Origin of the sequence: Parafrankia sp. Ea1.12, assembly GCF_900465275.1 — a bacterium.
GTDB classification, from domain to species: Bacteria; Actinomycetota; Actinomycetes; order Frankiales; family Frankiaceae; genus Parafrankia; species Parafrankia soli.
In genome coordinates this window covers 1-50,261 of record NZ_UBIZ01000262.1, presented here as the reverse complement: position 1 = coordinate 50,261, position 50,261 = coordinate 1, and the positions used below count along the sequence as shown (strand labels likewise).

The window sequence follows — 50,261 nt, the reverse complement described above, 5'->3', positions numbered from 1 at the left end:
GGCCGGGGCCGGGGCAGGGGCCCTGACGATCGCCCAGCTGCTCGGCCACACCTCGGGCCTCGCGTCCGAGCCGCCCGGTCCCTGGTGGGAACGCACGCCTGGAACGCTGCGGCCACTGCTCGACGACGTGCTCCACGAGCCGGCGGTACGCCATCCGGCGGGCCGCCGCTTCCACTACTCGAACCCCGGGTTCGCGCTGCTCGGAGCGCTGGTCAGCCGGCTGCGCGGACAACCGTGGGGCGACGCGCTGCACGAGGAGGTGCTGGCGCCGCTCGGCCTGACCCGGACCACGCTCTCCCCACAGGCACCGCACGCCGGCGGCTTCGGGGTGCATCCCTGGGCGGATGTGATGGTGCCCGAGCCGTTGGAGGACACCGGTGTGATGGCGCCGGCGGGTCAGCTCTGGTCGACCGCCGCCGACCTGTCCCGCTGGGCCGCGTTCCTGGCGCAGGGCGACAAGGCCGTTCTGAGCGCCGACACCCTCGCCGAGATGCGCCAGCCCGCCTCCGGCCCGGACGAGGCAGACGGCTGGACCACCTCTTACGGGCTCGGCCTGCAACTACGACGGCAGGACGGCCGACTGCTGTACGGCCACCTCGGCTCGATGCCGGGGTTCCTGGCCGCCGTTCTGGTGAGTCAGCGCGACGACGTCGCCGCCGTCGTCCTGGCGAACGTGACCGCTGGGCCGGCGGTGGCGCTGATCGCCGCCGACCTGATCCGCATCGTCGGCGAGCACGAGCCACGCATCCCGGACCCGTGGCGCCCGCTGCCGGCCGTCGATCCAGCGCTTCTGGCGCTCACCGGCCTGTGGCACTGGGGCCCGTCGCCACACCTGCTACATCTGCGCGCCGACCGTGGGCTGGAGCTCATCCCGCAGAGCCAGACGGGCCGTGGCGCCCGTTTCCGTGCTGAGGCGGACGGCACCTGGACCGGGCTGGACGGGTACTACGCGGGTGAGACACTGCGCGTCGTCCGCGCACCGGACGGCGCGGTCAGCCACCTGGACATCGGCACCTTCGTGTTCTCCCGCACGCCCTACGGCCCGGACGCGGACATCCCCGGCGGCCTCGACCCGGGCGGCTGGCGGACATACTGACCCGCGTTCCAGGAGCACGGTCCGAGCGTCCGTGCCAGACCGCGGCCGCCAGGCGCACGCGCGGCTCCCACGGTTCCAGGAATGCGGATCAGCGGGCAACGGTGGCTTCGGCCAGTTCGATGACGCCGTGGATGTAGAGGACGACCGCGGCGGTGCTGGCCCAGCACAGCATCGTCGCGACCGCCAGCAGGACACCCGCCCGGGTCTGGCGGAGCGGCGGATCGAGCAGGTCATGCACCCGGTCGACGACATGATCGTGGGCGGCACCGAGACCGTGGGGATGATCGTGGGCGGCGCCGGGGCGGTGGGGCGGTGCCGCGGGCCGGCCGAGCGCGGCCCGGCCCAGCGCGTGGGCCACCGTGGACGGGTCACCGACCGCGCGGACCGCGGCGGCATCCGCCCACCGCTCGATCGCATGGTCGACGGCGGGGGCGATCAGTGCCGTCAGGGGGTTGGCCGCGGCGGCGAGGCGGGTCAGCTGGACGTAGCGGTGGTGGTGGTGACGCAGGTGGGCCTGCTCGTGTGCGAGCAGCGCCAGACGCTGCGGCCCGGTCAGCAGGCGCAGCATGCCGGTGGAGACGACGACGCGTCGGTTGCGGCCAGGAACGGCGTAGGCGTGCGCGGCGGTGTCGTCGACGATCGCCAGTCCGCCCACCGCGGGCAACGCCGCGGCCGCGGCCGTGGTCCGGCGCGCGCCCACCACGACCCGGATGAGGTGGACGCCGGTCCGGCCGAGCAGGATGACCGCCAGCGCCCCTGTGGCCAGGCCGGCCGCGTGGGGAATCGGCAGCGTCGCGCGCAGGATCGGGGTCGACCAGTCGTGCGGGTGCGCCGCGGGAAAAAGATCAACCGTGCCGAGGTACGCGGACAGCGACAGCATCGTCTCGACGGCCACCGACACCGTCACCGCGAATGTGGTGAGGAGCACGGTCGCCGCCGCCGGCGGGAGATACCGGGCCGCGCCCGCCGCGGCCCTGCTCCCGGCGAGGCCGACGACAGCCGGAAACAGGGCCAGGGCGAGCAGGAACACCGGAGTGAGCGTCGTCATCTCGGTCTCCGGTTCCGGGTGTCCGGTCCCGGCGGCTTCTCGTCGGGCTCGGGGTGTCGGGCGAGCAGGTCCCGCAGGATCTGTTCGGAGTCCTCGTCCAGGCTGTCGACGAACCGGGACAGCACCGTAGCGCGATCGACGCCGGCGTCGAGCAGCTTCTGCATCTGGCGCGCGGTGAGCCCGGCCTGGGTTTCGGGCAGGCTGCCGACCAGCTGGTAGGCGTAGGCGCGGCCGCGGGGGGTGCGGGTCAGGGCCTGTTTGGCGTACAGACGTGTCAGAGTCGTCAGGATAGTCGTGTAGGCCAGGTCATCGCCCAGTTCGGCCTGGACCTGCGCCGCGGTCAACGGCCCGTCGGCCGCGGCGAGGCAGGCGACGACCTCGCTCTCCAGGCCCCCGCTCGGGCGGGGGCGGGCTCGACCGGCCACGGTGCCTCCCGTCGCTCGTTGCCTGGCGGCGCATCGCCGTGTTGCGCCGCCCAGCGATTGTGACATCACGCAGAGCGGACAATCTGTCCGCCGCACGCCCGTTGCCCCAGCTCAGCCCGATGTCGGGCGGAAAGTTGGCTTGCGTTTTCGGTAACTATTAGGTATGCCTAACCTTCAACAACTATCGCCAGATAGTTGTTGATCTGGAGGATCAAGTGTCGTGTTCGCCAACTACCTGATCGGCCTGCGTGAAGGCCTCGAGGCCGCGCTGGTCGTGAGCATCCTGATCGCCTACCTGGTCAAGGTTGGCCGACGGGACCGGCTGGTGGTCGTCGCCGGTGGGGTGGCCCTGGCGGTCGCTGTCAGCGTCACGTTCGGGGCGCTGCTGACGTACACGTCGACGAGCCTGCTCGCGGACTTCAGGAGCCAGGAGATCTTCGGCGGCACGATGTCCGCGATCGCGGTGGTGTTCGTCACCGGGATGGTCTTCTGGATGCGTCGCACCGCCCGCAGTATGCGCGCGGAGCTGGACGGACGGCTCTCCTCGGCACTGGAGCTGGGCACCTTCGCCGTCGTCCTCACGGCCTTCCTCTCGGTGGCCCGCGAGGGCCTGGAGACCGCGTTGTTCTTCTGGTCGGCGGTGCAGGCCGCGGGAAGCACGACGGAGCCGGTGATCGGTTTCTCGCTGGGCATCGCGACCGCGGTGGTGCTCGCCTGGCTGCTGTACCGGCGGTCGGTCCGGCTGAACCTCGCCCGGTTCTTCACCTGGACGGGCGCCGGCCTGATCGTGATCGCGGCCGGGGTGCTGGCCTACGCGATCCACGACCTGCAGGAGGGCGGCGTCATCGGCGGGCTGAACACCCTTGCCTTCGACGTCAGCGAGCAGATCTCACCAGGGTCGTGGTACGGGTCCCTGCTCAAGGGCGTCTTCAACTTCACCCCGCAGACCACCGTCGCCCAGGCGATCGCCTGGGCCGCCTACATCGTCCCGGTCATGACCTTGTTTTTCCTCGGTCATCGGATCCGGTCCGGCCAGCCGAGCGAGTCGAGCCAGCCGAGCCAGCCGAGTGGGCCGCCGCCCGTCCCGTCGGGATCTACCAGCTGACGGCCGCTGACGGCCACCGCGGCGGCGGGTGCCGCCACTTACGGCTGATCCATCTGTCGCATCGCCAGAAACCTTGAGGAGAACCGGTGAAATCGCCTGTCGGCCGCGTCATGCGCCTGGCCTGTCCTGTCGTCGTGGCCGCTACCCTGGTCGCGGCCTGCTCGTCGGACAACTCGACTGACGCCGGCTCGTCCGGCGCCGGCGGGGGACCGATCGCGGTGAACGCGGGTGACAAGGACTGCAAGGTGGCCAGCGCGGAACTGCCCGCGGGCCGGCACACCTTCGAGGTCACCAACACCGCGTCGCAGGTCACCGAGGTTTACGTCTACGCCGACGGCGACCGGATCATGGGCGAGGTCGAGAACGTCGGCCCGTCGACGAAGCGGAACCTGATCGTCGATCTGCCGGCCGGCAGGTACCAGGTGGCGTGCAAGCCCGGCATGGTGGGCGACGGCATCCGCACCGCGCTCACGGTTACCGGCGAGGCCGCGCCGCCGCAGACGCTCGACCAGAACCTGCAGACCGCGGTCACCTCGTACAAGACGTACGTCGGGTCCGAGACCCAGGCGCTGGTCGACACCACCGCGGGGTTCGTCGAGGCGATCAACTCGGGTGACCTGGCCAAGGCCAAAGAGGCCTACCCGAACGTCCGACTGCACTATGAGCGCATCGAGCCGATCGCGGAGTCCTTCGGCGACCTCGACCCGCTCATCGACATGCGCATCGACGACGCCACGCCCGACACCCCGTTCGTCGGCTTCCACGCGATCGAGCAGAAGCTGTTCGAGGGGAACACCCTGGACGGAACCCAGCCGCTCGCCACGGCACTGACCACGAACGTCGGCAAGCTCAACGAGCTGATCAAGACCGTGGAGCTCACGCCGCTGGTCATGGCCAACGGGGCGAAGTCGTTGCTCGACGAGGTCGCCGCGTCGAAGGTCACCGGTGAGGAGGAGCGCTACTCCCGCATCGACCTGGTCGACTTCGCCGGCAACGTCGACGGCGCCAAGTACGTCTACAGCGCGCTGCGCCCGGCCCTGCAGGAGAAGGACCCGGAGCTGGTGGCGACGCTCGACAAGCGCTTCCCCGTGCTGGTCAGCCTGCTCGACAAGCACCTGGCCAAGCCGGGGGACAGCGGCTACATCCCCGGCAGCCCGTACATCTCCTACGACAGCCTCACCCAGGACGAGGTCAAGGCCCTCGCCGTCGAGGTCGACGCCATCTCCGAGCCCATCGGACAGATCGCCGGAGTCGTGACCAGCAAGTGAGCCGACTGCCTGATCCCAGCGGCCCGGACGCCGTCGCCACCGAGGACCCCACCACCGCCGTCACCGCCGTCACCGCCAGCGGCGCCGGCGCCGCTGGCGACGCCGACGCCGATGGCCCGCGCAGCGGCCGCGGGAGCCAGCCGGCGCCCGCGGCACGCGGTTTCAGTCGTCGCCGCATGGTCGCGTTCCTCGGTGGCGCCGCGGCTGTCGGCGCGGGCGGCACCGCCGCCGGCTTCGTCGCCTCCAACTCGGAGGAGGAGTCGCCGGGGTCGGGCCAGAGGGTTCCGTTCTTCGGTTCGAACCAGGCCGGAATCGTCACCCCGGTACAGGACAGGCTGCACTTCGCCGCCTTCGACCTCAGCCCGGCGGCCACCCGCGACGACCTGATCGCGCTGCTCACCGCCTGGACCAACGCGGCGTCCAGGATGACCGCCGGGCTGGACGTCGGCACCGGCGCTGTCACCGGTGCGCCCGGCTCCCCGCCGGACGACACCGGTGAGGCGCTGGGGCTGTCGCCCGCCCGGCTGACCCTCACACTCGGCTTCGGCACCAGCCTGTTCACCGATGCCAACGGCAAGGACCGTTTCGGGATCGCCGCTTCGCGACCGGCGCAGCTCGCCGACCTGCCTGCCTTCCCCGGCGACGCCCTCGACCCAGCCTCCAGCGACGGCGACCTGTGCGTGCAGGCCTGTGCCGACGACCCGCAGGTGGCCGTGCACGCCATCCGCAACCTGGCCCGTCTCGCCCGGGGCACCGCCTCGGTGCGCTATTCCCAGCTCGGGTTCGGCCGCACCAGCTCCACCTCGACCGACCAGATCACCCCGCGCAACATGATGGGCTTCAAGGACGGCACCGCCAACATCAGGGCCGAGGACACGCCCACCATGAACACCCACGTCTGGGTCCAGCCCGGCGACGCGCCGGACTGGATGACCGGCGGCAGCTATCTCGTCAGCCGCCGCATCCGCATGCTCATCGAGCCCTGGGACAGCACCCCGCTCACCGAGCAGGAACGGGTCATCGGCCGCACCAAGGGAAGCGGAGCTCCGCTCGGCCAACAGGACGAGTTCGACCCGTTGGACTTCGCGGCGAAGGACTCCGCCGGAGAGCTGGTCGTCGACACCAAGGCCCACGTACGGCTCGCCCACCCGACCCAGAACAACGGCGCCGTGATCCTGCGCCGTGGCTACTCCTTCACCAACGGCACCGACAACCTCGGCCGCCTCGACGCCGGGCTGTTCTTCATCGCCTACCAGCGGGACCCGCGGACCCAGTTCGTCACAATTCAGAAATCACTGGCCGGCAGGTCCAACGACGCGCTCAACGAATACATCCAGCACGTCGGCAGCGGCCTGTACGCCTGCCCGCCGGGCGTCCAGCCAGGACAGTACTGGGGCCAGAAGCTCTTCGCCTGACAACACGGTCGACTCGGCCGGCCTGTCCGTCGCGCACCGCCGTCGTTCTCGATGACCGCTTCTGGGCCGACCGCCGGGATCCGGGCCCGTCTCCACGGCCATCTCCTCTCGCTGCTCGCCGGGTGTCAGGCTTTGCGGGCGATGGCCCCGTATCCGCCGACCTCGGCGTCGGTCAGGCCGGTTGGCGTGTCGTCGTCGGGGCGCCAGCGGTGCAGGAGCTGCACCCCGGGGTCGACGAGGTCCAGACCGTCGAAGAAGCGGACGACCTCGGAGTGGGTACGTGGCCGGGCGGGGATTCCCTGCTTCCGGTAGATCTCGGCGAGCCGTTCCACCTCCTGCGGGGCGAAGTCGGGTGTGACGTGGGTGAGCGTCAGGGTGCTGCCGGCGGGAAGGGCGTCCATGAGGGTGCCGACGATGCCGTAGGGGTCGTCGGAATCCGGAATGAAGTGGAAGATCGCGACGAGGGACAGCGCGACCGGTTGTGTCAGGTCGAGGGTGTCAAGCAGTTCCGGTGCGCGCAGGATCCGGGCCGGGTCGCGGATGTCGGCGTCGAGGTAGGCGGTGCGCCCCTGTGGGCTGCTGGTCAGCAGGGCGCGGGCGTGGGTGAGCACGATCGGGTCGTTGTCCGCGTACACCACTCTTGCCTCGGGGGTGATCCCCTGCGCGACCTCGTGGAGGTTCGGGCTGGTGGGAATGCCGGTGCCGATGTCCAGGAACTGGCGTATTCCGAGCTCACCGGCAAGGTGGCGGGTGGCCCGGATGAGGAACGCCCGGTTCTGGCGCGCGGTCACCTGCAGTCCGGGGAAGGCATGGAGAGCCTGGTCCGCGGCGGCCCGGTCGGCGGGGAAATTGTCTTTCCCACCGAGGTAGTAGTCGTACATGCGGGCGGAATGCGGAAGGTCGGTCCGAAGATCAACGGTCGGGATCTCGTCCATCAACTTCCGCCAGCGCCCCTTACCGGGAGTGTTGTTCGTCATGCCTGATCTCCCGTGCCACCGTCATGATCAAGGATCGGATGATCCGGTTCCCGGATCATCTCAAAGATGGGCCCGTGGGATCGAAAGGCCATGCCTGTTGCTGATCTATAGCTTTTCGGGGGGACGGTAAGTCGAAGCCAGATGTTCCCGACCACTGTCACTCCGCCGTCACTCCGCCGTCGGTCCGCGCAGGTCCACCCGCTGCCCGGCTTTCCGGCGCAGCGGGTGGACGTCACGTTGGTCTGATGCCTGTCACGCCGGTTGGGTGGGGCTCCCGTCCGTCCGTTGGCGGCGCCGGCCGCGAACCAGCCCGGCGGTCGCGTCGAGGGCGAGGAAGGCCAGGAGAGTCACTCCGAGCACGGGCAGCGCCCAGCCGACCGCGGCGGTGACCAGGACCAGGGCGACCAGCGCGGGCCTGGGTACCCGCCGCCAGGTGCCCCGGGTGGGGGCCGGGCCGACGATGCCTGCATGGTCCGCTCGGGTGGGACGGCGCTGCCACCACATCCGGTAGCCCCAGACGATCACGCAGACCAGGCCGCCCGCGAGGCTGGCCAGCAGGATCTGGTTGGCCACCCCGAACAGCTCGCCCATGTGCGCGGCGATGCCGATCTTGGTGAGCTGCGCGAGCAACGGCCAGCTCTCCCAGCGCACCTCGTTGACCACCCTGGCGTCAGCCGGGTCGACCGCCACCTGGTCGAGTCGTACCGGCCAGCGCCGGTCGGTCTGGGCCACAGTCCACGCCGTGCCGGCCTCGGCCGGTGGTGTGATCTCAACGGGTCCGTCGAGGCCCGCCCCGCGCGCGGCGGCGATGATCCGGTCCACCTTGTCCACACCTGCCGCGTCCGAGGAACTGGTCTCGGTGGCACCGGCGATGGTGTGGCCCTCGTGTTCTCCACCGATCCCGCTGCTCCCACCGATCCCACGGTTGCCGCCCGCGGGGGCAGCCTGGGGCAGGGCGGTGTCGAGATCGGGGGTGTGACTGTCGGCGGCGTCCAGGGCGGAGGAGAAGTGCGCCCCGGCGTAGCGAGACCAGGTCAGACCGGTTGCGGACAGGAACAGCAGGCCGATGAGCAGCCAGACGCCGAGGCTCCCATGCCAGGCCATCGTGCGTCGTCGCCCGCGGGCGGTGAGGTCGGGCAACAGGACCCGGCGCACCCGGCGGGCCCGCCGGCGCCGGCCCAGCCACAGCACCAGGCCACCGAGGGCGATGATCCACAGCCAGCTCGCCGCGACCTCCGAGTAATGCCGGCCGAACGCGCCGAGATGCAGGTTGCGGTGCAGGTCGTCCAGCCAGGTGGTGAGCGGCGTGCTGCCCCACCAGGTGGTCAGCTCGCCCTGGACCCGGCTCGTGTACGGGTCGACGTAGACGGTGCGCTGCCTGTCGCCCAGGTCGGGGACGTTCAGGACCACCCGGGTGGTCCGGTCGGGCGCGTCTCCGGTGAGCACCGAGCTGAAGGTGCCTTCGGGATGGGCGTCGAGCGCGGCGTTGATCTGCTCGGCGAGGGGCCGCGGCGCCGGGCCGGCCTGGTCGACGTAGAGCTCGTCCGCGTAGACCAGCCGGTCGAGCTGCGGGGTGATCGTGTACGCGAGACCGGTGAGCGCGGCGACCACCAGGAACGGCGCGACCAGCACCCCGGCGTAGAAGTGCAGCCGCAGCAGCAGCCGCCGCCCTCCACCGGACGTCGACACGGGCGGGTAACTCGACGTGTCGGTGGACGACGTGCCAGGGAACGAGGGGCCAGGGGACGACGGGTCGGGTACGGACGCGTCGGTGGGAGGGGTGGTCTGGTCGTCGGGGGGCAGCCCCGCCTGGTCGATCGTGGTCACAGGGGTTCTCCGAACAGGCTTGTCGAGGACATGCGGCACCGCCGCGGCGTCGCACACGGGCAGTGGCCGCGGTCGGATCCCGTGCCGCGTCAGATGCGGACGGGTGGCGACAGGCCGGATCCGGGCATCGCGAACAGGCCGTCCGGCCTGTGCGCGACGGACGGCTCTGGCGGTGCTGATCAGGCCGGAAGCAGGTTCGGTGGACCTCTGCGAACGACCAGATGAACAAGCTGGGCCAGCTGCGGGGCCCGGCGCGCCGGAGGCCGCCGCCGCGGCTCCGTGCGGGCGGGCAGCGGGCAGACCACAGCCGGACGTCGCCGGCGGCGCAGGTGGCCGACCGCCCGGCGCGCCACCACCGCGACCCCACGCGCGGCCCGCCACAGCAGTCGTTCTCCGGCGGAGAGCCACCATGCCAGCAGCAGCGCGGCGCCGACGTGCGCCAGCGCCATCCTGGGCCCGCCGGGCAGGAGGTCGATTCCCGTGGCGCCGTGAGCCGTGCTCGCGGTCCCGGTCGAGAAGCCGTGATGGGTGTTCGCCCCGGGCTCCGGCGGCACGGTCATGGCGAATGCCAGATGCAGGCCGGCCTGGACGCTGGCCACCAGACCCGCGATACGCCGCGGCGACATCCGCCGGGCGGCGTTGCCCCAGCACACGCGGGCCGCGAGGGCACCACCGCAGGCGGTCACGGGCGAGCTCGGCAGCTCACCGCAGGCCGCCACGTGCGAGAGAACGGCGAGAGCGACCGCCAACCCGGCCACCGTCGAGGCACGCACACCCCGCCCGACCGGTGTCGCCGCCCAGCTCACAAGATCAGTATCTTAGCCACAAAAGGAAACGTGACCCAGCTGATTGCCCGCACAATGCGGGCGGCGCATGACGCGGCCGTGGCGATCGCCTGCCGCCCTCGTAAAGACGCGCGCCAGGCGCAGCCTGGTCAGGCCTGGTGGCCGACTACCCGTGCCGCCGCGATGCGATAGAAGGCGGCTGCCGGCTCGTGCCGACCGAATGGTTCGAGATAATGTGCGGCGGCATCGCGCGCGGACTGATCCCGCGGACCGATCCGAGACCAGCGTCAGGCCACGTTCGGCAAGGTGGGCGGGCAGCTCGGCGGGATCGAGACCGAACCTCCGCTCAGCCGTACTGCTCGAGCACCTTACTGATCACACCGCGGGCGGACGGCGAGAAATCCCGCCAGCCGTCGCCGAGGTCGGCCGCGAACGAACGTTCATAGCCCGTGTCACGTAGACGGATGCTGGGCAGATACGCGGAGTGGAACTGGACGGACAGTTTGAGGCCCTCGGCGGTGGCGACGGCGACGGGCCCCGCGCCGAGAGACAGGGCGTCGAACACCTGAAGTTCGGTCCGGTCGGAGTAGTGAACAAAGATGACCGCCCAGCCGGGGCCGCCCGCGAGGTCGGGAACGAACACGGGTGACTCGCTGGTGGTGCCGGCGGGGAATGACCAGGCCGACTGTTCGGTCATCGTCTCCAGGTCAATGCACACCAGGGACGACGGGATCTCCCGTGACGGCAACTGGTCCACCGGGACAACGCGATAGGGGTGATCCCGGTACATCTCGACGATCCGGGTCGCCAGCATCTCGGTGTCGCATCCCCAGTACGACTGCCACAGGTAGCGGCCGCGCTCGAGCCCCGGCCGCCGCATGTCACGGCCATAGAGAAGCGTGGCCCAGTGGCGTTCCGCGTCCAGGAAGACACGGCTGTCCCTGACCTCACCGGTTCGGCCGTCGATCACGTAGCGGCCGACCGGTGAAGCGTCCACCGGGGCGGAGACGAAGCCGTGCAGGCCCTTGGCGAGGCCGGATCCGGTTCCCCAGACGCTGTCGGCATCGGTGAGCGCGTAGTTGAGATCCCAGCCGTTCGAATGAGCGAGGTACATCGTGACGTCGTCGCCGTCCTGGCGGTAGTCGGCGAAGTGGTGGAACGACTCGCGTGGGACGCGGGCGTGGGTCACCGGCACGCTGCGGCCCCGCCGGGCGACGGTGAGGTCGCGCTTGGCCACCAGATAGATGTCGGTGAAGGGCAGATGCGGTTTGGTGCGGCCACGTCCGGCGACGGTGCCGGGCTCGGGCTGGAACCCGATCTCCGTGAAGATCACGTAGTCCTGGGTCACTGTCATCTCGTGCACGCCCTGGGTCAGGTGCGCGCCGGGCACGTGCCACGTCTCGACGTCGCCGTGCCCGTCCCAGCGCACCACCCACATGGGTCCCTCCATGTCGGAGGTGGACGAACCCCGGGGACGGAGGTTCGTGTTGCACCACCACATGCAACTGTCGTCGAGGTCCTCGACCGGGTGCGCCGCCGTCCGCACACCGGGGAACAGGGGATGCGCGACGACCTCGGGGTATTCGCTGACCCCGCCGAGAAACGTCTTGAACTCCAACGTCGCCGGGTCGAACTCGACCGGCCGCTGGCTCAGCCCGGTGAGCAGTAGCCGGTCGCCGAAGAAGTGCGGCGACACGTTCGTCAGGGACGGCCGTCCGCCGGCGGTCAGTCCCGCCAGCTCGGCCGGTGGCAACGCCCGGCTGAGGCCGCCGAGAAGAGCCAGGTCGGGCGTGACGACCCGCTTCGTCCGCCAGTGCCTGGTCTCGAGGTCCACATGGGTGAGCAGGCCCGGCCCGGCGAACATGAAGTCGACGGCGGTCGGCTGCGACGGCCCGATGACGAAGACGTTCCCGGCCAGCCCGTCGGGCCAGCGCCCGGCAGTTACCGTCAGGTCGACATTGTATTCGGCACTCGGCTCAAGGGCATGGTGAAGTGCGTGACTCATGTCGTTTCCTTCGGAGTTCGGCTCGGCGAGCTGAATTCAGAACTCGGTCGCGACCGGCGGTGCCCGGTGAGGATTTGCCAGGAGCGAGGCGCGGATCTCGGAAAGGTACTGACATGCGGGAACCGGGCCGCGTTCTGGCGGGAGCGAGGGCTGCCATGGTCAGGCCTGTTTGCCCGAGATGGAGAAACTGGGACCGCCGCCAGACGCGGGGCTTACAATGAAATGCTAGTGGAATTTCCGGGGCGATGCGGGTTGAATAATTTCAACTGATGGATCTATTGGCGTGTCCGTGTCCGTGTCCGTGACCGCGGTGCGGTTCGCCGTGGGATGACCTATCTGCCGAGAAAGGTGAACGCGGCCCAGTAGACGGGATGCTCGTGGGCCCGTCGGGTCTCCCAGGCATGGCGAACGGCCGGCGAGGCGTCGGTCGGCGGACCGTAGTCGGGTATGCGGAGGAGATCCGGGAACTCGCGGACCTTCTCGCCGTTCGTCGTCCGGCGCACCCAGAGCTGCGCCCGCCGCAGGGCCTCCGCCGTTTCCACTCCGTCATCCCGCCAGAGCTGGTAGAAGCGGGCCATCAGGGCGGCGCTGGCGACGTCGTCCACCGACCACTGCGTGGCCACCACGCCCGGCGATCCGGCCTGCAGCAGGCCGGTGGCGAGGCTGACGAACTCGTCCGGCAGGTCGTCACCGATGACGGCCGTCTGGCAGGCCGACAGCACGGTCAGCCGGGGGCTCATCCGGTCGAGCCCGCCGATGTCCCGCAACGTCATCGACTGGTCGCCGACGAGCAGAAGCCGGTTGCTGAGCGGATCCATCGGCTCGGCCACCCCGTGGCAGGCGAAGTGCAGCACGTCGGATCCGGACATCGCCGCGAGCACTCTCGCCCGGGTTGCCTGTCCGGCGCGCAGGACCTGGGCCTCGGGGCCGAAATGGGCCGCGACGATGTCGGTCTCGACCTGGGCACCCGGCAGCGGGTCGGCACCCGAGGAGGCCGGGTCCGCCACGGCGAGCAGCAGATCACCCGAGCGGGCCGGGCCCGGCGCGATCCGGGTGGCGGCGAGCGCGCGGACACTGGGCGCGTAGACGAGGGTGAGCCGGTCGAGCGCGTAGGTGCCCGCGCCGCCGACGGTCTCCGCCAGCCTCGCCGCGTGCAGCGGCGCGGAGCCCAGCAGGCCGCCGGGCATGAGCACGGCCCGCCGGTACGGCGCGAGCAGCCTGAGTACCGGGTCCATCACCGCCCGGCCGAGCCATCGGGACGCCTCCTCGTAAGCGTCGAGGTCGTCCTCCTCGGCGGCCTGGACGCACCGCCCTACCCACCTGCGCTGGCTGGCCAGAGTCAGCTCGGGCAGCCACACCACTTCCACGGGGGTCACCTTCGACGCGGTGACGACGAGGGCGAGGCCGCCCCGTGGCGTGGCCGCCAGGTAGACCAACGGGACCCGGTCGGCCCGCGTGACCCTCTGGACGTCGGCGAACGAGGGAGGGAGGAGGAAGGACTCGTAGCCCGGCACGGACCTGATCTCGCCCACCACCCGCCGCAGCTCCTCGCGGGCGTCACCGAGCTCGGTGGCCAGCTCGCGCAGTGGCGCCTCGGGATCCCGCAGGGTGGGATCGAACACCGGGACGTACTCCATGTCGAAGTCGGGCTCGAAGCTGCGCTCGGCCTCGGCGCCGCGGGCCGCGGCGCGCTCGTACCGCTCCCGCAGCTCGCCGTGACCGACCGCGCCCAGCCGGTCCAGGTCCACCCGCTGGCGGTCCAGGGCCTCCGAAAGCAGGACGGCCCGTCCCGCCTCGAGCACCTCGACCGCCTCCTCGGCCCGGTTGAGGCGGGCCAGCGCGAACGCCGCGCGCGCGGCCATCGACCCGGCGCGGCCCAGCCAGTCCTGCTTGTCCTCGCGCCGCGGGTAAAGAACGGAGATGGCCTGCAGGCCCGTGACCGCGTGCCCGTACGCCTCCGCCACCTCCGCGTAGTCCTGCCGCCGCCAGCCGAGATGGCCCCAGCCCTCGGCGCACGGCACCGTCGCCAGGGGACTCGCGCCCGCGTGCGAGCACACCGCGCGCGACGCCCGGTACGCCCGGGTGGCGTCCTCGGGAAGCTGGCTCGCGGACGCCTTGGACTGCAACGCGTTGGCGAGTGTCGTCTGCACCGCCATCGCCTCCATCGACCCTTCCGGCATCAGGCGGGTGAGCTCCTCGAAGCGGTCCATCGACCGGTCCGCGGCCTCGTCGTCGCCGTCGCGCTCGGCCCGGACCGCCTCGCAGTAGGCCAGCAGCATCAGGATCGAGGACTTCGTCCGGTTCTCCACCTCTCCGGTCCGCAGCGCCGACTCCAGCACGACGCGGGCCTCGCGGAGATCGGCCGGGCGTCCGAGGCTCATGTGGCGCTGGATGAGGAAACGGGCGAGCAGCTGCGCGGAACTGTGGACGAGGGTGAAGTCGCGCCAGTCCTGGCGTGCCTCGCGGACGAGGTCGATGGCCCGGTTCAGATCCCCGAACCGGCGGCCCCGGTAGAGGAGAAAACGCGTGAAACAGCAGATCGCGAGCATGTAGGCGTAACTCGCGCGTTGCTTGCCGGACCGGCTCGGGTCGCTCATCGCGCGGTCCTGCTCCTCGATAGCCTGATCGAGGAACTGGGGGTCCTGCGTCTGCCGAAACGAGGAGTAGTGCCGGAAGGCCTGAGGATGCCACGCCGCGGGGCTCTCCGTCAGGCCACCACTCGCCTCACCGACCGGCATGTAGTCCTGGATTCGCCGCGCGGTCCGCAGGTCGGCCGGGTCGTGGTGCCGTTCGTGCCGGTCGACGAGGCCGTCGACCAGCGCGCCGCAGGCGAAGCGGACGACTCCCTCTTTGTCTCCGCCGCTCGCTGCCGGGTCGAGCTCGTCGAAGATCTCGACCGCACGGTCCAGATCCCGTTCGCGGTTCGGGCTGAGCCGGTACCGCACGGACAGCGCGGCGATCAGTGCGCCCTGGACGATCAGCTTGGACGGCGAGCTGGCCGGAACGCCGCCGACCGCCTCCTCGAGGAGGACGACGAACTCCTCGGCGTCCTCGACGGAGGACGTGTGCCGGAAGCAGACCATGGCGGCCATGCCCAGCATGACGGCGACACCCGCCCTTATCTCGCCCAGCTGGCCCGCCAGACGGTACAGCCGCGCTCCGAGCTCTCGCGCCCGCCTGGCATCCTCCAGCCGGGTGGATGTGATCAGACAGGACATCATCTGGGCGTCGAGCATGAGCCGGCCGGGATGAGCCGTGTCGACATCCCGGCCGATTTCGTTGATCACTTCGATGGCCCGGTCGAGGTCCGCGAGATCCCGATGGCAGTGGAAGCGCGACTGCAGGGAGATGGTGAGGTTCTGGGCCGCCGCGATCCTCGCCACGAGGTCGGTCGCGGCTCCGAGCGCCCGTTCGTCCTCGGCGACCGCCTCGTCGACCTCCGCGCAGGGCACAGCCGCGGTCCGAATCACCGTCATCTGCCCGGCCATCAGCCCCGCCCTCCCGAATCCCGCTTACCACGCACTGCAGTTACCCTTTGCGGTGTCACAGCTGGTCAGTTCTCTGCGCTGTTCAGGATGACGCGACGATCTGGGTGTCCGACACGGCTGTGAAGTCGAAGTCGGGGCTGCCGGGGACGGTCGCGAGGACCTGAAGGAGGATGCGTCCCGTCACCACGTCCACCGACGTTCTCTGCATTCTTGCGGTGTCCTGGAATACCTGCTCGACGGAGGTCCCGTCCTCGAAGACCCATCGCGCCCGGGAGATACGCCTGTTCTGGGTGAAGCGGTCGACGCCGGTGGCGGGGTCCTGCTTGGCGTAGCCGGGAACGAGGCCGACGGCGGCGAGCCGCACCGGTTCGGGCAGCGTGAACACGATGGCGACATCCGTGGCGTCGCCCGGCGCGCGCCAGGCGGTCGACGGGGTCCCGTCGACCATGTTCGTCGCGTCGTAGCTGATCGTCGCGCCCGCGCCGTCCAGGGCCGGGGGAGCGGTTCGGCTGGCCGAGACCGACGCCCGGGTGGTGATGTCCGTGTAGGTGCCGGTGGGGCCCGAGTAGCTCGACCGGCTGTGGTTGTCGCTCGGGCGGTTCGCGGCCACGACCGTCGCGCCGAGACCCACGATCACGAGGATCGCCAGCCCGCCCAGGGGCATGGATATCCAGAACAGGGCCTGCCGCCAGCGGCGGTACGGCTGTATCTCCACGGAGCTCACCGCCCCCGCTCCGCGGGGACGTCCGGTGTTGCCGTTCTCGTGTTCATCGAGATATCACCCCGAAAGCCGCAGGCCCTGTCGCGCGAGCGTCCAGGACGTCAGTTTCTCGATGCTGTCGTCGACCCGGCTGTCGTCAGAAATGATGGAGGTGGTGAGAAAGAACTGAACCTCGCCGAACGCGTGCCGCATGGACCGCAGCATGTTTCCCTGGTGCAGGTTCTCGTCGAGCCAGCGCACGAGGGCCTCCTCGCCGTCCTCCACGCCGTCCTCGATCAGGATCCGACTGACGAGGTCGCGTTTGCTCACGACCACGACCAGCCGGGCCTTCTTCGTCCGCACGCCCATCGCCTCGAGGTTCTGGACCGTCTGCGCGAAGACGAACTCGGGTTCGCGCCTGGCCCGGACGCCGCTGTACCGGTTCTGGTCGGCGCGGTCGAGCCGGGCCCACAGCGCGTCTACCGACAGGGGGTCGACGACGAACAGGAAGGTGCGCGCGAGGGTGAGGAACTGCAGCTCCTGCAGGCGTTCGGATTCGTTGAAGTACTCGCCGGCCGGGTCGAAGACGTGGATGAGTCGCCGGCCGCCCCGCCGCGGCTCGACGTAAAGCGAGTAGGCGCGGGGAAGCCGGATTCCGGTCTTCGCGACCTTGTCCGACCTGATGAGCTCGCGGCGGGCCTGGGCGTCCCATTTCCGGGTGTCCTCGTCGGCCAGGGTGAGGGCGGCGCCGCTGCGTCCGGCGATCGCCTCGACCGCCATCATGATGACGATCATCAGCCGGGTCTTGCCGGCGCCGGCCGCGCCGAACACCGGGAGCACCACCTCCGCGGCGGTGCCCACGCTCTCGGCCAGCGGAGCCTCGCAGTGCGCGCAGAAGGCGTTCATCCGGTGGCTGCCCAGCAGCAGCAGGGTGGGCAGGCGCTCCCCGCACGCGCAGACGCGCCGGACGACGCCGTACCTGCCCGGCCGCACGTCGTGGTGGCGGACGGTGCAGTTCCGGCACTCGTAGGACGGGTAGAAGCCGCGCCGGTAGCAGGACGGGCAGGTGATGCGCACCCCGCGGATCCACAGCAGGACGGTGTCGATGCCGCGCAGCAGGTAGATCCCGAGGAACGCCAGCAGAAAGACGGCCAGCAGCACCACGCCCTGGGCCGTCGCCACCAGCGAGATGACGGCGAGGCCCAGGATCGTCCCGGCGAACAGGCCGACCATCAGGACGACGCCCACCGGCCAGTGCCAGTCCATCGCCCCGTAGCCGAAGAAGGTGTTCTTCACCCACCGCCGGTGATTCCGGCCGAGCGCGGCCAGCCGCGGCCAGACGAGACCGTGCGCGTGCCGTAGATCGTGACGGGCCTGTCCGAACAGGTACTGCCGGTAGGCCGGTTCCTTCCCGTCCTCGGTGCGCCGCGGCGGCGGTTGTTCCGGCGTGGCGGCGGCGGGGTTCGGGCCCAGCCCCATCGCCCGGCCGAATTCCTGGAAATAGGCGACGACCAGTGCCCCGGCGACGTACAGGGCCGCGGCGCCGGCGATGAACGGCCCGGGCACGGTGAAGAAAAAGAAGGCCAGCCAGATTGCGATGATCAGCAGGATCAGTGAGCCCATCCTCGCCTCACCTTCCCGCCCGCGAGCTGTGGTTCATGGATGCGTCCCCGAATCGCAGAACTGGAGAACAGTGACGGTCGGCTAACGAGGGTTCCGTTTTTTCGCCGCAGCCTTCCCTTGGGCTTCCGTCCCAGATCTCCCGTTCTTACCGCTCTTCCCTCCGCTTCCCGAGCGTTTCTTGTCGGCGGCCTTCTGCGCGGCGGCGGCCTTCTTCTCCGCCGCGGCCTTCCGCTCGGCCCGGGCCTTCTTCTCCGCCGCCCTCCGTGGCGCGTCGGCCTCCTTCTCCAGCCGACGTCGCGTCAGGGTCCGGCGCAGCCATCCGGCGGCGTTGAGGTCCCGCCAGTTGGCGAAGTCCGTGGCCACCGCGGGATCGAGCTTCCTGATCCAGACCTGCAGGGTGCGCAGGTCCTGCCAGTGCCATGTGATCAGCCTGTCCAGCAGGCGGTCCTCGATGACCGTGGCGACGACGCGGACCTTGCGGGACGGATTGCGCCGCAGGACGACCACCGCGTAGAAGAGACGGCCGGCGATGTCCGTCTGGGCACGGTCGGCCCTGAGATAGGTGTCGACGTCGAGCAGGTAGTGCTCCACGGCCTCCGCGGGGCACGACGCGAAGATCTCGGGGAGGTCCCCGGTCGGTGCCTTGTTCAGCAGGTCGGTCAGTTTGCCGAGGTGGTGTGCCCGCTGCGTCTCGGGCATCCGGTCGAGCCCGGCGGTCAGGACGGCGGCCTGGCGGCCGGGGCCGGTGGCGGCGGCCAGTCTGCGTCCGACCGTGGTCATCCGGGTGATCGTCGCGCGTGCGGGGTCACTGAGTCGGGACGCGGCTGACCTTCCCTCGAGCGCGCGGCAGAGGGCTTCGAGGTCCTCGAGATGGTCGCCGTCCGCTGCGGCCGTCGCCGGCCACTCGCGGGTGAGGACGGCGTTCAGCCAGGCCACGGTGGCGGGAGCATTCAGGCTGGCGTCGTCGAGCACCTCAAGCGCGCGCAGTGCCTCGCCCGGCGTCCAGCTTCCGTGCGGCCAGATGCGCCGCAACAGGTCCGCGTCCACGGCCGGTGTGCCCGTCGATTCCGGACCGCTTGCCCGCAGCACCGCGATCTCCGCCAGCATGTCGATCCGCAGCCGCGGGTCGCGGCGGGACGCGGCGATCAGCCGGGCTTCGTGCAGAGCCGGGGCAGCGCGCGTGTCGTCGTCGTCCAGCGCCTCACCGAGGCCGTGCGTGAGCGCCTCGACGAGACGGTCCGGCTCGCGGGCCGCGACCGCGGCGAGGTGATGCACCACCCCCGCCCGCAGCTGGGGCCAGCCACGTGCCAGCCGTGCCGTCGCCTCGGTCGGCTCGGCCAGCAGCCGGGGGCCGACGACGCGTTCTCCGGCCGTCCGTAGCAGGGCGCTGTCCAGGTCGAGCCGCTCCCGGGCAGCCAGGAGGAGCAGATCGACCGCCACCTCGGCGGTGCATCTGCGCAGGGCCCGCGTGCAGCGGTCGGTGGCGTGGGCGCGACCGGCAGGCGACCTGAGCGGCACCGCGTCGGCGCCGCCGGCACCCTTGACGGGCTCGTGCGCCAGCAGCCCGTCCACCTCGATGTCCACCGCGAGCTTCTCGATCTCGGTGGCCAGCGGCGCGGCGCCGGCCTCCGCCGCGGCCGCCGCGAGGGCGGTGAGTGCGGCGCCGGTGCCGGGCGGCCGGCTCCCGGCGAGGACCCCCAGAGCCCCGACGCCGATCAGTTCGATAGTTCGCGCGTCCAGCGAGGGTGCCTGGCGGCCCAGCCAGCGCGCGGCGGTCGCGGCGGCGGCGGTCACCGCCGGCCCGGCGCCGGAGGCATGGTGACCGTGCCGGAACAGCGCCGCGGCCAGCAGCGGATGCCACTCCCCCGAGCGGCCGGGCAGGCCGCCGCCGAGCTCGGCCGCGGCGGCCCACAGCTCGGCCGCGTTCTCCACGCCGGTCTCGGCCAGCAGGGCGGCCCACGGCTCGACCGGCACCTGGCTGCTCCGGTTGGCCGGCATGTCGAACTGGAGGAAGCTCGCGAACGCGCCGTCACCGCGGTCGACGTCGGCGTCGGGCACCGTCGCGACCAGGTGCAGGTCGCTGTAGGCGGGCCGGTGGTGGTAGGTGGCGAAGGACATCCGGCGGGCCAGCGCCGGCGGCAGCAGGTAGGAGACGGCGCCGATCCAGTTCGCGGCGGCCCCGCTGTCCCGCTCGATCAGCACGATCGTTCGCCGTTCGCCGGTGATCACCCTGGCCGCCGCGGACACCAGGGCGGGCAGTGCGGCGCGGCCGGGATGCGTACGCAGGAAGGCGGCGACGTGCCGACGGTCGAGCCTTCCCCGTGGCGGCGGCCCGGCCAGCTCCGGCAGCTCGGCGCCGTCGGTCCTCGGGCTGGCCGTCCAGATCGGGGCGCCCCACAGCTCGATGGGCAACGCCTCCCCGAGATCGGCGGCGACGTCCTCGCTGACCAACGCGTGCGCGAAGTAGTTCCCGAACCGGTTCGAGTAGTCCGTGCCCACGAAGACGACGTTCGCCAGCACGCCGGTGTCCTCCGCCGGCTCGAAGCAGAGATTCACCGGGCAGGCCGCGAGCGCCGCGGCATCCGCGTTGTAGGGCAGCGAGCCCGGCGGGTCGTAGGCGGTGAAGGACTCGACCCGCCGCATCACCTCCGGCGCGACCCCGCGGCTCGCCGCATTGAACTGGAATCCGGGGTATCCCGAAAGGCCGACCTCGCACGACGTGTAGTACAGCTGCTTCAACACCATCTCGGCCTCTTCCGCCGTCAGCCTTTTGTCCTGGGAATGGCGCCGAATTCGCTCAGCAGCCAGAGGAACGGGTCGGCCACCCGGTAGGGCTGGACCACCCCGGTCGCCACCCGCCGGTCGGCGGTGGGGGCGGCCCCCAGTGCCGACAGCCCGAAATACCGGTAGCGCGAGTAGTTGTGGCGCAGGGTCTGGTCGATGGACGACCCCTCCCACTCGTCGAGCAGCGCGCGCACGTGGTCGTGGACGTCCCTGCTGTCCGCCGCGTCGAAGCGCGAGCCGACCGGCTGCGACCGCCGCAGCGGGCTCTCCTCGGGCAGACCGCGCGTGAGCGCGTCCATCTTCGAGAACGCCACGGCGATCGGGGTGCCGATCAGCTGGGAGGGCTTCGTCCCCAACGCCCGCTGCAGCAGTTCGGTGATGCGGCCCAGGACGCTCACCGGGCTGTCCAGGCCCTGTTCGTGCGGGCGTGGGGCGTCCGGGTCCGCCTGGCCCCGGGCACCGCGCATCGTCAGTGGGTCGAGCAGCAGGATGATGCCGGCGGCGCTGGCGAGGTAGCGCACGTTCTGTTCGACGCTGTCCGCCGAGTTCAGATCCTCGCCGGCGGTGTCGAAGAAGGACAGCACGGTCCGCTCCTGACGCGGGCGGCCCAGGCCGCGCCCGCGCGCTGTGAAGGTGAACACCAGCGGCCGGCGTGACATCGGTGTCGTCGAGCGCTGTGTGGGGGCGGCCAGCTGGTGGTTGTCGTAGAGCGGGGCCTCGTACCGCTTGCGGAAGCTGTCCCGGGTCTCGTCATCCGCGCCCAGCACCGACGCGTCGAACCGGACTCCGACCGAGTGCATCAGCTCGTGCAGCAGGACGGTCATGAAAACGGTCTTGCCGCTCTCCTTCGCACCGACCAGCGCGATGAGCCGATTCTCGATCTTTCCGAAGTGCACCGGAAGTTGACTGTGGCACTCCGGGCACAACCGGTAGTTCGTGTCGGCTCGACAGTCCGAATGGACGGCGGACAGCTTCCGGCCGTCCGCCGAGAACGCCGGCGGAAGCTGGCCGGTGAATCCCATCCGTTTCGCCAGGCGTTCATCCCGCTGACTGGAGCAGGACTTTCCGGTGGGGCCTGGCCGCCCGGAGCACCGGAACCAGATCTCCCGTTCCCCGAACTGCTGGTAGCAGTACGGGCAGACCAGCTTTCTGCTCATCGGGTCACCTCCTCCGTCGGGCGCGGACCAACGTCACCTGGGCATTCGCGTCCTCGGGTGGCGCGGTGGGGTCGACGAAGCAGGCGAGCCCCCAGGCGCCGCGCCGTGGCGCCGGAAGTGTGATCAGCGCCCGCTTCCGAGCGGTGACGTCGCGCGCCGGGAGACGGGCGAGCGCGGTGCCATGGGTGGCGCTCAGCGGCAGGATCCCGTCCGACCTGCCGACGACGACCAGCGGTGGCAGCCGGCAGGTGCGGTCACACACCACCTCGAGGACGGCCCGCCGCGGCCAGGGCAGCCGCGCCGGCCGGAGCTCGTAGGTCACCTCGACACCGCGCCCGGGGACGAGCACGGTGACCGGCGGGGAGACCACACGGTCCTCCTCCTCGCCGGTCACCGTCCGGACCGCTACGGTGACCGGATCCGAGCCGACCTGGATCTCCAGCCCGCCGCTGTCGATGTAGCGCCGCGGTCGGATCTCCACCTCACCGGTCGGCCCGTCGCCTGTGGAGCCGGCCGGGTACCACTGGACCCGTGCCAGGCTCGCGCCCTCCGGCCAGTCCCAGCGCAGCCGGACGGCATCGCCGAACCGAGCCGCTGTGAGCCCGCGGACCGCGTCCGCCAGCGAGATCGGCACCGTGGCGCCGACGACCGCGACGGAGCCGCCGGCGGCGCAGGTGACCGCGGTGAGGAAGGCGCGGCCGTGCCGCGGGCGGACGGGCAGCGCGACCCGTCCGTCGGCCCGGGTCACGGGTGCGCCGGGCAGCGCGACGCCGTGCCGGGAGACATCCGCGGCTGACACAGTGGTCCCCGCGGCCCACCTTGGTGCCGCGGAGGCCATCCGCACCTGCACCGTCCCGCTTGTCGGCGGCGTCCAGACAACGAGCGCCGACAACCCGTCCGACCGGGTCGACGTCCCGGACGGGGACGATGCCGTCTCGGTGGGAAGCTCGACGGCGAGGTCGCTCACCGCCTCAGGCGGCCGCTCCGGCCGGGCCGTGACGACCAGCCCGGCCGAGACGCGCCGAGCCCCGTCCGCTCCGAGGTACACCGCCTCGATCCGGTACTGGTAGGCCGTGCCCGACCGCAGGCGCATGTCGGTGAAGCCGGTGGCCGTGACGGAGGTCGGCCTTGTCCCGCGACCGGTCATGCCACGTTCGGTCCGGCGCACGTTGACCTCGTGGATCCCCGGATGCGCCCGCCACGTGCCGGTCACCGACTCCGCGTCGGTCGCCAGCACGAGATCCCGGACCTCCGGGGTGAGGAGAACGGCGGCGGCATCCGCACCCGGCGACCAGATGCCCTCGGTGCGGGTGGCGAAGACCGTGTAGAAGACCCGTTCGCCCAGTGGAGCGGTCTCGTCGACCGCGGTGTTGGCCGGTGTCTCGGCGACCGGCTCCCCGGCGTCAGGCGTGGTGGCGGCTCGGCCGGTCGCGCGCACCAGCCGGTAGGCGACTTCGCCGGTGCGGGCGGGGCTGGGTGCCCACCGGACGCTCACCCGGGTCCCGTCGGCCCCCGCCTCGACCGACGGTGGTGGCGGCGGCGGGATCGCGCGGAGCCGGGCCTGGATGTCGTCGTGATCGGCCGCGATCTCGGCAGCCTCGGCCAGCAGCGCGGCGGTCTCCTCCGGCCGGTGACGCGACCATGCCTCGTCCGCCCCGGTCAGCAACGTCCGGACCCTGGCCTCGGCCGCCTCGACCTGTCCGGACATCTCGGCCCGCTCGGCGTCCGGCAACGCGGCGGCAAGCTGGCGAGCGGCGCGCAGCCGACCGGCCGCGAGCGCGTCGTGGATCTCCTGGACGGCGTTCCCGGACCCGGCTGCGCCACCCCGCCAGGCCTCGGCGAGCGTGACCGCCAGCTCCTCGGCCTCCTCCAGGACCAGGCCCAGGGAAGCCGCCTGGTCGGCGATCGCGCGAGCGGGTAGACCCGCCTCGACCCCGCCGCGCAGCGCCTCGACGACCTCCCAGCCGATCAGGGTGTCGTACCCGGCCGGGGAGCGCACCGAGCCCAGGATGATCACGAAGATGTTCTCGGCCGCGGTCTGGCGCTCGTCCTGGGCCGCGCGGGCGCGGGCCTGGCGGGCCCGGGTCACCTCCTGCTCGTTGACGACGGCCGGCTCGGACACCAGCCGGAAGCCGTCCCGCAGCCTGAAGCCGGCCCGGACCCGCTCGGCGCCGAAGACGACGTCGGCGGACAGGCGCAGGCCGAGAACGGCCAGCGGTTCGCGCAACGAGCGCGCCTGACTCGGCGGCGGGCCGACCGGGAGCTTCCACTCCCGGTCCATGACCCGCAGGTTGTGCCGCTTCAGCGCGGCCCGGACGGTCGTCGCGTCGAGTGCACCCCCGCCGCTGCCCGCACCGGCGGCCCCCGCGGTCCCCGAGATCAGGCGGCCCACCATCGTCTCGCTGATACACGGGTTCGCCGCGGCCAGCGCGGTGACGAGGCGGTCCAGGTACTCCTGTTCCTCCTTGTGCGCCCGCTCGCGGCGTTCCCGGAAGGCCGCAAGCGTGAGCTGGCCGGAGCCCTTCAGCTCCGCGTGCGCCGCGAGCAGGGCATCCGCGACGGCGGCGTGGGTCTTCTTGAGCTTCAGAGTCCGCCAGTACTTCGTGACCTCCTCGACCCGCGCCTCGAACAGCTCCTTGTCACCCGCGGTGGCCTCGTCCAGCGCGTAGCGCGTGAAGAGGTCGTTCGGCACTCCCTGCTTCCGGGCGGGATCAACGACGCCCTTCCGGTACGCCTCGACGTCGAACGCCATTCCTCAGACCCCCGATGACGTGCAGTCCATTCGCCGGTCCCGCCGGCGCGGCGTAGATGCCCGCCGCACCCTCGGACGGGCGGCTATTCGCTGAGCGTGTACCGTGCCACGGCGTTGCGCGCCTTCTCGACCTGTTCCTCGGTGAGGCCCTGAATCTGCAGCTCGATGTGCAGGTCCTTTCCCGTCTTCAGCTCCACCGCGTGTACCCGCAGCACGCCGGTCTCGTTCATGGTGAAGGTGACGTCGATCGGGGAGTTACGCGGCAGCGGTGGCAGGCCGCTGATGAGACCCCGGCCGATCGCCGCGTTGTCGGCGAGTTCCGGGGAGACCGTGGCTCCGGCCTGTTCCCAGATCTCGATCTCGATCCCGGTCTGGTTGTCCTCGACCGTCCCGAACCGCTCGGTGTCGGGCGAGGCGGGCAGCGGCGTGTTGGGCGGCAGGATGTGCTCGACCTTCAGCCGCTTCAGAGCGGGGTCCGCGCTATCCACGACCTTGATGCCGAACGCGCGGGGCACGACCGTCCGGACCTTCTTCTCCGCGAGCTGGCGGACGGCTTCGGTCGTGATGCCCAGCTGGTCGGCGACCCGCTGCACGGCCGCCGGCGAGGCGGACGTATGGGAGTCGCCCTGTGTTCCCGGTGCCGCGTCCGAGTCCTCGGGGAGCTGGAGCTTCACCGACTCGATGAGCGCGAACCGGGCTGCCCCTTTCGCGACCGCGAGGTCGGGGTCGTGGAGCTTCGTCTCGAAGCCGAATCGCTTGTTCAGGCGGGCCGCGACGGCCGGCATCCGGGTGGCGCCGCCGACGAGGAGGACATCGTCGAACGACGTCACGCCCTTCTCCCGGGCGGTGGTGACGGTCCGCTCGGTGATGTCGAGGGTCCGTTCGAGCAGCTCGCCGGTGATCTGCTCGAACTCCTCGCGGGTCAGCTCGAGCCGTGCGGTGTCGCCGCCGAAACGCATGTTGTGCCGGCGCGACGTGGTACTGCTCAGCGCCTTCTTCATCTCCTCGGCGGCGATCGTGAGCTCCTGGAGGAAGTCCTCGTTGTCGCCTGCCTCGGAATCGGGGTGCTCGGCGAGAAAACCCTCCAACAGGTACCGGACGATCCTCTCGTCCCAGTCCACGCCACCGAGATGGTGGTCGCCGTCGGTGCAGACGACGTTGATCTCGTTGCCGGCGACTCGGATGACGGTCGTGTCGAACGTTCCACCGCCCAGGTCGTAGACCAGGATCGTGCGTTCGCCGGCGGGGGCGACGACCTCGTAGTGCAGGGCGGCGGCGACCGGTTCCGGCACGACGTTCAGGACGTTCAGGCCGGCGATCCGCCCCGCGTTCCGGGTGGCCTCCCGCTCGGCCACGCCGAAGTACGCGGGCACCGTTATCACGACGTCCCGGACTGGTTCGCCGGTGAACTCCGTCGCCGCTCGCGCCAGCTCGCTGAGGATCAGTGCGGAGATGCTCTCCGGAGTGTGCGTGCTCCCGTGGAAGGAGAGTTCGACGTCCTGGCCCATCTGCCGCTTGATGAGCGACACCACGAGGTCGGGCTCGAGCTTCGCCGAGTTCTTCGCGTCCCGCCCGACGACCACGTTGTCAGGAGTCTCGAAGTAGACCACCGAGGGCGTGGTGTCCTCGCCGACCATGTTCTTCGTGACGGCGGGCCGCCCTGTGTCGTCGATGTAGGCGACACACGAATAGGTCGTCCCCAGGTCGATACCGTAGGTTGCCATGGATCCTCGCAGGTGTCGGAGACCGGGTTGGCGTCAGAGACCGGATTGAGCAGGGCTGGGCGGCGTCGGCGCGGAGGGCGCCGGGGGTGCCGGGGGCGCCGCGGTGGCTGGGGATGCCTCGGTGGCGTCGCTGCCCTCGGAACCAGGCCGCCGGCTGCGGAAAACCCGGGTACGCGCGGGGCGTCGCACCCGGCCGGTGTCCCGCTCCAGTACGCCGACCTGGGTGACCTCCGCGACGGTGTTGTGCCGGGCGGGGTCGTCGGTCGGCACGACTGACGCGGCAAGCTGGGCCCCGGACTGGAACCGGTCTCCGGGTTGCGGGCGGACCAGGTCGAAACCACACCGTTCCAGCGCGAGCTCGACGTCGTCGGCGAAGCTGGCGAGCAGGTTCGAGGTACGGGAGTCGCCACCGCCGGACATGCGTTCCGACTCGGCCGAGAGGCCGTCGTACAACCTGATCAGATCGGTCACGATCGGGTCCAGCAGCGCGCGACGGACACCGGAGCGCTGTTCGAGGCGTTCCTCGTGGAGCCGGTCAATCACGGCTTCCCGATGATCGGCCCGCCGGTGGAAGTCGGTGAGCGTGGCCTCGATGGCGGCCAGGCGTTCGACGACCGACACGAGCACGGCGGCGGTCGGCATGTCCGGCTCGCCGGCGTCCCATGGGACCGACCCGCCCGGCTCCGGGGCGCCGGCGGCCGGCGGGGTGTCCTCGCCGGGCGCCGCGGGCACCATGGGGTCGCCGTTCCACCAGCTGGTGGCGTCAGCTGGTGGTGTGCGGGTGCCGGCGCCCGCGTCGTTGCCGACCGGACCGCCAGCGGTCGGGTCGGGCCCCGTCGGCAGGGGTCGGCTGGAATCTTCGTGCATGTCGGCAGGCCAATCGGTAGACGACTGTGTCGCGATGGACGACCGTGCGGTGGCGCTGAGATCCGGACGCGTCGCGGATTTCGTCTTCCGCGATGAGCACAGGTGGGCCGGTGCGGCTCCGGTGTGGCGGATGCTTTCTCTCAGGCAAGAAAACGCTGTCGCGAAGTACGTACTTGTCTGACGCCGCGCAAACAGATCTACGGGCTACTACCCGGATCCGGGCCGGTGGCCACCTCGGGGAATCCGGGTGCGCCGCCGGACCGGCGGCAGCGACACGTGAGACCGGCGCTGGGCGTGACAAAAAAGATCATGACGTCCCCCGATGTCCTAGCAAATATAAGCACAGCTGGTGCCGAGCCTGTGGCGCAGGGCTGACCGGTGCCGGGGGGAAACCTGCCAGCCGTCTCTCAACGTGTCTTGAACTCCACTCGCCCTGCGTCCATGACGAAGGTTCCGTCACCACGGAGGACCGGTCGTCGCTCGCTGCGGGGACGCGAGTATGTCTCCACGTGTTCGATGACGGCCTCCTCCTCGGCGGTGAGGTCGATGCGCGCTATCGCAACCCAGTAGGAGAAGCTGTTCCGGTGGTACAGAGGTGTTTGTATCACCGAACCGGCATGGTCGTCGACCTCCACGACCGCCCGGAATCCACGGAACGACCCGATGCCGTTCTCGACCGCCGAGTACGCGCAGATGAGGATGTGCCGGAAGGCGCTCGGCCGGGCGATCACGATCGCCTCCCGGCCCCGATGGCGGTCTCCGGTCGTCAGGCAGATGTGCGGCGGCCGCTTGAGGGAGCCCTGGTCACGGTAGTAACAGACACCCTCGCGACCGTCGCTGTCGATGTAGAGCGCGTAGAGGTCGAGGTCCTTGTCCTTGCGTCGCCAGGTCAGCTCCGCTGTGATCTCGTGCTGGGGCCTTTTGATGGTCGCGGACGCGCCGGGCAGCAGCTTCACGTCCCCGAGTGGAGTTACCGCACGAGCGGAGGAGGCGCGTCGTTCGGCCTTCTCCGGCCTGCTCTCTTCCTTGCCCTCGGCCGCGTCCGGTGCCACATCGGTGGCAGGAACCTGCTGACGCCGCAGTATGTCGTTGATCGGGACCGCGAAGCGGAAGCTCAGACCGGTCAGCCCGTCCGTGAATCCGAATCCGACCGCCCGGTAGTACCAGCCGTCCGCACGCCGGTACAGCTCGCCGGGTATGTGGACGAGGTCCGCCGGGCCCGGGGCGAGATCGATCCGGAGTATCTCCGTGTTGTCTTCCGCGTCGATCAGGCGCAGCCGTGTTTCGGCCGCGTCGACCACGCGGCCGCCCGTGGCCGACAGGGCCATCAGGATCTGGTCGTACCGCGGGGGGACGGCGTTCAGGTCGACCTGGGCCCGGTCGGTGGACACCGCCGCGTCCGTCCTGCCCAGATGCCGTACCGCCGCGCTGGAATCAGTGGGATCCGTAGGATCGGCGAACTGAATCGCGCGCGCGGACCCCGCCACCCCGGCATTGTTCGCGGGGAGCACGAGGATGAGGTCGAGCTGGGGTGTGGTAGGGGTTTTCACCCAGTTCAGAACCACGTGGATCCGCCGCGGGCGGAGCGCGATCTGGGGGAGCATCGTCAGCGACACGAGCAGTACTCTCCTGAGTCGCTGTGATGGTAACCCCGGACCGGTCCGGGGTGTGCCCGGTCCGCCGAACTGGTTACGCGGGTACCGCCATGGTGACAGCCGGCCGGGCCGGGACGAGTATCTGGGTAGGCTTGCCGTGTGGAAGGCGGTGCTGAGATGCCGACGGTGAACGCTGACGCGGGGTTGGTGCCGCTGCGCAGGGCTCTCGCGGCCCGACTCGCGCCGCGAGCCTGGGAACGGTTCGGTGTTCTCGTCGATAATCTGGAAACCGCATGGTCCGCGGCGGACAGTGGCGAATTCGACAATGCCGTGCTGCGGCTGGATCTCGCGGTGCGCAAGCGCGCCAGCCGGCTCGGCGAGGAGCCGCTTGTTCCCATGACGCCACCGGTCCGGGAACGGGTGAACAGAATGATTCATGTTCTCACCGAGGTGTCGGGCCGCGACGCCGTCGGCCCCGGGAACCGTCGGCGCCCCGGGTCGTCGGAGATCCCGGCCCCGGCCGACACCGGCCACTGAGGGTGGCCGGACGCTCGGGGTCGGTTCCACCGGCCGGCCGGACCGCGGGTGCCGGGCCTGAACCAGCGGCGCACGAGCTCTGGGGGGCCGAACTCGTTGTCCACCTGTTTGCTCCGGTGGATGGGCCTGAAGCGGCGGACGCGTACGGGTTTCTCCGGGACGTCTGGTCGGCGTGCCGCCGCACGCTGAAGATGGGATCGGCTCTCGACCGGTTGGGAGTGCCCGCCGACCTGCCGGGTTCGGTCGGCGACCTGCCTTCCCGAGGTCTGCTCGCCGCCCAGCTCAACCTGGGCGACGGGACGCACCAGGCGCTGTTCCGGCGGGACCATGACCTGCTCTGTCTGTCCGTGATGCTCGCCCCGGCGGTGGACGGCGGTGCCCTCGACTGGTCCGCGCCGGAGGACCAGTGGAGCGGCGTGGCGGATGAGCCGCCCGCCTCGCTGATCGGCGCCGTGCGTCTCTACCAGGGGCATCTCGGCCGCTCGGAGGCGGGTCCGCGGGCGGTGGTGACCGCGGCCCCCGAGCTCGCCCGCACCTGCGCCAACGCCTGGTCCGGGTGGCACCAGGCGCCCGGATGGGAGGAACGCGGTGCCACCACCGGCCTGGGGTTCGCGGTGTGGGAACCGGCCGTTCCGGCGGACGACCAGATCGAGCGGAGGCTGCTTGTCCTGGTTCCGGGCTCACGGGACGGAGAACTGGTCGCCTGGACGTGGAACCGCCGGGACGCCGCCGCGCCCGCTTTCCAACGCTATCTGGCCGGGGCGGCGAAGGTCCGCTACCAGTGGCGCGTTCGGGACGGCGGTGACGCGGTCCACGGCCTGCGCGACCGGCTCGACGAACGGGGAGCGCGGCTGCGGGAGTTCCTGCGCGACCCGGTCCCGTTCCCGGACCGCGTCGCCGCCTGTGTGCAACAGCTCCACGTCGACCAGGTGGACCTGACGACCGTCACCACGAGGATGACGGAGATGCGGCACAGCGTGAAGATCTCCGGGGCCAACATGGCGGCGATCCTGGCGGCCGATGGGACCGTGCCTCGCGACGGCGACCCGTTCGCCACTGACCGGCGGCTGGTGGAGCACGTGGTCGACCAGCTCGACGACGACCTGGTCTTCCTCGGCGCGGCGGGCACGCGCGTCGAGGCGGTCCTGGCCCTCGCGGCCCGGTCGACCCGGCACGTCCGGTCTGCCGAGCACGTCCGGTCGGCACCGGACATCCAACTCGATCCGGAGGAGACGACCCAACTGCGCGCGGAGCTCGCGGCGGCCTTCGGCGCCGGGGTACGGGCGTCTCAGCTGCTCGAGGAGATCGGTCTGCCCCGCGCGCGCCAGTTCGTCCAGGGCGGTGCGACTCCGCTGGAATGGTGGACCGAGATGCTCCGGGAGCTCGGCAACGGCGCGGTCGACCGGCCGTACCGCAGCACGCTGGAGGCCGCGCTGCGGGAGTACGGCTACAACGACGTCTTCGTCCGTCTGGCCCGTCGCCACGGGCTGCGCTGACCCCGGCGCCCGGAGAGCGCCGCGGGAGCCGACGCGGCCCGGCGAGCGCTGGAGCAGGAAACGAGCTTCTCCAGCAGGGTCCGATCGGTGATCGACTCGTTCCTGCTCACGTCCGGGCACTTCTGCTCAGGCGCGCCTGGGGACGGAAAGGTGCCGCGATCTGGCCGAGCCAGCTCGCCGGCATGGCCTCGCCGATGGCGTAGAGCGGGACGACGGTGACCACCAGGTTGATGATCTGGCCGAGGGGATGACCACGGCTGGTGGACAGCCAGTCCAGATCGGTGCTCGAATGGTGCACCGCGTGCAGCCGCCACAGCGGCGGGATCTCGTGCAGGGCCCGATGGCCGAGGTAGTTCGCCAGGTCGGCGAGCAGGATCAGGACGGTGAACTGCACCCATCCCGGCTGGTCGAGCACGAACCGGCGCACGGCGTCGGGGAACACGGCGTGCACGGCCGGCCCGACGACCCCGAGCGTGACCGCGACGGCGATCGTGATCGGCAGCCGGTTGGCGAAGGTGTGTACGACGTCGACGGCCCAGTCCGGCCGCGACGGCCGGCGGACCAGGGGGATCAGTTGCTCGAGCGGGACGAAGACCAGCGCGCAGATGAGAAAGCCGATCAGTAGCTGCGGCCGTTCCAGTACACCGACCGCAGGAGCCGGAGTCTCGGTGTCGCGCTCATTCCGGCCGGGGCCATGCTAGCCCGCGGGGAAGAATTGCACTATTGCTGTTGCCCGTTCGACATCTAACGTTCACCAGCATCACCTGCCTGACGATTACCCGGAGCTACGGCTGGATCTATTCGGGCAGCTCCGGCTCGGCCGTCCCGGGCTGTATCGCGGGGTTCGCAGGGCGAGACTTCTTCTGATTCATCGGGTGGCTGTTCAGTGGTGGCCGAACGGTTCGTCCGCACGGTCCGGACCGAGGTTGCCGGCCGGGTGCCGATCTTCGGCTGGAGGGTGGGCTCCGTTCCGGTGGCTGCTAGCGGATGGAGCCGTCCGGCCAGGTCCAGATCGGCACCTCGCGGAGAGGGTGCAGCTGATCGTCGGTCTCGGCGTTCGAGTTCTGCAGCGCGACCTGGGAACCGAATTCGACGTGGGAGCGCAGGGTCTCCCGGAACGGTTCGTCTGTGGGCAGCCCAGCCTTGTCCGCCGCGGCCATATACAGCTCGACGAAGCGTTGCCGCTGGTGTTCCTGGATTTTCAGGCCTCGGTGCGCGTCGATCAGGTGGGTGAAGCCTCCGAGCTCCTGGGTGTAGCGGTCGGGACCGCCGAACGTCTCGGCGGTGAACGCGGTGAGATGGTCGACGTGGTCAGGGTGGCCCGCACCGAACAGCGGCTGCAGCAGCGGGTCGGCCAGAACGCTGGAGTAAAAGACATCAACGAACCGGCGCAGTGCCGGCTCGCCCCCAGCATGATCAATGATCGACGTCATGGTTACTGCTTACGCAGCAGGCGCGCCTCAGTCAACACGGAGACGGCCCTTCGCGCTCATAGCGAACACCCGTACAGTTTCCCCGCCCTGACGCCCCTGTGTACGGTCCACTGGTATGCGTGCCTCGCCCTGTCCTGCCGGGACGTCGAGGAACCGCTCGCCGAACGGGGCATCACCGTCGATCATGTGACTGTCTGTTGACCAGCGTGGCCAGGCCATCGACGTGCCGCGATCACGATTCCGGCCAGCGCCGCCGAATCCTCGGCGAAGACGGCCCGCAGGGTGGGGTCGGTGGTCTCCAGCACGTGCTCGATGACGTCCCGGTTCATCGACTCGGCCTCCGGCCTGGCCTGCCGCACCGACTGGAGGAACGACGTCCCTTCAAGCAGGAACGAGACGCCCAGGACGACGTAGCCGATGAGGTAGTCGCCGCCGGACTCGTCGGCGAACAGTTCCTGGACCCCGTGGGTGACGGAGACCGCGCCGCCGGCGGTGAACAGCCCGATGGCGGCGAACAGCGACCAGACGTAGGCCTCCCGGCCGAACCCGTGCGGATGGGTCGGCTCCGGCGGCCGGCGGGACCGCCGGTCCGCCACCACCAGGAAGACCTCGTTGCCGGTGTCGGCCCACGAGTGAGCGGCCTCGGAGACCATCGAGGGCGAGCCGGTGAGCAGCGCCGCCACCGACTTCGCGATCGCGATCACCAGATTCGCCGCGAAGGCGACCGCGATGGTGAGGCTGCTCTCGCTCGCCCCCGCGCCCCCGTCCTGCTGTAACGGGATGGCCGCCGCGGCCTCCGGCGGCAGGTCTCCGGGTGCGTCCCGCTCGCCGGCGGAGGGCGGTTCGCCTGCGGGACGAGAGGCTTCCGGCTCGGTGGGCATGTCGACAGTTCTCGCCGCCGGCATCCACCTTGTAATCGGCAGCCGCCCCCGAACAGGCACCGGTACCCACCAGCGCTGGTCCGCCAGCAGGCGTGCCCGACGGACCGGTCGGCCGAGCGCTGAGCCGGTCGGGTGGGCCTCAGATCGTGGTGACCATCCCGCCGTCGATCACGATGTTCGCGCCGGTGATGTTGGCTGCCCGGGAGCTGGCCAGGAACAGCACCACGTCGGCCACCTCCTCCGGCCGTGAGAACCGCCCGGTGACCGTGCCCGCCGCGACCGCGGCGGCCACCTCCTCGGGGTGCTCCCCCTGCCTGGCGCCGACCTGCGCCGCCATGCCGGCCGGCCCGAGCCAGAGGCTGGTGGCCACCGGTCCGGGATCCACCGTGTTCACCCGGATTCCGCGTCCACCGAACTCCTTCGACACGGATTTGGCGACGTTTCCCAGCGCCGCCTTGGCCGCCGAGTAGTCCAGCACCGCCGGGTCGGGAAGCCGCGCGTTCACCGAGCCGATGTTGACGATCACACCGCCGCCGGCGGCGAGGAACACCGGTATCGCGGCCCGCATCGCACGCACCGCCGCCATCAGGTCGAGCTCGATGGTGCGGGACCACATCTCGTCGGTGATCGCGAGGAAGCCGTCCAACCGCGCCGGCGCCGCGCCGACGTTGTTCACAAGGATGTCGAGGCGATCACCGGCCGCTGCCACCAGCCGGGCCGGGCTGTCCGATTCGGCGAGGTCGAGGGCGAGCGCGGTGGCGCCATGCCGGTCCACAAGTTCGGAGAGTGCGTCGGTGACGGTGCGGGAACCGGCGACGACCCGCGCACCCGCACCCGCCAGTCCCTGCGCGATCGCCAGGCCGATCCCGCCACCCGCGCCGGTGACGACGGCGACCTTGCCTTCGAGTTCGAGTTCCATACCGTGGACGGTAGGGGTCGGTCCCGGATTCTGCTTCTGTCAGGTGATTCCCTCGAATGCCCCCGGGATCTCGATCATGATTTCGCCGGTGGGGGAGGTCCCGAAACCGGGCGGAGGACAGTCATTCGACTCGCGCTCGCAACTCACCGCGCGGCCGGACGGGCGCTGAGCGGTGTGAGCACGACCTTCGCGCGGGCGTGTTCGACCTCGAGGTAGCGGATGGCCTCCGGCGCCTCACTCAGCGGGTAGGCGCGGTCGATGACCGGGGTGATCCGGCCCGCCTCGATCAGCTCGCGCAGCGCCGAGAGCCGCTGTCCGGAGGGTTTCGGTGTGGGCGCGATCAGTCGGTGCGGCACGAGGCGGGCGGCGAGCATGCCCCGGATGAACAGGCCCATCGGTCCGACCAGGCTGACTCCGGTGGACGTCCCCCCGCCGGACAGCACCAGCGTCCCGCCCGGCGCCACCGCTCGGCGCAGGGCGGTCAGGGAACGGTTGGCGACCAGGTCGAACACGACGTCGTAGCGAAGGCCGGCCCGGGTGAAGTCCTCCTGCCGGTAGTCGACGACGTGGTCGGCGCCCAGCGAGCGCACGAGCTCGGCGTTGCGGGCGCTGCACACGGCGGTCACCTCGGCGCCGAGCGCCCTGCCGACCTGCACCGCGAACGTCCCGACGCCGCCGGACGCCCCGTTGATCAGGAGCCGCTGGCCGGCGGCCAGACCGGCCTCGTCGCGCAGGCAGACCAGCGCGGTGTTGCCAGCCAGCGGCACCGCGGCGGCCTGCTCGTAGGTCAGGTTCGCCGGCATGGCGCCGAGCACATCCTGTGGAGCGCACACGTACTCGGCGAAGGCCCCGTCGGCCTCACCGAAGACGTCGTCGCCGGGACGCAGGCCGGTGACGCCGGGCCCGGCCGCGACGACCTCGCCGGCGAAGTCGGTGCCGAGGATTCTGTTCTGCGGGCCGCGCAGGGACACCCCGGGCAGCACGAGGCGGGCGAGGTACGGGTCGCCCCGCATGACGTGCCAGTCGCGGGCGTTGAGCGACGCCGCGCGCACCCGCACGAGCACCTCGTCCCGGGCCGGGGCGGGCTGCGCGACGTCATCGAGCCGCAGGACGTCCGGCGGCCCGTAGCCGTTCTGGACGATCGCCCTCATCGGGTCGTTCCGGCTGCGGGCGGCCGGTTGACGGTGGTGTGGACCATGCGTCTGATCGTTTCCGACGGCGCCACCGGTGTTCATCGGAGCACAGGCCCGAGTCGGGTCGGCCGATCGACGGATGTGACAGCCATACTTTCGGGGGCATCGACAATGTGGGTGTTACCTTCTTTTGAAGGAATCACCCACTAGGTGGAGGCTGTCGGATGTCGAGTTCGGAGTCGCGGCGGTGGTGGGCACTGGGGGCGGTCAGCCTGAGCGTGCTCGCCGTCAGCCTGGACGGCACGGTCCTGTCGGTGGCTCAGCCGACGCTGTCGACGGCGCTCGACGCGTCGCAGTCCGATCTGGTGTGGTTCTCCGCCGGTTACCTGCTCGTGCTGGCCGCGGCCGTGTTGCCCGTCGGCCTGGCAGGTGACCGTTTCGGGCGCCGCCGGGTCCTGCTCGTGTCGCTGGCCGTCTTCGGGCAGGGGTCCGTGGTCTGCGCCTGCGCGGGGTCGGCGGGGGTGTTCCTGGCGGGACGGCTGTTCCAGGGCCTGGCCGGCGCCGGCATCACCGTGATGGCGCTGTCGGCCCTGATCGTTCTGTTCGACGAGCAGGAGCGCCCGAGAGCGGTGGGGATCTACCAGGCAGCTACGTTCGTTGCCCTGCCGCTCGGCCCGATTCTCGGTGGCTGGATGCTGTCGCGGTTCTGGTGGGGCTGGGTCTTCCTGCTCAACGTTCCGGTCGTCGTCCTCGCGGCAGTGATCGGCTTCGTCCTGATCCCGGAGTCGCGAGCGACGCGACGTCCTGGACTGGACCCGGTCGGCACCGCGGCGTCAGCGGCTGGACTGGCATTGGTGATCTACGGTCTGGTGCGCGCTGGGGAGCGCGGCTGGGGCAGCCTGGACGCGCTGCTGTCGATGGCCGCCGGGGCCGCCGCGGTGGTCGGGTTCGTCTGGTGGGAGCGCAGGCTCGGTCGGCGGCCGACCGGCCGGCCGCTGGTCGACCCGCGGCTCCTGCGGCCGGGGCCGTTCCTGTGGGGATCGGTGCTCGCCGCGGTCGCGGGCCTGGCGATGATCGGGGTGCTGTTCACGATGCCCCAGTACTTCCAGGGTGTGCGCGGTACCGGAACCCTGGGCAGCGGCCTACGCCTGCTGCCCCTCATCGGTGGCATGGTCGTCGGCGCCGGGCTCGCCGGCCGACTCGCACCGGCGATCACCGTGCGGCTGGCGACAGCGCTGGGATTCGTACTCCTGGCGGGCGGTCTCGCCGTGGGAGCCACCACGACGCCCACCTCTGGCACGGTGTTCACCGCGGGTTGGACGGCGCTGGTCGGCGCGGGGACAGGACTGGCCCTGTCGGTGGCGACCGCGGCGGCGCTGGCCGGGCTGTCGGCCGAACGCAGCGGCACCGAGTCCGCTGTCGTGCAGGCCTTCAACAAGACGAGCGGCCCACTCGGCGCGGCGATCACCGGCAGCGTCCTCGTCGCGGTCTACCACGCCCGCCTCGGCAGCGCCCGCCTCGACGGGATTGGGCTGCCGGCGACGGTGGCCGAGAGCGCGCGCAGGAGCCTCTACGACGGTACGGCCACCGCGCACGCGGCCGGGGCACCCGGACTGGAACAGGCGGTCCGGGCGGCGTTCGTCGACGGGATGAGCGCGGCGTGCCTGGCATCAGCCGCGATCGCCGTGCTCGGAGCCGTCGCGGCCCTGGCCGTCCTTCCCAGTGGCCGATCCCGTAGAACGGAGACCGGCCAGCAGACCGAGGAGGGGACCGCCGATGCCGTCGCGCACTGAGCCGTCACGCGGTGACCGGGCTGCGCCTGGTCTGCGGGAACGCAAGAAAGCCCGGACCAGGGCCGCCATCCAGGCCCACGCCCTGCGGCTGTTCCGCGAACAGGGCTACCACGCGACCACCGTCGACCAGATCATCGACGCCGCGGAAGTCTCGGAGACGACCTTCTTCCGCTATTTCCCCGCGAAAGAGGACGTCGTTTTCCAGGACGACCTAGACCCATTGATCATTGAGGCTTTCCAGAGCCAACCCACGGAACTTTCGCCGATCCAGGCGATACGTGCCGCTATTCGCCAGCAGTTCGATGCCCTGACCCCAGAACAGCGGCAGGCGATTCAGGAACGCACCTCGCTCATTGTCGCCGAGCCCGCGTTGCGCGCTGCCATGCTCGACCAGATCTCCCAGACCATGCTCCTGCTCGCCGACGCGATTGCCGAACGGACGGGACGTCCAAAGAGCGACCTCGCCGTGCGCACCGTCGCCGGCAGCGCCATCGGTGCCATGCTCGCCACCCTGCCGGCCCTGGCCGACAACCCCGAAGCGGACCTGCCCGCCCTCGTCGACCAGGCCCTCGGCCACCTCGAAGCCGGACTACCGGTATGACCTGGCGACAGAGTCCTCCAACCTAGCCCCCTCCTGGCGGTGTGAGTAGGGGCGGCGGTGCTACGGATCGGTCCGGAGGCGGAGGCGTCGTAAGGCTCGGGCTGGTAGGAGCCGTCTCGGCTGTCGCCGCCCTGGCTGGGGCCTCCGGTACACCCGGCCAGCGTCGCGATCGACGCAGCGATGAGCGCCAGACGTGCCCTGCCCACGGCTTCCCCCTCACCCCGTCAGCCGGGTGGACGGTACAGGCCGGAGCAGCCACAAGTCACAACGGGGCATCAATGTTCCGTCGAATGCGGGGCGTGCCGCCGACTACCTGGCCAAGCCGTGCTCGTATCCCGTCCTGCGGGCTAGCCGCGCTCGACGGTTCGTAGTCCTTGTTCGGGGGTCCACGACTCGATGACGAGTCTGGTGGCCTCGGGGTTGAGGTGGGTGACGGCGTATCGGCACCTGTTCAGGACTGTCGGATGACGATGAGGCAGGTGTCGTCGTCGGTGTCCGGGGTGGTGTGCGCGAGCAGGTGATCGGCCCGGTGCGAGACGTCGAAGCCCGGTGCGGCCGCGATCCGCAGCAGCGCGTGGAGGGATTCGTCCAGCCCGGTTCCGCGGCGTTCGATGAGGCCGTCGGTGAAGAGAAGCAGGACGTCGTCCGGCTCAAGAACGTGGACGGTTTCCTGGTAGTCGACATCGGGTTCGACGCCGAGCAGGAGCCCGTCGGGCATCGGAAGGGCGTGGGCGGAGCCGTCCCGGACGAGCACGGGCGGCAGATGCCCGGCGCGGGCCCAGCGCAGCGCACGCTCGGCGGGACGGTAAAGGCCACAGATGACGGTGGCGGTGATGTTGTCGGCGAGGTGGTAGGTGACGTTGTTGAGCCAGCGCAGCAGCTGCCCGGGGCCGGCGCCGGTGACCGCGAGGCCGCGCAGGCTGTTGCGCAGGGTCACCATGCCGGCCACGGTCCTGATGCTGTGCCCGGCGACGTCACCGACGACGAGCAGGACCTCGCCGGTCGGCAGGGTGACCGCGTCATACCAGTCGCCACCGACAAGGTGCTCCTGCTCGGCGGGGCGGTAGCGGACGGCGACCGCGAGGCCGCCGAGGTCGACGGGCTCCTCGGAGCTGGGCAGGATCGCCCGCTGCAGGGCGAGCGCGAGCTGATGCTGGCCGTCGGCCCGCGCCTCCGAATCGGCGAGCTGGTCCCGGGTGGCGTCAAGGACGACCTGCGTGCGGTAGTGGCTGGTCAGGTCCTGGTAGATGCCGCGGACGGCGACCGTCACGCCGGCGGCGTCGGTCACCGGCTCGGCGAAGGCGCGGAGCTGGCGCAGCGTCCCGTCGCTGCCGATGACCCGGAACGATCCCGAGGCGGCCCGGCCGAGCCGTAACAGCGCGTCACGCAGGTGGTCCACGGCCGCCCGGTCGTCCGGGTGGATGTGCGGATCGAGGTCGTCGAGCGGGACGGGTGACATCGTGCGGTCACGCTGGAAGAGCTCGTAGACGTGGTCGGTCCAGCGCACGGCCCCGGTGCGGACGTCCTCCTGCCAGCCGCCGAACCGGCCGAGGCGTTGCAGGTGGCCGGCCAGGGAACCGCCCGTGCCACCGCCGCCGACCGGCCGCCAACTGATCACGACTCCGTCGAAGAAGGGGGCGATGCGGACGTCGAGCTCCTCGGCGACGAGCACGTCGTCGACCAGGACGAGCAGGGCGATGCCGTCGGCCTGGTACTGCTCGCCGGTACGCACGACCGCCACGGCCCGCTCGAGCAGGCCGGCGTCGGCGGCCATGAGCGGGTAGAGGTCGAGAAGGCGCCGGCCACGCAGCTGGGCCGGGTGCCTGCCGGCCGGGTCGACGAAGCCCTCGTTCACGTGGTCGACGTGGAAGTCGAGGATCTCGCCGTCCTCGGCGCGCACCGCGTGGGCCAGCAGCACCGACCCGGCGACGGCGTCGAGGAGGGCGGGCAGCCAGGCCGTTCGTCCGCCGAGGGTCTGTGGCTGCGCCGAGCGGGTGTCGGCGGAGAATCCGCCCGGGTGCAGGCCGCGCAGGCACAGGTCCGCGAGCGCGACGAGCTCGCGTCGGAGCCCGGCGGTGAACTCCGCGAGCGGGGCGGGCCAGCAGATCTCCACGGCGCCCACGACAGCGCCTGCCTGCAGGAACGGCAGCGCCGCCCGCGCCCCGAGCCAGGGACCCACCCGCGGCACCGAGCCGACGCCCGCCCGGCCGCCCGCCGGGGCGTCCGAAGGTCCGTTCGCCTGGCGGTCCGTTGGGCCGTCCACCGGGACGTCGGTCGGATCGTTCGCCTCGGGCGGTGAGCCCTCGGGCCACCACTGCGGCGTGGCGCCGCGGGCCGCGCGCATCGCCACGCAGTCCAGCTGCGGCGGGATGCGTTGCCACCGGCTCGCCTCGAGCGGCCCCAGGCCGGTCTCGCCCACCAGGGTGAGCGCGCCATCGGATTCCAGCATCCAGAAGGCCACGGCGACGGCACCCTGATGGGCCAGGACCTCGGTGAACACGGCCTCGGCGACCGGGCAGCCATCGGTGGCGTGGCTGACCGCGGCCTCGGCCAGCCACAGGCGGCGCCGGGCACCGTCGTCGAGCGGGGGTCGATGGAGTGTTCCGGTGGTCCCGCCGAGCACCTCGGCGGCGAACTCGTCCGGGGTGACCCCGGAGGCGGATGCGAGACGGCGCAGCTGGTCACCGGCCTCGGTGACCGAGCAGCGCAGCCGTTCGGCCAGGACCCCGACGGCCATGTCGATCAGAGCGTCGGCGGCGGACCGCGCCCGGAGCTCCGCCAGCTCCCGCTGCTGACGGGCGATCACATGGAGTAGCCCCGTCGCGGTGTGGTCGCGGGGGTCGGCGCTACTCTGCGACGCCCGGGACACACCTCTCCTCGTCCGCTCCGGGTAGTGGGGTTCCGGGGAGTGGCGGTCCGACCAGGCAGCGGTATGTGACCAAGAAGTGAGACTTAATCCGTCTACTCTACTGCGGGACATCCGCGAGGATCGGGACATCTCTCATGCCGCTTCTCGCGCCGCTTGGCACAGCGGCCGCACGACCGGGCTGGAGGACGACACGGTGACTGAGGTAACGGCGCGTAACCAGACCCCGGCCCAGCTGGACGACCCGGCGCTGCGTCAGTTGCTCGCCGGTCTCACCGCCGTGCGGGGTGGGGATTTCGGAACCCGGCTGCCGCGCGTCGGCGACGAGCTGATGGACGAGATCGCCACCGTCTTCAACGGGATGATCGACCAGCTCGCGCTGTTCACCTCCGAGGTGACGCGGGTGGCCCGGGAGGTCGGCACCGAGGGCAAGCTCGGCGGGCAGGCCGAGGTGCCGGGCGTCTCCGGCTCCTGGAAGGACCTCACCGACAACGTCAACGCGATGGCCGGGAACCTGACCGGCCAGGTCCGTGACATCGCGCAGGTCGCGACGGCGGTCGCGGAGGGCGACCTCTCCCAGAAGATCACCGTGCAGGCCCGGGGCGAGATCCTGGAGCTCAAGAACACCATCAACACGATGGTCGATCAGCTTTCGGGTTTCGCGGACGAGGTGACGCGGGTGGCCCGGGAGGTCGGCACCGACGGTCGTCTCGGTGGTCAGGCGGACGTCAAAGGTGTGTCGGGCACCTGGCGCGACCTCACCGAATCCGTCAACGTCATGGCCGGGAACCTGACCAGCCAGGTGCGTTCCATCGCCCAGGTCGCGACGGCGGTCGCGCGAGGCGACCTCTCCCAGAAGATCCGCGTCGACGCCCGGGGCGAGATCCTGGAGCTGAAGGAGACCATCAACACGATGGTCGATCAGCTTTCGGGTTTCGCGGACGAGGTGACGCGGGTGGCCCGGGAGGTCGGCACCGACGGTCGTCTCGGTGGTCAGGCGGACGTCAAAGGTGTGTCGGGGACCTGGAAGGACCTGACCGACAACGTGAACGTGATGGCCTCGAACCTGACCGCCCAGGTGCGCTCCATCGCCCAGGTGGCCACCGGCGTCGCCCGGGGTGATCTCTCCCAGAAGATCACGGTGGAGGCGAAGGGTGAGGTCGCGGCGCTCGCCTCCGCCATCAACACCATGGTCGACACCCTCGGCGCCTTCGCGGACGAGGTGACGCGGGTGGCCCGGGAGGTCGGCACCGACGGCCGCCTAGGCGGCCAGGCGAGCGTCAAGGGCGTCTCCGGCACCTGGAAGGACCTGACCGACAACGTCAACTTCATGGCGAACAACCTCACCAGCCAGGTCCGCAACATCGCCCAGGTCACCACGGCCGTCGCCCGCGGTGACCTGACCAGGAAGATCGACGTCGACGCCCGCGGTGAGATCCTCGAACTGAAAACGACCATCAATACGATGGTGGACCAGCTCTCCTCGTTCGCGGACGAGGTCACCCGGGTCGCCCGCGAGGTCGGCACGGACGGCCGCCTCGGCGGCCAGGCGGAGGTCGAGGGGCTCTCCGGCACCTGGAAGCGCCTGACCGAGAACGTCAACGAGCTCGCCGGGAACCTCACCCGCCAGGTCCGGGCCATCGCCGCCGTCACCAGCGCGGTCGCCACCGGCGACCTGACCAGGTCGATCACGGTCGACGCGCAGGGCGAGGTCGCCGAGCTCAAGGACAACATCAACGCGATGGTCCGCTCCCTGCGCGAGACCACCCGCGCCAACCACGAGCAGGACTGGCTGAAGACCAGCCTCGCCCACATCGCCGGGCTCATGCAGGGCCACCGCGAGCTGGAGACCGTCGCGCAGCTGGTCATCGACGAGCTGACCCCGATGCTCGACGCGCAGCACGGCACCTTCTTCCTCGCCGACGCCGGTGTGGACGCCCCGGCGCTCACCCTCATCGCGAGCTACGGGTACCGGCCCACCCCCGACATGCCGCGCAGGTTCGAGTTCGGCCAGTCGCTCGTCGGGCAGGCAGCGCGGACGAAACGGTCCATCGTGGCCCGCACCCCCGCCGACTACCTGAAGATCGCCTCCAGCCTCGGCGAGGCAACCCCGGTGACGCTGATCGTGCTGCCGATCCTGTTCGAGGACCAGGTGCTCGGCGTCGTCGAGCTCGCATCCTTCACCCCGTTCACCCAGGTCCACCTCGACCTGCTGAACCAGCTGACGGAGACGATCGGCGTCAACGTCAACACGATCATCGCGAACTCGCGGACGGACGCGCTGCTCGAGGAGTCCCAGCGGCTCGCGGGCGAGCTGCAGGCCCGGTCCGAGGAGCTGCAGTCCCGCCAGGAAGACCTCCAGCTCTCCAACGCGGAGCTGGAGGAGAAGGCCACCCTGCTGGCCAGGCAGAACCACGACATCGAGGTCAAGAACGCCGAGATCGAACAGGCCCGCCAGGAGCTGGAGGAACGCGCCCGGCAGCTGGCGCTCGCCTCCAAGTACAAGTCCGAGTTCCTGGCGAACATGTCGCACGAGCTGCGCACACCACTGAACAGCCTGCTGATTCTCGCCCGCCTGCTGGCGCAGAACCCGACCCGCAACCTCACCGCCAAGCAGGTGGAGTACGCCCACGTCATCCACACCGCCGGCTCGGATCTACTTCAACTGATCAACGACATTCTCGACCTCTCCAAGGTCGAGGCCGGGAAGATGGACATCCACCTGGAACGGGTCGTTCTGCGTGATCTCGCCGAGGACCTGAAGAGCACCTTCTCGCCGATCACCGCGGAGAAGGGCCTGCGGTTCACCGTGGACCTCGCCCCCGGCATACCGGCCGATCTCCTCACCGATCAGCACCGCCTCGCGCAGGTGCTGCGCAACCTGCTCTCCAACGCGGTGAAGTTCACCGAGCGCGGCAGCGTCGAACTCGCCATCGTCGCCACCCCGGGCGGGGACCTGTCACCGGCCACCCCCGGCGTCACCTTCAAGGTCACCGATACCGGCGTCGGTATCGCCGAGGAGAACCTCGAACGCATCTTCGGGGCGTTCCAGCAGGGCGACGGCACCACCAGCCGCCGCTACGGCGGCACCGGCCTCGGCCTGTCCATCTGCCGTGAGGTCGCCGCCCTCCTCGGCGGCGAGATCGAGGCCCGCAGCGAGTTCGGCAGGGGCAGCACCTTCAGCCTGCGGCTGCCGCTGGCTCCCCCACCGCCGACTGAGCCCGAGATGGTTCCTCGGCCCCGCCGCACGCAGGCCCTGAGCGACACCGAGCCTTTGTCAGGCGACCCGCGCCCCGTCGGCGCGCCGTCCGCCCTCGCCGCCCCTGCGCCGCCCGCCGTCGTGCCCGGCCCGCCGAGCGCCCTGCCCGTGGACGACCGGCGTCCGCCGCGGCAGGCGGCCTACAACAACGACCAGCTGATCGGGCGCACGGTGCTGGTGGTGGACGACGACGTGCGCAACGTCTTCGCCATCACCAGCATCCTCGAGCTCTACGGGCTGAACGTGATCCACGCCGAGAACGGTCGCCGGGGCATCGAGATGCTGCAGTCCGATCCGGGCATCGACCTGGTCCTGATGGACATCATGATGCCCGAGATGGACGGCTACACGACCATGACCGCGATCCGCACCATGCCGCGGATCGCGGATCTGCCGATCATCGCCGTCACCGCGAAGGCCATGCCCGACGACCGGCAGAAGTGCCTCGACGCCGGCGCGACCGACTACATCACCAAGCCCGTCGACGTCGACGAGCTCCTCGCCTGCATCCGAACGAGGCTGGTCACCGGTTCGGGCGTCGGCGGGCGGCGGGCAGGAGGGCTGGGCACTGGGTGAAGTGGTCGATCCCGCGGCTCGATTGACCGGCTATAGGAGAGTAATGATCAAGCGGATATTACTGGTCACCCGGGGGTGCGCACCGGACGATTTCGTGCCCGCCTGGCGCGCCGCCATGGGCGCCGCCGCGGCCGCGCCGCCGGACGTCCGGCCCTCCCGGGTAACCGCGGGAATCGTGCTGGACGAGGTCACGCCCGAACCGCGTCATGACGCCGTCGGCCAGGAGTGGTTCGACGACGAGGAGCACCTGAAGCGGTTCGAGTCATGGCTGACGTCACCGGAGGGCGCAGTGGTCGACGAACTGCTCGGCCGCGCGGTTGAACGGGATGCCAGCGGCATTGTGGTGGCCCGCGAGCACGTGATGCGCGGTGAGGAATGGCTTTCGCGGCGGCGGCGGGACGGCGGTGAGAGCCTGAAGCACATGGCTCTCGCGACGCGCGCGGCGGGCCTCACCCAGGCGGAGTTCTTCGACCGTTGGCGGAATCGCGCGGGCCTGGTCGGGGCGGTGCCGATTCCCCCGGTGGCCCGCGGGCAGGCATATATGCAGAACCATCCGTTGCCGCGGGACGTGGGCGACTGGCCGTACGACGCCGTGAACGAGGTCTATTTCGACAATCTCGACGACCTGCGCGCGCGGATCGCGTGGTTCGCGGAGAACCTTGCCGGGAACGAGGACGACCTGGTCCGGGAGTCCTGGTTCGTCACGGTCCGCGAGGAGGTCCTGTGGCCCGATCCCGCCGCGTAGCCCGGCCCTCGGCTCGCCCGCTCCCACCGCTGCTCGGCAACGGCCGGTGAGCCGGTGACGACCACCGGCCCGACGGTGGGCCTGATGCTTCCCACGGTGGCGAACCCGGACACGGGCGCGGTAGACACCGCGCGGGTGGTCGAGGCGGCCCGGCGGGCGGAGGCGGCCGGTTTCGACGGCGTCTACATCGGCGACCACCTGCTGCACCCGCATCCGATGCTGGAGTCGGTCGTCACCCTTTCCGTCGTGGCGGCGCGGACCGAGCGGGTCTCGTTCGGGCCGTGCGTGATGCTCATGGGCCTGCGGAATCCCGTGGCCCTGGCGAAACAGCTCGGAACACTGGCGGCGTTCGCTCCGGGCCGCCTGCGCGTCGGAGTCGGCGTAGGGGGCGAATACCCCGGCGAGTTCGAGGTGGCGGGTGTCGCGCTGCCGGAGCGCGGACGTCGCATGGAGTCGGTTCTCGGCCAGGTGCAGTCGCTGCTGAGATCGGGCGCGCAGCGTCCGGACGTGACAATCGCGCCGGGCGCGCCGGACGTCCCGTTCCTCCTCGCGGGCTGGAAAGAGGTGTCGCTGCGTCGGGCGGCGACGTACGGAGACGGCTGGATCGGTTATCTCCTCGCCCCCGACAGCTTCGCGCGGCGCCGGGCCTTTCTGCTTGAGCATCGGGAGAAGCTGGGGCGGGTCGAGGTCCCTTTCACGACTGGAATGCTCGTCCCGGTACACGTGGATCCGTCGGGTGGTGCCGCCGTGAGCGCCGCGGCCGCGTGGGCGAAGATCACCGACTCCGAGGCCGGGTTCCCGGCGCGGCTGTTCGCCGCCGGCCGGCCGGGCGAGGTCGTCGAGCAGCTGCACCGCTACTGGGCGGCCGGCTGCACCGAGCTCGTCCTGGCGCCGGCCGATCAGGGCGAGGGCTACCTCGAGCAGGTGAGCATGCTGGCTGGGGAGGTACTTCCACAGGTGAAGGCCTTCTCATAGGACGCCCTGGGACATCCCAGGGAGCGGCCCGCCCAGGTGCTCAGGTGCTCAGGCGCCGGTAGCGGGCGAGGCGGCGGACCCCGTCCGCGGCGGGGCGACCAGGGCACGGCTGGAGGGCCGCCTCGAGACGGGCGCGGACGGCGGCCTGGTCGAGACGCATGCCGATCGCGACCAGACCGCTGGCATCGTCCGCCGCGGGCCTGACAGCGCCGGGCCTGACAGCGCCGGGTCTGGTCGCGACGTTGATCTCCCGTCCGACGACATTGACCACATAGCCGCGCGGTCCCCGCGCCGTCTCCACGGTCACGGTGCCCTTGAGCCGGTAGACGTTCGCGGGGGGGTCCTCGAGCAGGTCGATCAGCGGGCCGGGATCGATCGGACCGGCGGCGGGAACGGTCACCGCGTCGACCCGCGGGTGCGGGTCGTGACCGTCCTCGTGGTCGTGCCGGGCCAGGGCCGCGAGCGGGAGCTCGTCGACCGGGTCGTACGGGTTCGCGGCGTCGAACACGAGCACCGGGTCGACGCGGCCGTGCGTCGTGTCGACGACGTGGGCGTGCGGGTTGCTCTCGCGCACCCGGCCGGTGATCCGCGCCAACGTCTCGGCACGCCGCGCCGGCGGGACCCGGTCGGTCTTGTTGATGACGACGAGCGAGGCGGACGCGAACCGGGCCGGCGGCAGCCCGCCCGTGTCGACGGTGTCGAAGTAGGCGGGGGCGTCGATCACGTCGACGAGACCGCCGGGGCGCACGCGGTCCACACCGCTGAACCGGATGAGCCTGGCCAGCGCCGGCGGGTCGGCGACGCCGCTGGCCTCCACGATCACCGCGTCCAGCCGCAGCTGGGGATGGCTCAGCTTCTCCAGCGCCTGGTCCAGGCCGTCCGTGTCCGGCAGGCAGCACAGGCAGCCGCCCGCGATCGAGGCCGGCTGGTCCACCTGACCGGAGACCAGCGCGGCGTCCACGTTGATCGCCCCGAAGTCGTTGACCACGACCCCAAGGCGTGCCCCAGGGGCCTGGAGCAGGTGGTTGAGCACCGTCGTCTTGCCGGCACCCAGGTATCCGGTCAGCGCGATCACGGGCACCCGCACGACCATTCCCACCCGCCTCCTCCCACGCCGCGGCCAGCCATCCGTATCGACTGGTCCCACGGATTTCCGGACTCAGGCTACGAGGACCGTCCACCCGGGCTGCCGGCGACGGCCGTCGGTGGTCAGAAGGGCGTGAGCCACAGGGTGGCGGACGTCGGCGCGGTGTCCTGGATGTAGGAGGCGAAGCCGGCGACGTCGTCGAAGGCGAATCCGTACGCTCGGCCGTCCGCGCTGTGCTCGTGCAGGACCCGGGCGTAGTGGTTGGTCGTCGGGTAGCGGTAGAAGCCCGCGGGGTCGGTCGTCGGCTGGGCCGGCTGGGTGAGCAGCGTCGAACGGTTGAAGCCGGCTCCCAGCACGGCGGCCACCGGCCCGGTGACGCCGTCGTTCGGCGCCGCGAGCGCGCCGTCGCAGAACAGGACGTCGCGGGTGCTCGGCCGGACGAACGGCGCGACCCCGCCGTCGAAGCGCAGCAGGCCGCCGTTCACCGTGCCGACCCGGGTGCCCGTCCCGACGTCCACCGTGAGCTGGCGCGACGTGTACTGGTTCCACACCGCGTCGATGTAGCCGTCGAAGTAGGTGGCGGGGAAGATGCCGGCCTCCAGGCCGTGGCCCGGCGCGATCACCCGGGTGCCCTCCCCGCCGGCGTCGTCGACGACCAGCGGGGCGAACACCGGGTGTGCCCGCATCGCGTCGAAGACGGCGGCCCGGCCGCCGGGCGCCAGCCGTCCGGTCGTCTGGTCGGCGCTGCCGCGCAGCCCGATGGCCATCGGCACGCTGAACATGTCGACCGCCGTGGTGTTGCAGAACATGCCGGCGTCGTTGTGGGTGAACTCGACGAAGTCGTGCACCACGCCGAAGCTGGGGTCGGCGCGTACCCAGCCGGCCGGGTGCTGGAGCGCCGCGTTGCCCGCGCCGTCGACCACGACCTTGAAGCGCAGCTTCGAACCGGTCGACACGTAGATCCGCCCGGACATCCCGTTCGGGACGACGAACGGCGTGTCACCGTCCGACACCAGGGGGATGGACAGGTCGGCGAAGCCGTCCGGGCCGTTGTCGGCGAGTGAGACCTGGGCGAGGGCGCCGTCGCGGCGGGCGTACACCTGCCGGCCGGTGATCAGGTCGGTGCCGACGACGTAGAGCCAGATCTGGTTGTTGGCGTACCGGTAGGTGTGGTTGACCACGGTCAGCGGCAGGCCCGCGCCAGCAGCGAGCGCGGCGTGCTCCCGGCTGCCGGCGGCGGCCCACACGGCGCCTCCGGCGGTACCCGCGACGGCGGCGGACGCCGCCAGCAGGAACGTGCGGCGGTTCGGCATGGCGGTCCCCTTCACTGAGCGGCTTCTCACCGGGCGGCTTCTCACTGGGCGGCGTTGAAGGCGCGGGTGAAATCGAACGGCCGCGCCTCGATGCCGCCGCAGGTCGGCTGCGCGTACGGCACCGGCCCGCCGGGGCAGGGCTGGTCGCGGGTCAGCGACCACATCGACAGCCAGGCGAGGTCGACCTCGGACGCGAACCGCACCAGCCGCCGCGCGTCGGCCAGGGTGAACACCTCGCTGGCGACGTCGTTCACACCGATCATCGGGGTGACGGCCACCCGCCCCCACGCCTGCGCGTCGGACAGCTCGAACACGCCCTTGACCTGGGCCTGGGTCGCGGTGGCGGCGTCGATGGCGTACTGGCCCATCCGGCCCGCCGGGTTCGGCGCGGCGCCGTCGCCGTAGTCCATCGCCATGATGTTGACGGCGTTCACCGTCACGCCGTTCTCCCGGGCGTTGGCCAGCAGGTCCACGCCGGCCTGGGTCAGGCCGGACGGCAGCACCGGCAGCGTGAACGAGACCTCCAGCGGCCGGCCTCCGGCCGCGGCCTCCCGCTGAAGCCGGGCGATCGCCTGGGCACGCCGGGTGTTCGCGGCGACGTCCGGCAACGTGCCGCCCTCGACGTCGAAGTCGAGCCGGGTCACCCCGTAGACGTCGACCACCTTGCGGTACGCGGCCGCCAGGTCGTCCGCGCTGCCGCAGGCACTGGCGAGCTCGGTTCCGGACGCCCCGCCGAACGACACCCGGACGTCGCCGCCCAGCTCACGGAACCGGCCGATCTGGCCGGGCACGCCGTCCATGGTGAGGTCGCTGACCCCGCCCCACTTCGGCGTACAGCCGCCTCCACCGGCCACGACGAAGGCCAGCGTGACGTCACGCAGGCCGGCGGTCCGCGCCGCCGCGACCAGGTCGAACGGCGGGTACAGCGAGGTGTCGACGTACGGCGCGAACCCGCCCGAGCCGCCGGAGCCACCGGAGCCGTTCGACGGCGGTGCCTGTGGGGACGGCGGCGCCGGCGGCGCGGTGGTCGAAGCGGGCGGCGTGGTCGGCATGCTCGGGGTGCTCGTCGGAGCGCCGCTCGGCTGGCCGGTGCCCGGGCCGCCCGGGCCCGCGGTGGGCCGCGGCGCCGTGTCGGGTGGCGTGGCCGGGTCGGTCGGCGACGCGTTCGGTGGCGGGGACGACGGTGCGGCCGGCCCGGTGGCCGAGGGGTCAGGCTCCGGGCCCGGGTCGCCGTTGCCGGAGCCGGGCGTGCAGTCCTCGCCGTTGATCCGACATCCGAGGGGGTCGGTGGCGCCGCCCGGAGCGGCGATGACGAAGCCGACGTCGACCGACTCCCGTGGCGCGAGTGTGGTCTGCCAGGCCGGCGGGGTGACGGTCACGTGACGGCCGTCCACCTGGTAGGCGGCGTTCCACAGCGAGGTGAGGGTCGCACCGTCCGGCAGGTCGAACTCGAGGGTGAAGCCGTCCGGCGAGTCCGCGGAGTTGGTGACCTGATACTGGGCGGAGTAGCCGGTGCCCCAGTCGTTGGTGCGGCTGTACGCGGCGTCGAGGCCGGCGGCGTCCGCGGTGCCGGGCACCACCACGGCCAGGCCGACCGCACCGCCAACGGTGAGCAGGGCCGCGGTACCCGAAATGATCTGACGACGACGGCGTCGGTGCCGACCTCGCAAAGGTGACATGGCGTACATACCTCCCGCAATGGCGAATTGCGGCAGGACGCTAGTCGCGGGCGCGCCGCCGACCGGCCCTGCTGAGGCAGCGCAGAAACGCTCTTAAGACCCGCTTAGGGATGCACCCCGATTGCGGGCCCGGAAGCCACGGCGGTGGCGCAGGCGGCGTCCACGGCCGTCCGGCGGGCGGGTGGACGACGTGCGCAGGCGCATCCGCACCTCGGCGCCACCGAGCTGGGACCGGCCGATCGTCAGCTCACCGCCGGTCGACTCGGCCACCCGCCGGGCGATGTCCAGCCCCAGCCCGGTCGACCCCGCGGCGGCGCTGCGCCGGGG

Annotated in this window: 34 protein-coding genes and 2 pseudogenes; 11 read left to right on the top strand and 25 right to left on the bottom strand. The window is 71.1% G+C overall.

Features of this window, described 5'->3' with window-relative positions; genetic code table 11:
- On the top strand, nucleotides 1–1,096 hold a 1,096-nt coding region (locus tag FMEAI12_RS11785), incomplete at its 5' end, for a serine hydrolase domain-containing protein (protein WP_146776682.1).
- Nucleotides 1,097–1,184: 88 nt separating this feature from the next.
- Here the strand turns inward: FMEAI12_RS11785 and FMEAI12_RS11780 are convergent.
- Both FMEAI12_RS11780 and FMEAI12_RS11775 read right to left on the bottom strand, forming a co-directional pair.
- Nucleotides 1,185–2,144, bottom strand: coding sequence for a M56 family metallopeptidase (locus tag FMEAI12_RS11780; protein ID WP_112106045.1), 960 nt, complete (start codon nucleotides 2,142–2,144; stop codon nucleotides 1,185–1,187).
- Nucleotides 2,141–2,569 (bottom strand): BlaI/MecI/CopY family transcriptional regulator, encoded by a 429-nt coding sequence (locus tag FMEAI12_RS11775; protein WP_112106044.1) that lies wholly within the window; start codon nucleotides 2,567–2,569, stop codon nucleotides 2,141–2,143. The genes FMEAI12_RS11780 and FMEAI12_RS11775 overlap by 4 nt, the downstream gene beginning before the upstream one ends.
- A gap of 220 nt (nucleotides 2,570–2,789) precedes the next feature.
- Here FMEAI12_RS11775 and efeU point away from each other — a divergent pair, with 220 nt between their 5' ends.
- The 3 genes from efeU (at nucleotide 2,790) to efeB (ending at nucleotide 6,357) form a co-directional block, all read left to right on the top strand.
- Entirely contained in the window at nucleotides 2,790–3,674 is an 885-nt protein-coding gene (gene efeU, locus FMEAI12_RS11770; RefSeq protein ID WP_112106043.1) for an iron uptake transporter permease EfeU, read from the top strand.
- A gap of 86 nt (nucleotides 3,675–3,760) precedes the next feature.
- The gene (gene efeO, locus FMEAI12_RS11765) at nucleotides 3,761–4,942 is read left to right on the top strand and encodes an iron uptake system protein EfeO (protein WP_112106042.1); all 1,182 of its coding nucleotides are present in this window, start codon (nucleotides 3,761–3,763) and stop codon (nucleotides 4,940–4,942) included.
- Nucleotides 4,939–6,357, top strand: a complete 1,419-nt coding sequence (efeB, locus tag FMEAI12_RS11760) for an iron uptake transporter deferrochelatase/peroxidase subunit (RefSeq protein WP_112106041.1) — start codon at nucleotides 4,939–4,941, stop codon at nucleotides 6,355–6,357. Before efeO ends, efeB begins: the two co-directional genes overlap by 4 nt.
- 125 nt (nucleotides 6,358–6,482) lie before the next feature.
- Here the strand turns inward: efeB and FMEAI12_RS11755 are convergent, their stop codons facing one another.
- The 13 genes from FMEAI12_RS11755 to FMEAI12_RS11690 form a co-directional block, all read right to left on the bottom strand.
- Nucleotides 6,483–7,334 carry an SAM-dependent methyltransferase gene (locus tag FMEAI12_RS11755; RefSeq protein ID WP_112106040.1) on the bottom strand — a complete coding sequence of 284 codons (852 nt, stop codon included), beginning with the start codon at nucleotides 7,332–7,334 and terminating at the stop codon, nucleotides 6,483–6,485.
- Nucleotides 7,335–7,586: 252 nt separating this feature from the next.
- Nucleotides 7,587–9,161: a PepSY domain-containing protein gene (locus FMEAI12_RS11750; protein ID WP_200835258.1), complete on the bottom strand. Its 1,575-nt coding sequence runs from the start codon at nucleotides 9,159–9,161 to the stop codon at nucleotides 7,587–7,589.
- A 179-nt stretch (nucleotides 9,162–9,340) separates the two neighbouring features.
- Nucleotides 9,341–9,910: a hypothetical protein gene (locus FMEAI12_RS11745; protein WP_146776681.1), complete on the bottom strand. Its 570-nt coding sequence runs from the start codon at nucleotides 9,908–9,910 to the stop codon at nucleotides 9,341–9,343.
- 382 nt (nucleotides 9,911–10,292) lie between these two features.
- On the bottom strand, nucleotides 10,293–11,951 hold the full coding sequence (locus FMEAI12_RS11735; RefSeq protein ID WP_112106038.1) for a carotenoid oxygenase family protein: 1,659 nt from the start codon (nucleotides 11,949–11,951) through the stop codon (nucleotides 10,293–10,295).
- A 332-nt stretch (nucleotides 11,952–12,283) separates the two neighbouring features.
- Complete coding sequence (locus tag FMEAI12_RS11730) at nucleotides 12,284–15,427, bottom strand: CHAT domain-containing protein (RefSeq protein ID WP_112106037.1); 3,144 nt, start codon at nucleotides 15,425–15,427, stop codon at nucleotides 12,284–12,286.
- 94 nt (nucleotides 15,428–15,521) lie between these two features.
- Nucleotides 15,522–16,154 (bottom strand): hypothetical protein, encoded by a 633-nt coding sequence (locus FMEAI12_RS11725; RefSeq protein WP_131802380.1) that lies wholly within the window; start codon nucleotides 16,152–16,154, stop codon nucleotides 15,522–15,524.
- Between the two features lie 63 nt (nucleotides 16,155–16,217).
- Nucleotides 16,218–17,762, bottom strand: coding sequence for a hypothetical protein (locus tag FMEAI12_RS11720; RefSeq protein WP_112106036.1), 1,545 nt, complete (start codon nucleotides 17,760–17,762; stop codon nucleotides 16,218–16,220).
- 81 nt (nucleotides 17,763–17,843) lie between these two features.
- Nucleotides 17,844–20,507, bottom strand: a complete 2,664-nt coding sequence (locus FMEAI12_RS11715) for a GTPase-associated protein 1-related protein (RefSeq protein ID WP_112106035.1) — start codon at nucleotides 20,505–20,507, stop codon at nucleotides 17,844–17,846.
- 17 nt (nucleotides 20,508–20,524) lie between these two features.
- Nucleotides 20,525–21,703 (bottom strand): hypothetical protein, encoded by a 1,179-nt coding sequence (locus FMEAI12_RS11710; RefSeq protein WP_112106034.1) that lies wholly within the window; start codon nucleotides 21,701–21,703, stop codon nucleotides 20,525–20,527.
- Nucleotides 21,704–21,707: 4 nt separating this feature from the next.
- Nucleotides 21,708–24,455: a hypothetical protein gene (locus FMEAI12_RS11705; protein WP_112106033.1), complete on the bottom strand. Its 2,748-nt coding sequence runs from the start codon at nucleotides 24,453–24,455 to the stop codon at nucleotides 21,708–21,710.
- An 83-nt stretch (nucleotides 24,456–24,538) separates the two neighbouring features.
- Nucleotides 24,539–26,179 carry an Hsp70 family protein gene (locus FMEAI12_RS11700; protein WP_112106032.1) on the bottom strand — a complete coding sequence of 547 codons (1,641 nt, stop codon included), beginning with the start codon at nucleotides 26,177–26,179 and terminating at the stop codon, nucleotides 24,539–24,541.
- Between the two features lie 33 nt (nucleotides 26,180–26,212).
- Entirely contained in the window at nucleotides 26,213–27,046 is an 834-nt protein-coding gene (locus FMEAI12_RS37100) for a hypothetical protein (protein WP_200835257.1), read from the bottom strand.
- Between the two features lie 407 nt (nucleotides 27,047–27,453).
- Nucleotides 27,454–28,662, bottom strand: a complete 1,209-nt coding sequence (locus tag FMEAI12_RS11690) for a TerD family protein (protein ID WP_160144261.1) — start codon at nucleotides 28,660–28,662, stop codon at nucleotides 27,454–27,456.
- Between the two features lie 165 nt (nucleotides 28,663–28,827).
- Here FMEAI12_RS11690 and FMEAI12_RS36600 point away from each other — a divergent pair, with 165 nt between their 5' ends.
- Both FMEAI12_RS36600 and FMEAI12_RS11685 read left to right on the top strand, forming a co-directional pair.
- Entirely contained in the window at nucleotides 28,828–29,178 is a 351-nt protein-coding gene (locus FMEAI12_RS36600; protein WP_157904315.1) for a CATRA system-associated protein, read from the top strand.
- A gap of 2 nt (nucleotides 29,179–29,180) precedes the next feature.
- Nucleotides 29,181–30,674: a CATRA conflict system CASPASE/TPR repeat-associated protein gene (locus FMEAI12_RS11685; protein ID WP_255565683.1), complete on the top strand. Its 1,494-nt coding sequence runs from the start codon at nucleotides 29,181–29,183 to the stop codon at nucleotides 30,672–30,674.
- Nucleotides 30,675–30,780: 106 nt separating this feature from the next.
- On the opposite strand, the gene FMEAI12_RS36595 is transcribed toward FMEAI12_RS11685, so the two are convergent.
- From FMEAI12_RS36595 to FMEAI12_RS11655, 5 genes and pseudogenes are all read right to left on the bottom strand, one after another.
- Complete coding sequence (locus FMEAI12_RS36595) at nucleotides 30,781–31,125, bottom strand: sterol desaturase family protein (RefSeq protein WP_160144260.1); 345 nt, start codon at nucleotides 31,123–31,125, stop codon at nucleotides 30,781–30,783.
- A 529-nt stretch (nucleotides 31,126–31,654) separates the two neighbouring features.
- The gene (locus tag FMEAI12_RS11675; RefSeq protein ID WP_112106028.1) at nucleotides 31,655–32,107 is read right to left on the bottom strand and encodes a group II truncated hemoglobin; all 453 of its coding nucleotides are present in this window, start codon (nucleotides 32,105–32,107) and stop codon (nucleotides 31,655–31,657) included.
- A 224-nt stretch (nucleotides 32,108–32,331) separates the two neighbouring features.
- Nucleotides 32,332–32,988: pseudogene (locus tag FMEAI12_RS11665) on the bottom strand (cation diffusion facilitator family transporter); the annotation flags it as partial.
- Between the two features lie 139 nt (nucleotides 32,989–33,127).
- Nucleotides 33,128–33,907 (bottom strand): SDR family oxidoreductase, encoded by a 780-nt coding sequence (locus tag FMEAI12_RS11660; protein ID WP_112106027.1) that lies wholly within the window; start codon nucleotides 33,905–33,907, stop codon nucleotides 33,128–33,130.
- 143 nt (nucleotides 33,908–34,050) lie between these two features.
- On the bottom strand, nucleotides 34,051–35,058 hold the full coding sequence (locus tag FMEAI12_RS11655; RefSeq protein WP_112106048.1) for an NAD(P)-dependent alcohol dehydrogenase: 1,008 nt from the start codon (nucleotides 35,056–35,058) through the stop codon (nucleotides 34,051–34,053).
- Nucleotides 35,059–35,264: 206 nt separating this feature from the next.
- Here FMEAI12_RS11655 and FMEAI12_RS11650 point away from each other — a divergent pair, with 206 nt between their 5' ends.
- Both FMEAI12_RS11650 and FMEAI12_RS11645 read left to right on the top strand, forming a co-directional pair.
- Nucleotides 35,265–36,833, top strand: a complete 1,569-nt coding sequence (locus tag FMEAI12_RS11650) for an MFS transporter (protein WP_112106026.1) — start codon at nucleotides 35,265–35,267, stop codon at nucleotides 36,831–36,833.
- Entirely contained in the window at nucleotides 36,817–37,434 is a 618-nt protein-coding gene (locus FMEAI12_RS11645) for a TetR family transcriptional regulator (RefSeq protein WP_112106025.1), read from the top strand. The genes FMEAI12_RS11650 and FMEAI12_RS11645 overlap by 17 nt, the downstream gene beginning before the upstream one ends.
- 451 nt (nucleotides 37,435–37,885) lie before the next feature.
- Here FMEAI12_RS11645 and FMEAI12_RS11635 read toward each other — a convergent pair whose 3' ends face one another.
- A complete protein-coding gene (locus FMEAI12_RS11635; protein ID WP_112106024.1) occupies nucleotides 37,886–40,303 on the bottom strand; it encodes a SpoIIE family protein phosphatase in 2,418 nt (805 codons plus the stop codon).
- Between the two features lie 193 nt (nucleotides 40,304–40,496).
- Between FMEAI12_RS11635 and FMEAI12_RS11630 the strand changes: the two genes are divergently transcribed.
- Genes FMEAI12_RS11630 through FMEAI12_RS11620 form a run of 3 tightly spaced genes read left to right on the top strand, consistent with a single transcriptional unit; the run spans nucleotide 40,497 to nucleotide 45,855 of the window.
- Nucleotides 40,497–44,135, top strand: a complete 3,639-nt coding sequence (locus FMEAI12_RS11630; RefSeq protein ID WP_112106023.1) for a HAMP domain-containing protein — start codon at nucleotides 40,497–40,499, stop codon at nucleotides 44,133–44,135.
- 1 nt (nucleotide 44,136) lies between these two features.
- Complete coding sequence (locus FMEAI12_RS11625; protein WP_235013911.1) at nucleotides 44,137–44,880, top strand: EthD domain-containing protein; 744 nt, start codon at nucleotides 44,137–44,139, stop codon at nucleotides 44,878–44,880.
- Nucleotides 44,881–44,934: 54 nt separating this feature from the next.
- Nucleotides 44,935–45,855 (top strand): LLM class flavin-dependent oxidoreductase, encoded by a 921-nt coding sequence (locus tag FMEAI12_RS11620; RefSeq protein ID WP_112106021.1) that lies wholly within the window; start codon nucleotides 44,935–44,937, stop codon nucleotides 45,853–45,855.
- Nucleotides 45,856–45,895: 40 nt separating this feature from the next.
- On the opposite strand, the gene FMEAI12_RS11615 is transcribed toward FMEAI12_RS11620, so the two are convergent.
- The 4 genes and pseudogenes from FMEAI12_RS11615 to FMEAI12_RS39845 all read right to left on the bottom strand — a co-directional run.
- Nucleotides 45,896–46,948, bottom strand: a complete 1,053-nt coding sequence (locus FMEAI12_RS11615) for a GTP-binding protein (RefSeq protein ID WP_112106047.1) — start codon at nucleotides 46,946–46,948, stop codon at nucleotides 45,896–45,898.
- 116 nt (nucleotides 46,949–47,064) lie between these two features.
- The gene (locus tag FMEAI12_RS11610) at nucleotides 47,065–48,255 is read right to left on the bottom strand and encodes a glycoside hydrolase family 64 protein (protein ID WP_112106020.1); all 1,191 of its coding nucleotides are present in this window, start codon (nucleotides 48,253–48,255) and stop codon (nucleotides 47,065–47,067) included.
- A gap of 41 nt (nucleotides 48,256–48,296) precedes the next feature.
- Nucleotides 48,297–49,934, bottom strand: a complete 1,638-nt coding sequence (locus FMEAI12_RS11605; protein ID WP_112106046.1) for a cellulose binding domain-containing protein — start codon at nucleotides 49,932–49,934, stop codon at nucleotides 48,297–48,299.
- 93 nt (nucleotides 49,935–50,027) lie between these two features.
- Nucleotides 50,028–50,261 (bottom strand): annotated as a pseudogene (locus FMEAI12_RS39845) (two-component sensor histidine kinase); the annotation flags it as partial.

Coding starts and splice junctions, on each gene's coding strand:
- FMEAI12_RS11780 (WP_112106045.1), bottom strand. CDS start 2,144: ATGACGACGCTCACTCCGGTGTTCCTGCTCGCCCTGGCCCTGTTTCCG.
- FMEAI12_RS11755 (WP_112106040.1), bottom strand. CDS start 7,334: ATGACGAACAACACTCCCGGTAAGGGGCGCTGGCGGAAGTTGATGGAC.
- FMEAI12_RS11735 (WP_112106038.1), bottom strand. CDS start 11,951: ATGAGTCACGCACTTCACCATGCCCTTGAGCCGAGTGCCGAATACAAT.
- FMEAI12_RS11730 (WP_112106037.1), bottom strand. CDS start 15,427: ATGACGGTGATTCGGACCGCGGCTGTGCCCTGCGCGGAGGTCGACGAG.
- FMEAI12_RS11720 (WP_112106036.1), bottom strand. CDS start 17,762: ATGGGCTCACTGATCCTGCTGATCATCGCAATCTGGCTGGCCTTCTTT.
- FMEAI12_RS11715 (WP_112106035.1), bottom strand. CDS start 20,507: ATGGTGTTGAAGCAGCTGTACTACACGTCGTGCGAGGTCGGCCTTTCG.
- FMEAI12_RS11710 (WP_112106034.1), bottom strand. CDS start 21,703: ATGAGCAGAAAGCTGGTCTGCCCGTACTGCTACCAGCAGTTCGGGGAA.
- FMEAI12_RS11705 (WP_112106033.1), bottom strand. CDS start 24,455: ATGGCGTTCGACGTCGAGGCGTACCGGAAGGGCGTCGTTGATCCCGCC.
- FMEAI12_RS11700 (WP_112106032.1), bottom strand. CDS start 26,179: ATGGCAACCTACGGTATCGACCTGGGGACGACCTATTCGTGTGTCGCC.
- FMEAI12_RS37100 (WP_200835257.1), bottom strand. CDS start 27,046: ATGCACGAAGATTCCAGCCGACCCCTGCCGACGGGGCCCGACCCGACC.
- FMEAI12_RS11675 (WP_112106028.1), bottom strand. CDS start 32,107: ATGACGTCGATCATTGATCATGCTGGGGGCGAGCCGGCACTGCGCCGG.
- FMEAI12_RS11660 (WP_112106027.1), bottom strand. CDS start 33,907: ATGGAACTCGAACTCGAAGGCAAGGTCGCCGTCGTCACCGGCGCGGGT.
- FMEAI12_RS11655 (WP_112106048.1), bottom strand. CDS start 35,058: ATGAGGGCGATCGTCCAGAACGGCTACGGGCCGCCGGACGTCCTGCGG.
- FMEAI12_RS11650 (WP_112106026.1), top strand. CDS start 35,265: ATGTCGAGTTCGGAGTCGCGGCGGTGGTGGGCACTGGGGGCGGTCAGC.
- FMEAI12_RS11645 (WP_112106025.1), top strand. CDS start 36,817: ATGCCGTCGCGCACTGAGCCGTCACGCGGTGACCGGGCTGCGCCTGGT.
- FMEAI12_RS11615 (WP_112106047.1), bottom strand. CDS start 46,948: ATGGTCGTGCGGGTGCCCGTGATCGCGCTGACCGGATACCTGGGTGCC.
- FMEAI12_RS11610 (WP_112106020.1), bottom strand. CDS start 48,255: ATGCCGAACCGCCGCACGTTCCTGCTGGCGGCGTCCGCCGCCGTCGCG.
- FMEAI12_RS11605 (WP_112106046.1), bottom strand. CDS start 49,934: ATGTCACCTTTGCGAGGTCGGCACCGACGCCGTCGTCGTCAGATCATT.